Source organism: Stenotrophomonas sp. Ste86 (assembly GCF_024519465.1).
In the GTDB taxonomy this organism is placed as follows: Bacteria; Pseudomonadota; Gammaproteobacteria; order Xanthomonadales; family Xanthomonadaceae; genus Stenotrophomonas.
In genome coordinates, this window is the sequence record NZ_JALJRW010000021.1 from 1 (window position 1) to 57,671 (window position 57,671).

Annotated in this window: 44 protein-coding genes (1 of these 44 running past the window's edge); 26 read left to right on the top strand and 18 right to left on the bottom strand. The window is 67.3% G+C overall.

What is annotated here, in order from left to right:
* Window positions 1-242: 242 nt before the first annotated feature.
* Complete coding sequence (locus NR101_RS15640) at window positions 243-1,307, bottom strand: lipid A deacylase LpxR family protein (RefSeq protein ID WP_256777555.1); 1,065 nt, start codon at window positions 1,305-1,307, stop codon at window positions 243-245.
* Between the two features lie 193 nt (window positions 1,308-1,500).
* Here NR101_RS15640 and NR101_RS15645 point away from each other — a divergent pair, with 193 nt between their 5' ends.
* The 7 genes from NR101_RS15645 (at window position 1,501) to gnd (ending at window position 9,446) form a co-directional block, all read left to right on the top strand.
* On the top strand, window positions 1,501-1,779 hold the full coding sequence (locus NR101_RS15645; RefSeq protein WP_256777556.1) for a DUF493 family protein: 279 nt from the start codon (window positions 1,501-1,503) through the stop codon (window positions 1,777-1,779).
* Window positions 1,767-2,474 (top strand): lipoyl(octanoyl) transferase LipB, encoded by a 708-nt coding sequence (gene lipB, locus NR101_RS15650; RefSeq protein ID WP_256777557.1) that lies wholly within the window; start codon window positions 1,767-1,769, stop codon window positions 2,472-2,474. The genes NR101_RS15645 and lipB overlap by 13 nt, the downstream gene beginning before the upstream one ends.
* A gap of 17 nt (window positions 2,475-2,491) precedes the next feature.
* Window positions 2,492-3,502: a lipoyl synthase gene (gene lipA / locus NR101_RS15655; protein WP_256777558.1), complete on the top strand. Its 1,011-nt coding sequence runs from the start codon at window positions 2,492-2,494 to the stop codon at window positions 3,500-3,502.
* 604 nt (window positions 3,503-4,106) lie between these two features.
* A complete protein-coding gene (locus NR101_RS15660; RefSeq protein ID WP_256777559.1) occupies window positions 4,107-6,284 on the top strand; it encodes a carboxy terminal-processing peptidase in 2,178 nt (725 codons plus the stop codon).
* A gap of 288 nt (window positions 6,285-6,572) precedes the next feature.
* A complete protein-coding gene (locus tag NR101_RS15665; RefSeq protein ID WP_306175580.1) occupies window positions 6,573-7,226 on the top strand; it encodes a DUF2242 domain-containing protein in 654 nt (217 codons plus the stop codon).
* 54 nt (window positions 7,227-7,280) lie between these two features.
* Complete coding sequence (locus tag NR101_RS15670; RefSeq protein ID WP_306175581.1) at window positions 7,281-8,537, top strand: hypothetical protein; 1,257 nt, start codon at window positions 7,281-7,283, stop codon at window positions 8,535-8,537.
* Between the two features lie 3 nt (window positions 8,538-8,540).
* On the top strand, window positions 8,541-9,446 hold the full coding sequence (gene gnd, locus NR101_RS15675) for a phosphogluconate dehydrogenase (NAD(+)-dependent, decarboxylating) (protein WP_256777561.1): 906 nt from the start codon (window positions 8,541-8,543) through the stop codon (window positions 9,444-9,446).
* Window positions 9,447-9,519: 73 nt separating this feature from the next.
* Here the strand turns inward: gnd and NR101_RS15680 are convergent, their stop codons facing one another.
* Window positions 9,520-10,593 carry an oxidoreductase gene (locus tag NR101_RS15680; protein WP_256777562.1) on the bottom strand — a complete coding sequence of 358 codons (1,074 nt, stop codon included), beginning with the start codon at window positions 10,591-10,593 and terminating at the stop codon, window positions 9,520-9,522.
* Window positions 10,594-10,762: 169 nt separating this feature from the next.
* Here NR101_RS15680 and NR101_RS15685 point away from each other — a divergent pair, with 169 nt between their 5' ends.
* The 4 genes from NR101_RS15685 to NR101_RS15700 all read left to right on the top strand — a co-directional run bounded on the left by NR101_RS15685 (window position 10,763) and on the right by NR101_RS15700 (window position 15,491).
* Complete coding sequence (locus NR101_RS15685) at window positions 10,763-11,137, top strand: BON domain-containing protein (RefSeq protein WP_256777563.1); 375 nt, start codon at window positions 10,763-10,765, stop codon at window positions 11,135-11,137.
* Between the two features lie 578 nt (window positions 11,138-11,715).
* Window positions 11,716-13,533, top strand: coding sequence for an ATP-binding protein (locus NR101_RS15690; RefSeq protein ID WP_256777096.1), 1,818 nt, complete (start codon window positions 11,716-11,718; stop codon window positions 13,531-13,533).
* Entirely contained in the window at window positions 13,530-13,970 is a 441-nt protein-coding gene (locus NR101_RS15695) for a response regulator (protein WP_256777094.1), read from the top strand. The genes NR101_RS15690 and NR101_RS15695 overlap by 4 nt, the downstream gene beginning before the upstream one ends.
* Window positions 13,971-13,973: 3 nt before the next feature.
* The gene (locus NR101_RS15700) at window positions 13,974-15,491 is read left to right on the top strand and encodes an ATP-binding protein (protein ID WP_256777092.1); all 1,518 of its coding nucleotides are present in this window, start codon (window positions 13,974-13,976) and stop codon (window positions 15,489-15,491) included.
* Window positions 15,492-15,585: 94 nt separating this feature from the next.
* Here the strand turns inward: NR101_RS15700 and NR101_RS15705 are convergent, their stop codons facing one another.
* A complete protein-coding gene (locus tag NR101_RS15705) occupies window positions 15,586-16,323 on the bottom strand; it encodes a 20S proteasome subunit A/B (RefSeq protein WP_256777091.1) in 738 nt (245 codons plus the stop codon).
* Window positions 16,324-16,407: 84 nt separating this feature from the next.
* Here NR101_RS15705 and folK point away from each other — a divergent pair, with 84 nt between their 5' ends.
* Complete coding sequence (folK, locus tag NR101_RS15710; protein ID WP_256777090.1) at window positions 16,408-16,905, top strand: 2-amino-4-hydroxy-6-hydroxymethyldihydropteridine diphosphokinase; 498 nt, start codon at window positions 16,408-16,410, stop codon at window positions 16,903-16,905.
* A 108-nt stretch (window positions 16,906-17,013) separates the two neighbouring features.
* On the opposite strand, the gene NR101_RS15715 is transcribed toward folK, so the two are convergent.
* Complete coding sequence (locus NR101_RS15715; protein WP_256777089.1) at window positions 17,014-17,751, bottom strand: pteridine reductase; 738 nt, start codon at window positions 17,749-17,751, stop codon at window positions 17,014-17,016.
* Between the two features lie 55 nt (window positions 17,752-17,806).
* On the opposite strand from NR101_RS15715, the gene NR101_RS15720 reads away from it, so the two are divergent.
* On the top strand, window positions 17,807-18,991 hold the full coding sequence (locus tag NR101_RS15720) for a class I SAM-dependent methyltransferase (RefSeq protein ID WP_256777088.1): 1,185 nt from the start codon (window positions 17,807-17,809) through the stop codon (window positions 18,989-18,991).
* A gap of 16 nt (window positions 18,992-19,007) precedes the next feature.
* Complete coding sequence (locus NR101_RS15725) at window positions 19,008-19,382, top strand: VanZ family protein (protein ID WP_256777086.1); 375 nt, start codon at window positions 19,008-19,010, stop codon at window positions 19,380-19,382.
* A gap of 36 nt (window positions 19,383-19,418) precedes the next feature.
* On the opposite strand, the gene NR101_RS15730 is transcribed toward NR101_RS15725, so the two are convergent.
* From NR101_RS15730 to NR101_RS15740, 3 genes are all read right to left on the bottom strand, one after another.
* Window positions 19,419-21,755, bottom strand: a complete 2,337-nt coding sequence (locus NR101_RS15730; protein ID WP_256777085.1) for a family 20 glycosylhydrolase — start codon at window positions 21,753-21,755, stop codon at window positions 19,419-19,421.
* A gap of 94 nt (window positions 21,756-21,849) precedes the next feature.
* Window positions 21,850-24,480, bottom strand: a complete 2,631-nt coding sequence (locus NR101_RS15735) for a TonB-dependent receptor (protein WP_256777083.1) — start codon at window positions 24,478-24,480, stop codon at window positions 21,850-21,852.
* A 136-nt stretch (window positions 24,481-24,616) separates the two neighbouring features.
* Window positions 24,617-25,645, bottom strand: coding sequence for a glucokinase family protein (locus NR101_RS15740; protein WP_256777082.1), 1,029 nt, complete (start codon window positions 25,643-25,645; stop codon window positions 24,617-24,619).
* A gap of 370 nt (window positions 25,646-26,015) precedes the next feature.
* Between NR101_RS15740 and NR101_RS15745 the strand changes: the two genes are divergently transcribed.
* The 6 genes from NR101_RS15745 to NR101_RS15770 all read left to right on the top strand — a co-directional run bounded on the left by NR101_RS15745 (window position 26,016) and on the right by NR101_RS15770 (window position 34,778).
* Complete coding sequence (locus NR101_RS15745) at window positions 26,016-27,308, top strand: sugar MFS transporter (protein WP_256777081.1); 1,293 nt, start codon at window positions 26,016-26,018, stop codon at window positions 27,306-27,308.
* Window positions 27,309-27,350: 42 nt separating this feature from the next.
* Window positions 27,351-28,418: a LacI family DNA-binding transcriptional regulator gene (locus tag NR101_RS15750; protein ID WP_256777080.1), complete on the top strand. Its 1,068-nt coding sequence runs from the start codon at window positions 27,351-27,353 to the stop codon at window positions 28,416-28,418.
* A gap of 7 nt (window positions 28,419-28,425) precedes the next feature.
* Window positions 28,426-29,454 carry an SIS domain-containing protein gene (locus NR101_RS15755; protein ID WP_256777078.1) on the top strand — a complete coding sequence of 343 codons (1,029 nt, stop codon included), beginning with the start codon at window positions 28,426-28,428 and terminating at the stop codon, window positions 29,452-29,454.
* Window positions 29,454-30,602, top strand: coding sequence for an N-acetylglucosamine-6-phosphate deacetylase (nagA, locus tag NR101_RS15760; RefSeq protein WP_256777076.1), 1,149 nt, complete (start codon window positions 29,454-29,456; stop codon window positions 30,600-30,602). The genes NR101_RS15755 and nagA overlap by 1 nt, the downstream gene beginning before the upstream one ends.
* The gene (locus NR101_RS15765; protein WP_256777075.1) at window positions 30,599-31,666 is read left to right on the top strand and encodes a heparan-alpha-glucosaminide N-acetyltransferase domain-containing protein; all 1,068 of its coding nucleotides are present in this window, start codon (window positions 30,599-30,601) and stop codon (window positions 31,664-31,666) included. The genes nagA and NR101_RS15765 overlap by 4 nt, the downstream gene beginning before the upstream one ends.
* Before the next feature lie 127 nt (window positions 31,667-31,793).
* Window positions 31,794-34,778 carry an autotransporter domain-containing protein gene (locus tag NR101_RS15770; RefSeq protein WP_256777752.1) on the top strand — a complete coding sequence of 995 codons (2,985 nt, stop codon included), beginning with the start codon at window positions 31,794-31,796 and terminating at the stop codon, window positions 34,776-34,778.
* 15 nt (window positions 34,779-34,793) lie between these two features.
* Here the strand turns inward: NR101_RS15770 and NR101_RS15775 are convergent, their stop codons facing one another.
* The 3 genes from NR101_RS15775 to NR101_RS15785 all read right to left on the bottom strand — a co-directional run bounded on the left by NR101_RS15775 (window position 34,794) and on the right by NR101_RS15785 (window position 40,677).
* Window positions 34,794-36,863 carry a TerD family protein gene (locus NR101_RS15775; RefSeq protein ID WP_256777073.1) on the bottom strand — a complete coding sequence of 690 codons (2,070 nt, stop codon included), beginning with the start codon at window positions 36,861-36,863 and terminating at the stop codon, window positions 34,794-34,796.
* A 246-nt stretch (window positions 36,864-37,109) separates the two neighbouring features.
* Entirely contained in the window at window positions 37,110-38,330 is a 1,221-nt protein-coding gene (locus NR101_RS15780) for a multifunctional CCA addition/repair protein (protein WP_256777072.1), read from the bottom strand.
* A 355-nt stretch (window positions 38,331-38,685) separates the two neighbouring features.
* Window positions 38,686-40,677, bottom strand: a complete 1,992-nt coding sequence (locus NR101_RS15785) for a transglycosylase SLT domain-containing protein (protein WP_256777071.1) — start codon at window positions 40,675-40,677, stop codon at window positions 38,686-38,688.
* 132 nt (window positions 40,678-40,809) lie between these two features.
* Between NR101_RS15785 and NR101_RS15790 the strand changes: the two genes are divergently transcribed.
* The 4 genes from NR101_RS15790 to NR101_RS15805 all read left to right on the top strand — a co-directional run bounded on the left by NR101_RS15790 (window position 40,810) and on the right by NR101_RS15805 (window position 45,689).
* Window positions 40,810-41,220 carry a biopolymer transporter ExbD gene (locus NR101_RS15790; protein WP_256777070.1) on the top strand — a complete coding sequence of 137 codons (411 nt, stop codon included), beginning with the start codon at window positions 40,810-40,812 and terminating at the stop codon, window positions 41,218-41,220.
* A gap of 120 nt (window positions 41,221-41,340) precedes the next feature.
* Window positions 41,341-41,721 (top strand): biopolymer transporter ExbD, encoded by a 381-nt coding sequence (locus tag NR101_RS15795; RefSeq protein WP_256777068.1) that lies wholly within the window; start codon window positions 41,341-41,343, stop codon window positions 41,719-41,721.
* Between the two features lie 249 nt (window positions 41,722-41,970).
* Window positions 41,971-44,844 (top strand): TonB-dependent receptor, encoded by a 2,874-nt coding sequence (locus NR101_RS15800; RefSeq protein WP_256777067.1) that lies wholly within the window; start codon window positions 41,971-41,973, stop codon window positions 44,842-44,844.
* Window positions 44,845-45,062: 218 nt separating this feature from the next.
* Window positions 45,063-45,689, top strand: a complete 627-nt coding sequence (locus NR101_RS15805) for a LysE family translocator (protein WP_256777065.1) — start codon at window positions 45,063-45,065, stop codon at window positions 45,687-45,689.
* Window positions 45,690-45,967: 278 nt separating this feature from the next.
* Here the strand turns inward: NR101_RS15805 and fhuE are convergent, their stop codons facing one another.
* On the bottom strand, window positions 45,968-48,133 hold the full coding sequence (gene fhuE / locus NR101_RS15810; RefSeq protein ID WP_256777064.1) for a ferric-rhodotorulic acid/ferric-coprogen receptor FhuE: 2,166 nt from the start codon (window positions 48,131-48,133) through the stop codon (window positions 45,968-45,970).
* A 302-nt stretch (window positions 48,134-48,435) separates the two neighbouring features.
* On the opposite strand from fhuE, the gene NR101_RS15815 reads away from it, so the two are divergent.
* Window positions 48,436-48,915, top strand: coding sequence for a VOC family protein (locus NR101_RS15815; RefSeq protein WP_256777063.1), 480 nt, complete (start codon window positions 48,436-48,438; stop codon window positions 48,913-48,915).
* A gap of 15 nt (window positions 48,916-48,930) precedes the next feature.
* On the opposite strand, the gene NR101_RS15820 is transcribed toward NR101_RS15815, so the two are convergent.
* The gene (locus NR101_RS15820; RefSeq protein ID WP_256777062.1) at window positions 48,931-49,404 is read right to left on the bottom strand and encodes an Lrp/AsnC family transcriptional regulator; all 474 of its coding nucleotides are present in this window, start codon (window positions 49,402-49,404) and stop codon (window positions 48,931-48,933) included.
* 73 nt (window positions 49,405-49,477) lie between these two features.
* On the opposite strand from NR101_RS15820, the gene NR101_RS15825 reads away from it, so the two are divergent.
* Entirely contained in the window at window positions 49,478-50,350 is an 873-nt protein-coding gene (locus NR101_RS15825) for an EamA family transporter (protein WP_256777061.1), read from the top strand.
* 81 nt (window positions 50,351-50,431) lie between these two features.
* Here NR101_RS15825 and betA read toward each other — a convergent pair whose 3' ends face one another.
* The 6 genes from betA to NR101_RS15855 all read right to left on the bottom strand — a co-directional run.
* The gene (gene betA / locus NR101_RS15830) at window positions 50,432-52,102 is read right to left on the bottom strand and encodes a choline dehydrogenase (protein ID WP_256777060.1); all 1,671 of its coding nucleotides are present in this window, start codon (window positions 52,100-52,102) and stop codon (window positions 50,432-50,434) included.
* A gap of 25 nt (window positions 52,103-52,127) precedes the next feature.
* Window positions 52,128-53,600 carry a betaine-aldehyde dehydrogenase gene (gene betB, locus NR101_RS15835; RefSeq protein ID WP_256777059.1) on the bottom strand — a complete coding sequence of 491 codons (1,473 nt, stop codon included), beginning with the start codon at window positions 53,598-53,600 and terminating at the stop codon, window positions 52,128-52,130.
* A 35-nt stretch (window positions 53,601-53,635) separates the two neighbouring features.
* On the bottom strand, window positions 53,636-55,615 hold the full coding sequence (gene betT / locus NR101_RS15840) for a choline BCCT transporter BetT (RefSeq protein ID WP_256777058.1): 1,980 nt from the start codon (window positions 55,613-55,615) through the stop codon (window positions 53,636-53,638).
* A gap of 126 nt (window positions 55,616-55,741) precedes the next feature.
* Window positions 55,742-56,479 carry an endonuclease/exonuclease/phosphatase family protein gene (locus tag NR101_RS15845; RefSeq protein ID WP_256777753.1) on the bottom strand — a complete coding sequence of 246 codons (738 nt, stop codon included), beginning with the start codon at window positions 56,477-56,479 and terminating at the stop codon, window positions 55,742-55,744.
* A gap of 53 nt (window positions 56,480-56,532) precedes the next feature.
* Window positions 56,533-57,363 carry a thiol:disulfide interchange protein DsbA/DsbL gene (locus NR101_RS15850; RefSeq protein ID WP_256777057.1) on the bottom strand — a complete coding sequence of 277 codons (831 nt, stop codon included), beginning with the start codon at window positions 57,361-57,363 and terminating at the stop codon, window positions 56,533-56,535.
* A 125-nt stretch (window positions 57,364-57,488) separates the two neighbouring features.
* Window positions 57,489-57,671: the final stretch of a thiol:disulfide interchange protein DsbA/DsbL gene (locus NR101_RS15855; protein WP_256777056.1), read on the bottom strand. It continues 462 nt past the right edge of the window; only the last 183 of its 645 coding nucleotides appear in the window; its start codon lies off the right edge, out of view; it ends in the stop codon at window positions 57,489-57,491.

A 57,671-nucleotide genomic window follows, 5' to 3' on the forward strand; every position in this document is an offset into this window, starting at 1 on the left:
TGCCCTTGGAGGCGAAATAAAGGAGGAGGGGGCGGCCGTAGGCCGACGCCGGGGGCGTCGCAGGAAAGGGCATGGGAGCCCAGCGCCCGACCCACCGACGACCGCTGTCGACCCAGCGCTTGACCCAATGACCGCCACGTCCGCACCTGCGCCTGGGCTGATGAGGAGCCGGCCAGCGGCCGGCACTACCGGCCTTCGCCGGCAGCCGTCGGGCGCAGGCTCGGACGGACGCCCGCCCGGAGTTACAGCGACCGGCTGATGGTGAAACTGCCGAACACCGGCGCTTCCTTCTGCCCGTCGAACTCGCGCGTGCTGTGGTAGCGGGCGACGGCGAACTTCCAGCGCCCGCGCATCACCGCCACGCCGTACCCGGCCTGGCCCACCACGTGGCGCTTGTCCACGCTGTGGCTGTTGCGGAAGGTATTGCCGTCCAGCGTGATATCCCGGATCACCCACGCCGCATCGGTGGTGGCGAACATGTGCCACGACCAGCCAGACGGACGCCCGCCGCGGGTCGGCGCGGTGTTTTCGCCGGCCGGGCGCAACGGCGTACTGCCGAAATCGTCCGGCAGCTTCCAGCCGAACCGCACTTCGCCACCCGCATTGAGGTGGGTAGCCAGGTTGCCCACCGCACCGCCGTAGTGGCTGATCGCATCCCAGCCCCAGCCGCCGGCGTTCACGCTGGCATCGGCCGGCCAGCGGCGCATCCGCTCGTGGGTGAGCATGAACACCGGCTCGTTGTGCAGCTGGTTGTCCCAGCCCTGGAATTTCTCGTCGCCCAGCACGTCATGCACCGCGTTCTGCACTTCCTTGCCCAGTGCCCACGGCCCCACCACGCCGATCGCCAGCTGCGTGGTCTGCAGCCGGTCGCCGCGCCGGGCGTTGTAGCCGAAGCTGCCGATCAGCACGCCAGCGTAGGGCCGATCGTCCTCGATCAGGTCCTTGCGGGTGAAATCGGTGGGCGTAAAGATGCCCTGGGCCAGGCTGAAGATCATGTTCTGCTGCTCGAACTCGCCCGGGTGCAGCTTCTCCAGATGGCGGTTCACCCAGCGTGCCAGCCTCGGCAGGCAGGGGTCATCGGTGTAATCGACCAGATTGGGCGAGACGAAGGTGATCTGCGCGCCGTTGGTGTAGCCCTGGTCCTGGTCGGCCCCGCCGAACAGATCGTTGTCGACCCGGAAATTGACCTGCGGCGGGTGCTCGCGCATCGCATCCGGACCGCACTGGTTGGCGGCCTGCGCCGCAGGGGCGACGAGCGCCAGGGCGCCGGCGAGTGCGGCCGACAACGCATAGGGCTTCAACGACATGGGATTCCCGCTCAGGATGTGTTCTGTTTTTATGCCGGAGCAGCGTAGTCAGCGCGTGATGCTTTGGCCAGCGCCGCGCGCGCACCGATACGTTTTGCTGGTGAACGCCGATTTTCACGTCGCGTTGGGTGCCGCTATAGGCACGATCATGCAGCGCTTGGGTTCGGCCGCCGGCGTCCCCATAATCGCGGTTATGGAGATCTCGTCTGACAACCCCGACCACGGCTTCCAGTTCCCCGGCCAGTTTGAACTCAGCGCCATGGGCGCGGCTGGTATGGAGCTGGAACGCGAACTGCCGCGCCTGCTTGAGCTGGCCGGCGTCGAAGTACTGACCGAACGGGTCAGCTGGAAACACTCGTCCAACGGCAAGTATGTGTCGGTGCGGCTGGTGTTCAAGGCCGACAACCGCGAGCAGTACGATGCCGCGCACACGGCATTGCGCGACCACCCGGAAGTGAAGTGGACGCTGTAAGCGCCTGCGAAACGGCCGCCTCACCGGGGGCGCGCCCGCCACAGCCGGCGATCGTGCGTGAGCTCGGCCGGCAGGCCTATGCTCCGGTCTGGCATGCAATGCAGCGTTTCACCGATGCGCGTGATGACACCACCGCCGATGAGCTGTGGGTGGTCGAGCATGATCCGGTGTTCACGCTGGGCCAGGCCGGCAAGGAGGAACACGTGCTGGCGCCGGGCGATATTCCGGTGCTGCATGTGGATCGTGGCGGCCAGGTGACCTATCACGGGCCGGGCCAGATCGTGGTCTACCCGCTGCTGCAGCTGCGTCGTCTGGGGATCGGGGTGCGCGATTACGTGTGCCGGATCGAGCAGGCGATCATCGACACGCTGGACGAATGGAATATTGGCGCTGAACGGCTGGACGGCGCGCCCGGGGTCTATGTGGGCGGGGCGAAGGTCGCCGCGCTGGGCATCCGGGTCCGCCGCGGCTGCACCTTCCACGGGCTGGCCTTCAACGTGGCCATGGACCTGGAGCCGTTCCACCGCATCAACCCCTGTGGCTACGAAGGGCTGCAGGTGACCTCGGTGGTAGACTTGGGGGGACCGTCCGGCATGGCGGCCGTGACGCCGGTGCTGCTGGGCCATCTGGCCCGCCAGTTCGGCCTGGACCTCCAGCCGACCCTTGAATTGCCCGATCTGACTGACGCGGCGTAACGCCGCCGACCAAGGCCATGACTGAATCGACCGCTCGCCTCATTCCCCTGCAGATCGTGCAGGGCGACACGCCGTCCGCTGCACCGTTGCAGACGGGCGTCAAACAGCTGGGCGGTGACAAGATCGGCCGCTCGCCCGTGCAGTTTGCCGACGCGCCGGTGCTGCGCAAGCCGTCGTGGATCCGGGTGCGGATTCCGTCGGGCAACGCGGTGCAGATGCTGAAGGCGAAGCTGCGCGAGAACCGGTTGGTGACCGTCTGCGAGGAGGCGAGCTGCCCGAACATCCACGAGTGCTTCAGTCATGGGACGGCGACGTTCATGATCCTGGGCGAGGTGTGCACGCGGCGCTGTTCGTTCTGCGATGTTGCGCATGGTCGGCCGAAGCCGCCGGATGCGAACGAGCCGGCGAGCCTGGCGCAGACGGTGGCCGACATGGGCCTGAAGTATGTGGTGGTGACCAGTGTGGATCGGGATGATCTGCGTGATGGCGGTGCGCAGCATTTCGCCGACTGCATCGGGGCGATCCGGGCCCGGTCGCCAGCGACGCGGATCGAGGTGCTGACGCCGGACTTCCGCGGCAAGGGGCGGATGGAGCGTGCGCTGGATATCCTGGCGACCAATCCGCCGGATGTGTTCAACCACAACATCGAGACGGTGCCGGATCTGTACCGCAATGTGCGGCCGGGCGCGGATTACCAGTGGTCGCTGACGCTGTTGAAGAATTTCAAGGCGCAGCATCCGTCGATCGCGACGAAGTCGGGGATCATGCTGGGTCTGGGCGAGGAGCTGGAGCAGGTGCGGGCGACGATGCGCGATCTGCGTGCGCACGACGTGGACATGATCACGATCGGTCAGTACCTGCAGCCGACGCCGCACCATCATCCGGTGCTGCGTTACTGGACGCCGGAGGAATACAAGGCGTTTGAGGACTACGGTTACGAGCTGGGCTTCAGCCATGTGGCCTCGGGGCCGATGGTGCGTTCTTCGTACCATGCCGATGTGCAGGCCAAGGGTGCGGGCGTTGCCTGAGGCGTTTGACGCCTGAGGCTTTTGAAGCAGCGCTTCCTTCGTTCATGCGCTTGGAGGGGGCAGGCCGCCCTCTCCAGGACACGCCTAAGCCCCTCCATGATGCTCGTTTTGGCGCCTTGCTCGTCGATGCAGTCCCGCACCGACGGCAAGACCGGTGTTGGACGTCCTGCCCAACCCGTCGGGCGCAGTGCCTCCGGCCCATGGCGCCAACGGTCCTGGAGAGGGCGGCCTGCCCCCGCCTTGACAGGGTTCGGCGTAGCGGCCGGGGCGAGCAGCGGCAGTTGCTTCATTCGCTGTGAAAGCCCACCGGTGCGTTCATTTCTGAACGATCCTCGTTTATCCCGGTGCGCAACGCGCGCTGGTGGGTGTGCGTAGCGCCGCCTTGCCATCGTCTGCGCCCGACCTCCCTTTGTCGTCCTTCCCGCCTCCAGCGGCTGGCGGCCGCCGCCTTCGCCTGCGCCATTCACAATTTGCTACAGGCCCCGGTTTAGGCTGGAAATCCCCGTTGCGCGGGGATGGATGACAAACCCCGCAACTTTCGGCACTGTCGTGTGGTCTGATCCGCACGCAGTCTCCCCGTTGGCAAGGTGCCATGAGCAAGTCGATGAAATTCAAAGCCCCCGCATTCCTGATGGCCCTAGCGCTTACCGCGCCGCTGGCACTGGCCGCCTACGCTGATTCGCCGGCACTGCCGTCGGCGGCGACGCCCGACCAGGTGACCACCTCCAAGCTGGTCTACGGACTGCTGTCGGACAGCCGCTATGCCTATCGGCCGCGCGCGCTGGATGCGGCCACCTCCAAGGACGTGTTCAAGCGTTACCTGGAAGCGCTGGATGGCAGCAAGCAGTTCTTTACCCAGGCCGATGTGACGCGCTTCGCGCCGTTCGAGGCCAACATCGCCACGGCGATCCGTGGCGGTGAGCTGGAGCCGGCGTTCCAGGTGTTTGCGGTGTACAAGCAGCGCGTGGGCGAGCGCATCGGGTATGCGCGCAAGCTGCTCAAGCAGGATTTCGATTTCAGCACCGATGAAAAGTTCGAGTACGACCGCAAGGACGTGCCGTGGGCGGCGAGCAATGCCGAGCTGGACGATCTGTGGCGCAAGTCGGTCAAGAACGATTGGCTGCGGCTCAAGCTGGCGGGCAAGCAGCCGGCGGAGATCCGCAAGACGCTGGACAAGCGTTATGCGACGCTGGAAAAGTCGGTCAATGAGTTGAAGGGCGAGGACGTGTTCCAGTTCTTCCTCAATTCGTACACCAGCGCGGTCGATCCGCACACCGATTACTTCACCCCGCGCACCGCCGAGAACTTCAACCAGGCCATGTCGCTGTCGCTGGAAGGCATCGGCGCGCAGCTGCAGCGCCAGGACGACATGGTGGTGATCCGCGAGGTCATCGCCGGCGGTCCGGTGGCGGTCAACGGCACGCTCAAGGCGGGGGATCGCATCGTCGGTGTCGGCCAGGGCAAGTCCGGGCCGATCGAGGATGTGATCGGCTGGCGCATCGATGACGTGGTGGCCAAGATCCGCGGCAAGAAAGACACCCAGGTGCGGTTGGAATTCATTCCGGCCGAAGAGGGCGTGGACGGCAAGCACCACACGCTGGTGCTGACCCGCCAGAAGGTGCGTCTGGCCGAGCAGGCCGCCAAGGGCGAGACCTTGGCCATCCCGGCCAAGGACGGTGAGCCGGCGCGCAAGGTCGGCGTGATCAAGCTGCCCACCTTCTACCAGGACTTCGAAGGCCGTCGCCGCAACGCGACCGACTACGCCTCGGCCACCCGCGACGTGGCCAAGCTGCTGGCCGGCTTCAAGGCCGACAAGCTCGATGGCGTGGTGCTGGACCTGCGCAACAACGGCGGTGGTTCGCTGGATGAGGCCATCGAGCTGACCGGGCTGTTCATCGAACAGGGCCCGGTGGTGCAGGTGCGCGAGTCCGGTGGCCGCGTCACCGTCAACAGCGACCGCAGCGAAGCGGTGGCGTGGGACGGTCCGCTGGCGGTGTTGATCAACCGTGGCTCGGCGTCGGCGTCGGAAATCTTCGCCGGTGCCATCCAGGACTACGGTCGTGGCCTGGTGATCGGTGAGACCACCTTCGGCAAGGGCACCGTGCAGAACATCGTCGACCTGGACCGCTGGCCGAGCGGGGAAACCCAGCGCTATGGGCAGGTCAAGCTGACCATCGCACAGTTCTTCCGCGTCAGCGGCAGCAGCACCCAGCACAAGGGCGTGGTGCCGGACCTGGCCTTCCCGGCCAGCGTGGATGCCAGCGAGTACGGCGAAAGCACCTACGACAACGCCCTGCCGTGGACCCGCATCGCCTCGGTGCCGCATACCCAGTACGGCAACTTCGGCCCGCTGCTGCCCAAACTGGAAACCCGCCATGCCGCGCGCATTGCCGCCGACAAGGAATTCCAGTGGTGGAACGAGGACGTGGAGCAGTTCCGCGCCGAGAAGGCCAAGAAGTACATCTCACTCAACGAGGCCGAGCGCCGCGCCGAGCGTGAGAAGCAGGACAAGCAGCGCACTGAGCGCCAGGCGATCCGCAAGCAGTTGGGCCTGGACCTGGACCCGCTGGCCGACGACAGCAATGACGACGGCCTGACCGGCAACGAGCGCGACATCGTCAAGGATGCCGCCCGTGAGAAGGCCGCCGAGAAGCGTCCGGACCCGCTGCTGCGCGAGTCGGCGTCGATCCTGTCCGATGCGGTCAACCTGCTGGAAGCCGACCGCCCGCTGTCGGCGCAGGTGCTGCCGCAGTCCACCGCCGTGGGCCGCTGGGCCGACTGACCGGTCGCGGACGGACGGGGGTAGAGCCGAGCCATGCTCGGCTGCGCTCACCGACCGCGCCATGGGTGCACAGGCAAGCCGAGCCAAGGCAAGCCGAGCCGAGCCAAAGCAAGCCGAGCCGAGCCAAAGCAAGCCGAGCATGGCTCGGCTCTACCCGCCCCCGGCCCCCCGGCCCCTCGCGCGCGCGAAGCCGGTGGCCGGTTTCGGTGAACACCCGACAAACGAAGGGCCGGCCATTGCGCCGGCCCTTCGCTATGTAAACCCGGTGCATACGCGGGCGGGGCTATGCTGGAGGCGTCTGTTCTCGCAGGAGCGCGCATGCGCCTGTATCACGCAATCCCGGCAGGTCTGCTGGTCGCCTCGCTGACCGCCTGTGGCGGTCGCGCCGCTGACAGCACGCTGATCCGTGAATCGTTCGACTCCGGCGACACCTATTCGCGCAGCGTGCCCGGCGCCCCGGCGCAGGCCTGCGAAGCGGCACGGCGCACCCTGCTCAGCCAGGGCTATGCAATTGCCCGGGCCGACACCGCCGCGGTGGAAGGCAACAAGAACTTCCAGCCGCGCGATGACGAACACGAGCAGCTGGTGCTGCGTATTTCCTGCGCGCCACGCGGCGACCAGTCGCTGGTCTTCGTCAGTGCCGTGCAGGACCGTTATGCCTTGAAGAAGAGCCCGACCTCGGCCAGTGTCGGCGTGGGCGCATTGGGCTCGGTGTCGCTGCCGTTCGGCAGCAATGACGACTCGCTGGTGAAGGTCGCCAGCAGCACGGTGCAGGATGCGGACTTCTACCGCCGCTTCTTTGATCGGCTGCAGCAGTACCTGCCGGCCGCGGCGGCCGCGCCTGCACCGGCGCCGTCTGAACCACCGGCCGCTGCACCGGCTGCGGCCGATGTGCCGGCGGCGCCGGCCGCCGTGGCGGGTACGCCGGTGCCGTCGCACTGATCAGGCGGACCGGTGTCGTTGCCCACTGCATCATGCGCGCCCCGCCGTTGGGTGATGGCGCTGGCCGGGTTGCTGCTAGCGGGCGTGGGCGCGGCGAGTGCCGTCGCCGCGCCCGCGCCCGCCTGTACCCAGCCGCTGCTTGAAGAACTCGGCTGGCGTTTCAGCGATGCGCCCATCCGCGCGCCGGTGGTGCACGGCGGCCCCGTCTGCGAGCGCGCCGATCTGGCCCAGGCGCAGCGGGCCGGTGACCTGCGGGTGCAACTGCCCCGGGACTGGGATCCCGCGCGCCGCGCTGACTTCATGACGGCCTTGCTGGACGATCCGGCCACGCTGTGCGCGTATGCGTTCAAGCTTGGGCAGGCCACCCGGCGTGCGACCACGCAGCTGCAGGACAATCCGGGGTACCGGTTTTCGGCACTGCAGTTGGGTTGGATCGGCTTCGGCGCGCGCGGCGCGCAGGCCCAGGGCTGGCAGCGCTTCCGCAGCTTCGGTCGGGGGTATGCACCTTCCGGCCGCAACAGCGTGGCGCTGCAGCACTTCTACGATGGCCGGGTCCGCAGCGAGTGCGGGGTGGGGCGCCAGGTCGCGCAGCTGGCCACGCAGCGCGAGCTGTACGGCGATGCGGCGTTCGATGCCGAGTTCACGCCCGCCGAGTTGTCCATCGGCACGTTCCTGACCCTGCACGAGACCGACAGCATCCTGCTCGGCCGGCACGCGGGTGAGTTCCTTGCCGATGGCAAGGCGCGCAAGACCGCACAGCTGGGCCGGCAGGCGTTCGTCGGCGCGCCGGGCTTCATCGAGCACGTGTTCGACCGCGAGTATCTGGACGACATCAACAACCAGGCCGAGAACTTCGTGGTGGTCGACGTGAGCGATGCGGCGGCCCGCGCGCTGCGCGCGCACGACGGGTTTACCCATTACGACGCCATCAACCGGCAGATCTGGGCGCTGGCCCAGCGCATGCCCGGACCCGGGCCACGCCGCTTCGAACGGCTGCTGGCCGAGCGCGATCCGGTCTGGCGCAACGGGTTGCCGGCCGAGCAGAAACCGCTGCTGGCCGAACTGGACGCGCTGCTGGACGATCCGTTCTACCAGGGGTTCGTGATTTACGTGCATCCTCGCGGTATACGTCCTGTCGGGTACCACATCGCACGCCTGCTCGACCGCAATCCGCGGACGCCGTTTGCCTTCGAACTGGGCCTGCACAACCTGCATACCACGCTGTACCGGCGCTGGATCGACGCACGCCTTCGCCAGTGCGATTCCCCGCCGGCAGCATCCCCGCAACACAACTCGCACGCTGGAAGGTGACACATGGATATTGCAATGATCGGGCTGGGCAAGATGGGCGCCAACATGGCCGAGCGGCTGCATCGCGGCGGCCATCGGGTGATCGGCGTCGACCCCGGTGAAGGCGCGCGCGCGAGCGCGGCCAAGCGCGGCTTCGAGGTCAGCGCGTCGGTCGCCGATGCGCTGGCGCAGCTGCCGGTGCCGCGCGTGGTGTGGCTGATGGTGCCGGCCGGCGAGGTGGTGGACCAGACCCTGGCCGCGCTGTCACCGCACCTGTCCGAAGGCGACGTGGTGATCGACGGCGGCAACTCGTATTACAAAGATTCGATGCGTCGCGCCGGCCAGCTGCTGGGCGAGGACGTCAGCTACATCGACTGCGGCACCAGCGGCGGCGTGTGGGGCCTGCAGGAAGGCTACAGCCTGATGATCGGCGGTGACACCGCGGCAGTGGAACGGGTGGGGGCGATCTTCCGCACGCTGGCGCCGGGCGAAGACCGCGGCTGGGCGCATGTCGGGCCGAGCGGTGCCGGCCACTTCTGCAAGATGGTCCATAACGGTATCGAGTACGGGATGATGCAGGCCTACGCCGAAGGCTTTGCGCTGATGCAGCACAAGACCGCGTTCAACCTCGATCTTGCCCAGGTTGCCAAGGCCTGGCAGCACGGCAGCGTGGTGCGTTCGTGGCTGCTGGACCTCAGCGCCGATGCGCTTGGCCGCAACCCGCAGCTCGATGGCATTGCCCCGTACGTGGAAGATTCCGGCGAAGGCCGCTGGACCGTCGCCGAAGCGATCGACCTGGACGTGCCGGCACCGGTGATCACCCTGTCGCTGCTGGAGCGGCTGCGCTCTCGCGAGAAGAACTCCTTCAGCGATCGCCTGCTGGCGGCGATGCGCAACGAGTTCGGCGGCCACGCGATCAAAACCGAATAAGACCGCCGATGCAGCCGGTGGGTGGCGGGATCACGGTAGTGCCGGCCGCTGGCCGGCTCCTCGCAGACGTTGATCACGTGCGCGCATCGGCGCCGCCCGAAGATGCGCGCAGATCCACCCGCCGCCCGCTGCGCGCACTCTCCGCCCCGGCGTCCAGCAGGCGCATCAACTGCAGTGCCTCATCCGCGCTCACCGTGGGCGTGCCGCTGCCCAGCATCGCGTCGCGGAACGCCGCGTACAGCCGCCGGTAGTCGCCGGGCACGTTGTCGACCGTGCTGCGCTGGCTGCGGCCATGCTCATCGACCACGACGTGCTGGCCATGCAGCGGATCCAGACCCCAGCCCGGCGCGCCGGGCGCAATGCCATCGCGCAGCTGGTCTTCCTGCACGTCACGGCCGTCCTTGATATAGCTGCCCAAGTGTCCGTGCACCGCAAAGCGCGGATTGGCCGCGGCGACCAGCGAGCCGGCGTGCACGATCGCGCGGTGCCGCGGGTAATGCAGCACCGCGTGGAAGTAGTCATCGCTGCGTGCGTGGTCGCGTTGTGCGGTGATGTCGGCGCTGATCGCCGCCGGCCAGCCGAACAGCTGCAGCATCTGGTCGAGCAGATGCGGGCCCAGGTCCATCCACAGACCGGCACCAGGCACGTCGCTCTCCCGCCAGCGATCCCGCACCTGCGGGCGGTAGCGGTCGAAGTGCGAGTGGCACTCGGCCACGTCGCCCAGCACGCCACTGTCGAGCAGCTGGCGTAGGCTGAGGAAGTCGGCATCGAAACGCCGGTTCTGGAACACCGTGGCAACCCGTTCCGCCGCCTGCGCGGCCTGCACCACCGCCTCGGCCTGCGCCACGTCCAGGGTGAAGGGCTTGTCCACCAGCACGTGCTTGCCGGCCTGCAGTGCGGCGATGGCCAGCGGTGCATGCTCGGCGTTGGGGGTTACGATAACCACCGCATCCACGGCCGGGTCATCGAACAGTTGCTGTGCATGCGCGCAGATGCGCACGTCGGTGAAGCTGCGCAGGAGCCGGTCGCGTTGCGAACTGACGATGCTGTGCAGCGTCAGGCCGGGGGTATGCTGGATCAACGGGGCGTGGAAGACGCTGCCGGCCAGGCCGTAGCCGATCAGTCCCACCTGCAGGGCCGTGGCCATGGTGAGCTCCAGAGGAGAGGGGGAGGGTCAGCGTAGCGGCTGCGGCCGCGCGGAGGAACATGAACAGCCGGAAAGGAACCTGAGTGGTTCACAGCAGCGTTATGTTCCGCCCACGTGCCGCACACGCGCTTCCCCCGACACTGGCCACACACCCAAGGAGACACCGAACATGACCAACACTACGCGCACTCTGCTTGCTGCTTCGCTGGCCCTCGGCATGGTTCTGGGTACGTCGTCGGCGATGGCAAAGGATCCGCCGAAGACCACCGACCATGCCGCCATGACCCATGCCGATACGCATGACTCCGACGCGCCGGTGACCGATAGCTGGATCACCACCAAGGTCAAGACCGATCTGCTCACCAGCAAGAACGTTCCGGGTACCGAGGTGATGGTGGAAACGGTCAATGGCGTGGTGACCCTGAAGGGCACCGTGGCCAGCCAGGCCGAGCATGACAAGGCACTTCGCGTGACCAAGGGCATCAAGGGCGTGAAGAGCGTCGATGCCAGCGGCCTGAAGGTCGCGGCCGCTGCCAAGCGCTGATTCCAGCGTATCGCGGTAGCCGAACGTAGAAACAGGGCGCGCCTTCGGGCGCGCTTTTTTTGTTTCCTTCTCAACGGCGGCGTCCTGTTTGCAAGGGCCGTGGTGGATGGTGCGCGGCGTTGTGCATGTGGTATCGGATAATTCAGGCGCGGGGTGTGGATCTTGATGCTGTTTCCGCTTGGGTTTGTCGCAAGCGTCGGGGCCCCGTAGCCGCCGGTAGGCCCCTGGCGCAAATGTCCCCCGGCCGCGTGGCGGCCTCCTCCTTTATTTTGCCCAGGGGCCTACCGGCGGCTACGGGGCTACGCTCGCGGTCCGCAGGTGGATGCCGAGCTTCTTTGAGGGCGGTCGGTGGGTCGGGCGCGTCAAGGGCCGCAGGCCGCTTTATGTACGCCTCCGAACGAGAGAAAGCGTCCCGGCACCGGCGATGCGGCTTTTCTAAACTGTTCATTAAATGAGACCAGCCCTATTCACAATGCGCTGCGGTATATTCATGGCTTCGCCCGCGTCGACGTGCCAAGCAAGCCAAGGCCGCTGCGCTGGGCACCGCCGGTTACGGCACCGTGAGTTGAAGAGGGCATATGGCGCTGGTTTTCAGTGATGACGTCTGGGATCGCTGGCGCTTGCCGGCACTGACCCTGGCCGCCGTGGCCATCATCGTGGTCCCGTGGCTGACGCTGCGGAAGCTGTCTGAAGAAAATACCGAAGCCATGCGCTGGGTGACCCATACCCAGGATGTGGGCGTGGCGGTGTACCAGTTGCAGGCCGATGTGCGCGACGTGGAGTCGGCTGCGCTGACCATGTCCAAAGGCATCGACGCGCCAGGTCTGCGCGAGCGCCTTGGCCAAGCCAAGGACATCCCGCAGCGGCTGCAGCGGCTGACTGAACTGACCCGCGACAATCCCGAACAGCTGGTCCGCATCGGCCGCATCCAGTCGATGGTGGAACGGCGTATGGAACTGGCCAGGCAACTGGCGCGCTCGGCACCGGATTCGGACCAGCGCGAACTGGTCAAGGACCTGACCACCCGCTATCCGATCCGCAAGCTGATCGAAGAACTGCAGTCCAACGAAGAGACACTGCTGGCAGAGCGCAGCGCCGTATTCCAGAAACAGCAGCGCCAGGGCGAGTTCGTGTCGTGGTCGGCGCTGCTGGTGCAGTTGTCGCTGCTGGGCCTGGTGCTGTGGTTGCTGCATCGCCAGATCAGCCATCGCGCCAGCGCCGAGAAAGCCTCGCAGCGTTCGGCCGCACGCGCCGCCTCGGTGTTGAACACCGTGCGTGAACCGATCGTGCTGCTCGACCGTGAGTTGAAAGTGCAGCTGCATAATCCGGCCTTTGCCGAGCTCTACGGCCTGGATGAAACCAGCACCGAGATCCGCAGCCTGGACAGCATCGGCGACGGCGCCTGGAAGGATGCGGTGGTGCGCCAGCGGCTGATCGATGTGCTGCTGCGCGGCCGCGAGCTGTGGGATTACGAACACGAGCAGCGCACCGCCGACGAGCAGGTGCGCACCATGCTGATCAATGCCCGGCGCATGCCGCTGCCGGACAAGGACGATGAGGTGGTGCTGATGACGGTCAGTGATGTGACCGTGCAGCGCGCCGTGCAGCAGCGCGTGGAAGAACTGAACCGGCAGCTGGAAGGCAAGGTGGAACAGGTGTCCGAGGTGAACCGCGAGCTGGAAGCCTTCAGCTACTCGGTGTCCCACGACCTGCGCGCGCCGCTGCGCCACGTCGCCGGGTTCTCCGACAAACTTACCCGCCACCTGGGCGATCAGGCCGACGAAAAGTCGCTGCACTACCTCGGGGTGATTTCCAACTCGGCACGCCGCATGGCTGCGCTGATCGACGACCTGCTGGTCTACTCGCGGCTGGGCCGGGCGGCGATGCGGATGCAGGCGGTGGACATGCAGTCGCTGGTGGCCGACACGCGCGCCATGCTCGATGCCAACCTGCAGAGCGAGGCCGAGGAAACCGGCGTGCGCCGCCACGTGGAGTGGAAGATCGCCCCACTGCCGATCCTGGTGTCCGATGAGAACATGATGCGCCAGGTGTGGTTGAACCTGCTGGGCAATGCCCTCAAGTATTCGTCCAACCGCGACCCGGCCCGGATCGAGGTCGAGTACCAGCAGCAGCCCGATGGCGGCCACCTGTTCACGGTGCGCGACAACGGCGCCGGTTTCGACATGGCCTACGCCGGCAAGCTGTTTGGTGTGTTCCAGCGGCTGCACAAGGCCAGCGACTACCCCGGCACCGGCATCGGCCTGGCCAGCGTACGCCGCGTACTGACCCGCCACGGCGGCCGCATCTGGGCCGAGTCGGCCGTCGATGCCGGCGCCACGTTCCACTTCCTGCTTCCCCCTGCGCTCGACGCAATCAACAAGGGCTCCGCCGCATGACCGCACTCCGCACCATCCTCCTCGCCGAGGACAGCCCTGCCGACGCCGAGATGGCCGTCGACGCCCTGAAAGAGGCCCGCCTGGCCAACCCGATCGTGCACGTCGAAGACGGCGTGGAAGCGATGGACTACCTGCTGCGCCGCGGCGCCTTCGCCAACCGCGAGGAAGGCCTGCCGGCGGTGCTGCTGCTGGATATCAAGATGCCGCGCATGGACGGCCTGGAAGTGCTGCGCGAGATCCGCAACACCGAAGAGCTCAAGCGCCTGCCGGTGGTGATTCTGTCGTCCTCGCGCGAAGAAAGCGACCTGGCCCGCAGTTGGGACATGGGCGTGAATGCCTATGTGGTCAAGCCGGTGGACGTGGACCAGTTCTTCGGTGCGGTGCAGACCCTGGGCAAGTTCTGGGCGGTCATCAACCAGGCGCCGGAGATCGAGTAAGCCATGCCGCTGACTGGCCCGTCCCTGGGTATGCTGCGCGTCCTGCTGGTGGAAGATTCCGCCGAGGACGCCGAACTGATGTGCGAGCAGATGCTCGATGCCGGTCTTGAAGCCAGCTTCGAGCGGGTGGAGAGCGCGGGCGAGCTGCGCGAGGCGCTGAGCCGTTTCTCGCCGGACATCGTGTTGTCCGACCTTGCCATGCCCGGTTTTTCCGGCAATGAAGCGCTGCAGATCGTGCGCGGCTGGCATCCGGATGTGCCCTTCATCTTCGTGTCCGGCACGATGGGTGAGGAAAACGCGGTGGCCGCGCTGCACCAGGGCGCCAACGACTACATCATCAAGCACCAGCCGGCGCGGTTGCCGTCGGCGGTGGCGCGCGCGGTACGCGAGTCGCGCAGCAGCATGGACCGCCAGCGGGTGGAAGCCGAGCTGATGCGTGCCCAGCGCCTGGAAAGCCTGTCGCTGCTGGCCGCCGGGCTCAGCCACGATCTGCGCAACATCCTGCAGCCGCTGCTGATCATGCCCGACCTGCTCAAGGCGCGGACCCAGGACCCGCAGCTGCACCACCTGGCCGACATCATCGCCGAGTGCGGCCGGCGCGGGCACGAGATGGCCGAATCGATGCTGTCCTTCGTGCGTGGCTCACGCAAGCCCAGTGAGCAGATCTGCATCGCGCACCTGTTCGAGGCGGTGGAGCTGCTGTTGCGCAGCAACCTGCCGGCCAAGGTCAGCCTGCACCTGGACGTGGCCGATGAAGGCCTGGCCGTGGATGCCAACTACACCGAGCTGCAGCAGGTGCTGTTGAACCTGTCCTTGAACGCGATCCAGGCGATGCCCAACGGCGGGCGACTGACGCTGCGCGCGGCCGCCGACCGCGATGGCCAGGGCGAGGAGTGGCTGCGCATCTCGGTGACCGACGAAGGCACCGGCATGGATGCCGACACGCTGTCGCATCTGTTCAACCCGTTCTTCACCACCAAGGCCAACGGCACCGGCCTGGGGCTGATCTCGTGCAAGCGTATCGTCGAAGGCGTGCACGGCAGCATCCACGTGGACAGCACGGTCGGGGTCGGGACGCGTTTCGACCTGCTGCTGCCGATGCAGGAAGTGGCCGCTGACAGCGAGGCGGTGGATCAACCGATCGCCGCCGGTACCGGGCAGTCGATCCTGGTGGTGGATGGCGAGGCCACGCGTCTGTCGCTGCTGGGCAACGCGTTGTCCAGCCAGGGCTACCACCTGCAGCTGGCCTCCGACGGCGCCGCGGCGCTGCGCTGGATGCAGCAGGAAGCAATGCCGGCACTGGTGATCGCCGATGCCGGTTCCAAGCTGTTGTCGGCCAGCCACCTGCTGGGCGAAATGGCCGCGCTGGGCTTCCGCGGGCCGGCGCTGGTGCTGGAAGAGGCCGACGTCACCGTGCCACTGGCGGTGTTCCCGTCGACGATCAACGTGCACGTGCTGCGCAAGCCGCTGGAAATGCAGCAGGTGTTCCGTTCGGTGGCCGAGGCGTTGGAGACGGCCTGATCGTGGTGGGATTACCACGGTAGTGCCGGCCGTTGGCCGGCTCTGCCTGCACCCCACAGTGTCGGGTTGCCGGCCAGCGGCCGGCACTACGGTTTCAGGCCTCTTCCCATGGAAACCGGGGCAGGGTGGTTACCGCCTGCTCCAGCTTGTGCGACCAGCTGCCGTGGATCTGCGCATACAGCGGGCTGTCGCCGGCCAGGCGCATGCGCTGGCTGATGCGCAGGTCATCCTTGCGGATCAGCACCAGATCCACCGGCAGGCCCACCGACAGGTTGGAGCGGATGGTCGAGTCCAGCGACACGATCGCCGTGCGCGCGGCATCTTCCAGCCGCGTCTGCGGGCGCAGGATGCGGTCCAGGATCGGCTTGCCGTACTTGGATTCGCCGATCTGCAGGAACGGGGTCTCCGGCGAGGCGGAAATCGCATTGCCGAGCGGGTAGATCATGTACATGCCCGGTTGTTCACCGGCAATCTGCCCGCCCAGGATCAGGGTGGCCTGGGTCATGATGCCGTCCTGTCCGGCGTCCTGCGCGGTGGCCTTGACCTGGCTGTCGACCAGCACGCGGCCAACGTACTCGGCCACCTCGAACAGGTGCCGGTAGGCGAGCAGGTTCTGCTCGCGCGCTTCCTCCACGTCGCGGCGCAGACGCGAGACCAGCAGTTGGGTGGTGGCCAGGTTGCCGGCGGCCATGATCACGAAGGCGGCCTGCCCGGGGAACTCGAATTCATGCAGCTTGCGATGGACCCGCACGTCGTCCAGCGACGCGTTGGTGCGGGTATCGGCGGCGAAGACCAGGCCTTCGTCCACCTCGATGCCGACGCAATAGGTCATGTCGGTGTCCTATGATGTGCACCCCGATTCTATGCGCAGGCCATGTTGGTCCCGTGTGGATTCGCCCCACGCACGCTGAATACCATGACCACTGTGCTCCTGAGCCTGGGCAGCAACCTGCAGCCGCAACAGCATCTTCACGCCGCGGTGGACGCGCTGCGCGCGCGCTTCGGCGCGATCGCGGTCTCGCCGGCCTACCGTACCGCCGCAGTCGGCTTCGACGGCCCGGATTTCCTCAACAATGCGGTGGCGATCGACACCGATGTGCCGCTGGATGCGCTCGATGCCTGGCTGCATGCGCTGGAAGACGCGCACGGCCGCGACCGCAGCGGCCCGCGCTTCTCCGACCGCACCCTGGACCTGGACGTGGTGTTCTACGGCGACCTGATCGTGGAAGGCCCGGGCCACCTGCGCATTCCGCGCCCGGAACTCAAGCACGCCTTCGTGCTCAAGCCGCTGGCCGACATCGCCCCGGACTTCATCGACCCGGTCAGCGGCCTGTCCCTGGCCGCGCTGTGGCGCGCCCATCGCCAGTACGGCGAGGCGTTCGAGACGATGGAACTGCTGCCCATTACCCGGTAGTGCCGGCCGCTGGCCGGCTCCACGTGAACCTGGCACCGCCTGGTTGCCGGCCAGCGGCCGGCACTACCGGGGCGGTTGCATCGTTTGTTTGCCGGCCAGCGGCCGGCATTACGACAGCGTTCGGCCGCCATCCACGCGCAGCGTGTGACCGGTGATGAAGGGGGCATCGGTGACCAGCCAGTACACCGCCTCGGCGATCTCCTCCACCGTGCCGGTACGCGCCAGCGGGGTGCGCAGCAGCAGCGCCTGCTGGGCGAAATCGTCCTTGCCCTGTTCCGGCCACAGGATCGCGCCGGGGGCCACCGCATTGACCCGCACCTTGGGTGCCAGTTCCAGCGCAAGTGAGCGGGTGATCATTTCCAGCGCCGCCTTGGCCGCGCTGTAGACCGGGTGGTCGCGCATCGGCTGGGTGCCGTGCAGGTCGGTCAGGTTGACGATGCAGCCCAGGCGCCGGCGCAGCTGCGGTGCGGCGGCCTGGGCCAGCAGCAGCGGGGCGCGCGCGTTGACCGCGAACAGATCGTCCCAGTGTTCGGCGGTGATCTGGCCGAGCAGGGTGGGGTAGAAGTTGGAGGCGTTGTTGACCAGCGCATCCAGCCGCCCGAACTGGGCCACGGTCTGCTCGACCAGGTCGGGGATGGCGTCGGCGTCACGCAGGTCGGCCTGCAGCGCCAGCACGCTGCCAGGGCGCAGCATGTCCAGGTCGAAGGCCATCTGCTGCAGCTCGGCGGTGGAGGTATGCGCGTGCAGCACCACCGACCAGCCACAGGCATGGAACTGGCGGGCGATCGCCGCGCCGATCCGGCGCGCGCTGCCGGTGATCAGCACGACGGGTGCGGTATCGGTCATCGGGGGTACTCCCTGCTCGGCTATGCTGTGCATTGTCACCGCAATCGCCTGCCTCATGCATTCGCCACTGCCCACCCCCGATACCGACGCCCTGGCCCACAGCGACCAGCTGGCCGCGGCGCTGCGCGCCGACATCCTTGCCAACGGCGGCGCCATCCCGTTCGCACGGTTCATGGAGCTGAGCCTGTATACGCCGGGACTGGGGTATTACAGTGCCGGTGCCAGCAAGTTCGGCGAATCCGGCGATTTCACCACCGCCCCGGAACTCGGCCCGCTGTTTGCCGCCACCGTGGCCAATGCGATCGCCCCGGTGATGCAGCAACTGGGCCCGCAGGCGCGCTTCATGGAGCTGGGCGGCGGCAGCGGCGCGTTTGCCGAGGTGCTGCTCAAGCGCATGCTGGAACTGGACGCGCTGCCCGAACGCTACGCGATCCTGGAACCCAGCGCGGACCTGCGCGAGCGCCAGCGCGAGCGTCTGGAAAAGGCCTTGATCGGCCCGGTGTTCGAACTGGTGGAGTGGTTGGACGGCCCGTTCGAGGACGACTGGGACGGCATCGTGTTCGCCAACGAGGTGATCGATGCGCTGCCGACGCCGCGCTTCCTGGCGCGCGACGGTATGGTCTATGAGGAAACCGTGGAGCTGGATGCGCAGGGCGCCTTCGTGCGTGGCGCGCAACCGGCCGATGCCATGCTCAGCGCGGCGGTGCGCCACATCGAGCATTACCGTGAGAAGCCCTTCGCCGATGGCTACCGTTCCGAACTGCTGCCGCAGCTGCCGTACTGGATCCAGGCCGTGGCCGGCGGCATGCAGCGCGGCGCGATGCTCTTCATCGATTATGGCTACCCGCGTGGCGAGTATTACCAGGACGAACGCGATGACGGCACGGTGCGCGCGTTCTACCGCCACCAGGTGCACAACGATCTTTACCGGTGGCCGGGCCTGCAGGACCTGACCGCGTCGGTGGATTTCACCGCGCTGGCCGAGGCCGGCACCGGTGCCGGGTTCGAGATCGCCGGGTACTGCACCCAGGCCAATTTCCTGCTGGGCAACGGGCTCGATGCGTTGCTGGCCAAGGCCGAGGCGCGCGTGGACGAGTTCGGCAAGGTGCGCCTGCGTGACCAGGTCAAGAAACTCACCCTGCCCACCGGCATGGGCGAGCGCTTCCAGGTGATGGGGTTCCAGCGTGACGTTGAATTCGAGGCCGCGTTCCTGCTCGGCGACCTGACCTGGCGCCTCTGACATGGGCACGACAGGGATGTTGAAGCCGCTGCGCTGGCCGCGCTTCTGGCTCGGTCTGTGGTGGCTGGCGATCGCGGTGACCATCACCGTCTGCCTGATTCCGCCGCCGCCGCTGGACCTGCCCAAGAACAGCGACAAGGTGGAGCATTTTCTTGCCTACTTCCTGTTGGCCGCTTCAGCGGTGCAGATCTACCGCACGCGCGCGGCGTTGCTGTGGGCCGGCGCCGGCCTGGTCGGGCTGGGTATCGGCATCGAGTTCCTGCAGGGCGCATTGACCGACAACCGCATGGCCGACCCGATGGACGCGCTGGCCAACAGCGTGGGAGTGATCGCGGGCATGGCGATCGCATTCACCCCGTTGCGCAACCTGCTGCTGCGTCTGCACGGATAGAAAGGCATCGGTAATGCCGGCCGCTGGCCGGCAACCTCAGCGCGGCACCAGCGTCAACGCATCCAGCACCCACATCGTCGGCCGCGTATCCCCGGTAAAGCGCACGCACAGATCCTGCGTCCCCTTCACCGACCGCGGCAGCGCGGCTTCCAACGTGATGAACCCATCCGTACCAGGCTTGGCCGGCAATTTCACCGTGGCCAGCGGCGTGCCATCGCAGCTGCCGTTGAGCACGTCCATCTCGCCGTGCGCACTGCGTGCGGGGCTGAATTTCCGTTGCGGTTCGTCGTGCGCCAGCTGGAAGTAATACGGAATCTGGCCGGCACGCACGCGCACTTTGGCGATGCCGTCGACATCGGCGTCCTTCCACAACCAGCACGGGTTGAAGATATTGACGTTGAAGATCGCGCGCGGGCCATCGGCCGGGCCATCGTCTTCCAGCCGCAGCAGCAGCTTGCCTTCGCCCGGGCACATCCCCAGCTGCTCGTCGCTGCGGCTCAGCAGCGACGTGGCGGTGATGTCGAAGCGACTGGCCGCGCTGGCCAATGCCTTGCCGTCGAAGAACGTGGCCGCCCTTAGGGTGATCGGCAACGGCTGGGTCAGCGGCGTGGTGTAGCGCGGCGACTGCGCGGTGACCGCGCTGCCATCGGTGCTGTAGTGGATGTCATAGCCCAGCGGCGTGCGCAGTGCCAGCGTCGCGGTGCCGGCCTTGCGGTCGTCATGGCTGTCCAGTTCCACCTGCAGCGGCGTCTGCGCGTAGGCGATGCCCATGGCCTCCCAGCGCTGCAGCTGGCTCGGCAGGCGTGCCAGGAAATCGGCGTAGTCGCGGCGCTCGCGCGGCGACCAGCCGGTTTCGGCCACGGCGGCCAAACGCGGGAACAGGTTGTGCTGCAGGCGCGCGTAGCTGCGCGTGTGCTCGGTGAACATGTTGGCCTGCAGGCCGAGGATATGCTGCTGCTTGTCCTTGGCCAACGCCTCGGGCACCGGCTCGAAGCCATACACGCGCCCCAGCGGCGTGGACAGCGGGCGGCCCGGCGGTTCGTTGGGCGAGTGGGTCTGCAGGTAGTCCATGTACATATCGGTGACCGGCGACATCACCACGTCGTGGCCTTCGCTGGCGGCTTTCAGGCCGCCTTCGGTGCCGCGCCAGGACATCACCGTGGCCTCCGGCGGCAACCCGCCTTCAAGGATTTCATCCCAGCCGATCAGGCGCCGGTCGTGTTGCTCCAGGAAAGTCTCCAGGCGTTTGATGAGGTGGCTCTGCATCTCCATTTCATTGCCTGCGCCAACCTCGCGCATGCGCGCCTGCACGCGTGCCGAGGCTTCCCACTGGTCCTTGACCGCTTCGTCGCCGCCGACGTGCACGTACCTGGCCGGGAACAGGGTGATCACTTCTTCCAGCACGTTTTCCAGGAAGGTGAAGGTGCTTTCCTCGGTGTTGAACAGGTTGGGGAACACGCCCCATTCGCTGAGCGGCTTCAGCGGCGTGTCCAGCGTGCCCAGTTCGGGATAGGCGGCGATCGCGGCGGTGGCGTGGCCGGGCACGTCGATTTCCGGGATCACCTGGATATGCCGGGCGGCGGCATAGGCGATCACGTCGCGGATCTGGTCCTGGGTATAGAAGCCGCAATACGGGCGTTCGGCGCCGGTGACCGGATCGCGGCCACCATCGCCGGCCGGAATACGACAGCTGCCGATCCCGGTCAGTTTGGGATAGCGCTTGATCTCCATGCGCCAGCCCTGGTCATCGGTGAGATGCCAGTGGAAGGTATTGAGCTTCTGTTCGGCCATCGCGTCGAGCACGCGCTTGATCTCGTCCAGGCTCTGGAAGTGGCGCGCCGAATCGAGCATCAGGCCACGCCAGCTGAAACGCGGTGCATCGTCGATGCGCAGCGCCGGCAGGACGCCGTTGCTGCCGCCACTGAGCAGTTGCGACAGGGTGGCTGCACCGTAGAACAGGCCGGCCTCGGTAGCTGCCTGCACGGTCACGCCGTCGCGGCCCGAGCGCAGCTGGTAGCCTTCGGCGCCGGTCTTGAGCGTGCGGTTCAACACGAAGTGGATGCCGTTGCCGCCGCGCGTGCCGGCCACGTTCAGCACCGGGCCGCCGCTGTCGCGCAGCAACGTAGTGAACTGGGTAGCCACGCGCTGCGCGGCCTCGCCCTTGGCCCACACCGGGGTGCCGGCGACCACGCTGAAGCCGCTGCCCTCGATGCGTTCGACCTTGGCCGGCGCCGGCATCAGCGGCAGCGAGCCGGGCAGGGCGCGGGGGCCAGCAGTGGCCGGGGCATCGGCGGCCTGCGCGAGCGGTGCCAGGGACAGGGCCAATGCGAAGGAGAGCAGTGACAGCGAGGTACGACGGGTGCGGGTATGCATCGGGTCATTCCTGTGTTGCGAATCGGGTTCCACCTGTGAAAACGGGCCCGGAGATCCGGGCCCGTTTCAGGTGTGCAGCATAGTGCTATGGCAATCAGAACTTGAAGTGCACCGTAGCCATGTAGCGGCGGCCGCTCTTGTAGCGCGAGGCCAGGTGGTCCTTGTCGCCGAGGTACTGGAAATACTCTTCGTTGAGCAGGTTCTGCGCGTCCAGCGTCAGCGACCAGTTCTCGGTGAAGGTGTAGCCGAAGCTGGCGCCGAGCTCGGCGTAGTCGTCCACGCTGGCCGGTGCCGAGCCTGCGACGTAGCCGCCGGCCAGGTAGCTGTCACGCCAGTTGTAGGTCAGGCGTGCATTGATCGGGCCCTTTTCGAAGTACGGGCTGAGCGCGATCGAGTTGCGCGACTGGTACGGCAGCGGATCACCGGAGTTGTTCTCGCCGTTGGCGTAGGTGTAGTTCGCCGTCAGGCCGAAGCCGCTTTCACCGAAGGGCTGCTGGAAGCTGATGTTGAAGCCCTTGATGTGGCCGCTACCGGCATTGCGCGGACGCTGGATGCTGTAGTCGCAGTAGCCGTCGGCGGCGCAGCCGTTGGTGCCTACGATATTGGCCCAGGTGGCCGGCGAGGTGTCGCGGATCGAGTTGTACTGGCGCTCGGTGACCGCGCTGGTGTCGATGTAGTTGTCGATCTTCTTGTAGAACAGCGACCAGGCCACCACCGACTGCGGGGCGAAGTAGTACTCGGCCGACAGGTTGTAGTTCCAGGACTCGTACGGGGACAGTGCCGCATTGCCGCCACTGCCGGTGAGCGTGGTGTCGTTGAGGAAGGTGTTGTTCACCATCTGGTTGTACGGCGCCCAGGCAATGACCTTGCTTGCGCCGAAGCGGAACACCCAGTCGCTGGAGGTGTCATAGACCAGGTTGACCGACGGCAGCAGGAAATCTTCCTTCTTGGTCTGGGTCTGCCACTTGCTGTCCAGGTCGGTCAGGGTCGGCGTGCCGCCGTAGACGAAGCCGCTGCCTGCGGTCTTGGAATCGACATAACGCACGCCGACGTTGCCGCGCACCGGGCCGTTGGAGAAGTTCAACTGCGCGTAGGCCGCGTTGTTGGTCTGTTCCAGTGCCCAGCTGTTGTTGAGGTAGCTGGCCGGATCGGGGTTGGCGTAATCCAGCGGGCTGCCCTTGACCCAGTTCAGCACGTTGTCGCGGCCAACCTGCACGTGGCGGCCGTGGCCGTCGCTGAAGCCCTGGATGTCGGTCAGCCCGATGGTGCCCACGTCGGCCAGGGTGCCCGGACGCACGCCGCCATACACGTTCAGGTCGAAGCTCTCTTCATGCTTGCCGTGGCGCACGCCGAACTGCAGCTGGTTGAAGATGCTGTCGAACTGCACGTTGAAGTCCAGCTGTGCGTAGGTGTCCTTGCTGTCGGTGGAGAAGATGCCGTTGTTGCCGAACCAGCCACCGGCCGAACCCCAGTTGGCCGGGTTGCGCGCGGCCTCGGCGTTGTCGAAGGTGATGCCCTTGTCAAGGTTCCAGCTGAAGCCGCCGTTGTAGAACGGTTCGATGAAGTACTGGGCCAGGTCCTTGTTCTCGGACTTGCTCTGGCCCACCTGGCCGCTGATGCCCCAGCCATCGCCTTTCCAGGCGCCACGCAGGTCCAGGCCCTTGGTGGTCACTTCGGATTCGCGCACGTTGTTGTCGTAGATCACCGTGCCGCTGTTGGCCGTCGCGCTGGCGTTGGAGTGGCCGCTGTTGACCACGCCGTTGCGCACGTCGCCGAGCTGGTTGACCGCACCGACGGTACCCGGGTTCCAGGTCAGGAAGGAGTACATCGACTGGTTGTAGTTGTCGAAGTTCTCCTTGATGTACAGGCCGCTCAGGTTGAACTCGAGTTCCTCGCTCGGCTTGAACTGCAGGTTGACCACGGCGCTGTCGCGCTTGCGGTCCTGCTGGAACCACGCGGCGTTGACCGAGTTGGGCACGTCCGCGTTCGGGTCCACGCCCGCCGCATTGGTGAAGGTGGACGCCTTGGCGTAGCCGAACACTTCCATGCCCTGGCGATCCACGCGCTCTTCATAATGCTGCGCGGCGACGTTCACGCCGAAGGTTTCGTCGTTGTTCTTCCAGCTGTAGATCGCCGAGGCGTTCGGCTTGCCTTTGCTGGCCTGGTCGCTGTAGCTGTAGCCCACCGAGGCGGCCACTTCGTTGGCGCGCATGTCCAGCGGCTGGCGGGTGTGCATCAGGATGGTGCCGCCCAGGCTGCCTTCGGTCAGGCGCGCTTCGGAGGACTTGATGACTTCCATGCGGCCCAGGATCAGCGGCGACAGCAGGGTGTAATCGAAGCCGCGGTTGGGCTGTTCGCCATACAGCCAGATCGCCTGCGCGACCGGGTGGCCGTCAAGGAAGGACAGGTTCAGGCTGGGATCGGTGCCGTCGATGCTGACCCGCTCACCCTGGCCGAAACGGCGATCCAGCGAGATGCCCGGCAGCTGCGACAGCGCTTCGGCCACGTTGGTGCTGGGGAACTTGCCGATGTCCTCGGCGGTGATCGCCTCGGAGATGGTCACGTTGTTGCGCTTGGTATCCAGCGATTTTTCCAGGCTGGCGCGGATGCCGACGACGCTGACCGTGTCCAGGTCGGTGGGGGTGCTGGAGGTTTCCTGCGCCTGCGCGCCGAACACCAGACAGCTGAAAATGGCTGCCGAAAGCAGACTCTTGCGGTGGTTCATGATGTCTCTCCTCATCAATCCGATGGTTCGCCGGCGACGGCGTGTCTTCTTGCGTCTGGTACGACTTTGCCGCGCGCCCTTTGCCGGGCGCGCCATGGGTGCCACGTACTGCGTGTTGCGTGCCCGGCGCGCCGTGTCAGGCGTGCGGGTGGTCCCTATGTCCCAGGTACCAGCTGGCGGCGCCGATGACGCCCAGCTGCCCGTGCTCGACCACCTTCACGGGAATGCGTTCCAGCGCTTCGCGCATCGGGCCCTTGTTGAGGTACCGCGGTACGAAAGTGCTGTTCAACAGGAATTGACGGATCTGCGGCAGGATGCCGCCGGCCAGGTAGACACCGCCGGTGATGCCGTACTGCAGGGCCATGTCGCCGATGGTGCTGCCGAGCAGGCCGCAGAACACCTCCAGGCTCAGCCGTGCCAGCGGATCCTGGTCGGCCATGGCCGCGGCGGTGACCGCATCGGGGCTGGCCAGCGTCGGCGGCTGGTGGTTGAGTGCACACAGGGCGCGATAGAGATTCATCAGCCCAGGGCCGGACAGCGCGTGCTCGACGGACACATGCGCATGTTCGCGCTGCATCTGGCGCACGATCGCCATTTCCAGCTCGGTGGTGGTGGCCAGGGTTGGCTGTCCGGCTTCGGTGGCCAGCACCACCGCGCCGTGCGCGGTCGGAATCCAGACCGCCGCGCCCAGGCCGGTACCGGGGCCGACCACCAGGGTCGGGCCGCGTGGTGCGCTGGCCGGGCCGGTCAACTGCAGCACGCCGCTGGCATCGACCTGGGACGCGGCGTAGGCCACGGCCTCGAAGTCGTTGACGATGTAGACCTGGTCCAGGCCGACGTCCTGTTCGATGCGGCGCGCCGACAGGGGCCAGGGCACGTTGGCGGTGATCACCGTGCCGTCGGCGCGGGCAACGCCGGCGGTGGCCACCACGCAGTGCGCCGGACGCGGGCCGCTGCCGAGGAAGTCGGTCAGGATCGCGCTCAGGCCGGGATAGTCGGCATTGCGGAACTTGCGGTACTCCAGCAGCTGCACCGGATGGTCCGGATCGGTGCCGGCCTGGACCCGGGCCACGCGCACGTGGGTCCCGCCGACATCGGCGGCCAGGAAGGGCGGCACCGTGGCGGGCAGGTCATGGGCCTGGACGGAGTGGGCAGCTGCGGTCACACGGACTCCCTTGGATGTGCGCAGGTCCAGCGATAAGGCCTGGCGATTGAGGCGGAGTCTGTAATCGTTCTGACAACGATGTCAACGATAACCTCACACTTTCGATGTTGCGCCGCAACGGGCGCCCCTCTGGGAAAACGTTTTCAGCCAACGGCCGTCATGTTTTTGCAACCGAGTGGGAATGACCGCATGGCGCACCGCCAAGCGTGGCGGGGCATGCGATCTGCGCAGGTGCAGCACGACCGCTTCGGCAGGTTGGGCAAAAACCGCTTGTTGACAAACCCGATCGCCCCGACGAATAAATGTGACAACGTTGTTCCCAGCCACTCTTCCGACGCCGCCCCGCGCCGTCGATGCAGGAGCTCTCTTGATGTCTGCCGTGCCTGCTGCCTCCGCGCGTTCAAGCGTGCTCACTTCGATCCTGATCATCGGCGTGCTGTTCTTCCTGATCGGCTTCTTCACCTGGCTCAACGGCCCGCTGATCACCTTCGTCAAGCTGGCCTTCGAGCTGGACGAGGTCGGCGCCTTCCTGGTGCTGATGGTGTTCTACCTGTCCTACTTCTTCCTGGCGCTGCCGGCCTCGTGGATCCTCAAGCGCACCGGCATGAAGAAGGGCCTGAGCCTGAGCCTGCTGGTGATGGCCGCCGGTGCGGTGGTGTTTGCGCACTTCGCCCAGCAACGCTGGTACCCGGGCGCGCTCAGCGGCCTGTTCATCATCGGCAGCGGGTTGGCCCTGCTGCAGACGGCGGTCAATCCGTACATCAGCATTCTCGGCCCGATCGAGACCGCTGCCCGGCGCATCGCGCTGATGGGCATCTGCAACAAGATCGCCGGCATGCTGGCGCCGGTGCTGATCGGCACGCTGGTGCTGCACGGCATCGGTGACCTGGATGCGCAGGTGAAGGTGGCCGACGCAGCCACCAAGACGGTGCTGCTGGATACCTTCGCCGCCAAGATCCAGCTGCCTTACATGGCCATGGCCGGGCTGCTGGTGGTGCTGGCGGTGGGCGTGCTGTTCTCGCCGCTGCCGGAACTGAAGACCGCCGAGGCCAATGCCACTCCGGCGCGCGCGCCCGGCGTGGCCGAGCGCACCAGCATCTTCCAGTTCCCGCACCTGTGGCTGGGCGTGCTGTGCCTGTTCGTCTACGTCGGCGTGGAAGTGATGGCCGGCGATGCCATCGGGACCTACGGGCACAGCTTCAACCTGCCGCTGGACCAGACCAAGATGTTCACCTCGATCACCCTGGGCGCCATGCTGCTGGGCTACCTGGCCGGCCTGGCGCTGATCCCGCACCGGGTCTCGCAGTCGCGCTACCTGAGCATCTCGGCCGTCCTGGGCGTGCTGTTCTGCATCGGCGCGCTGCTCTCCCATGGCTATGTGTCAGTCGGTTTCGTCGCCGCGCTGGGTTTTGCCAACGCGATGATGTGGCCGGCGATCTTCCCGTTGGCGATCCGTGGCCTGGGGCGCTTCACCGAAACCGGCTCGGCGCTGCTGGTGATGGCCATCGCCGGCGGGGCGATCATTCCCCAGGCGTTTGCGGTGCTCAAGCAGCATTTTGACTTCCAGTGGGTGTTCGCCGGGCTGATGGTGCCGTGCTACCTCTACATCCTGTTCTACTCGGTGCGCGGGCACCGGGTGGGGCTTTCCCGCGAAGGGCAGTGATCGGCGATCATGGACGTCCAACGGGACCCGCAGGAAAAGAGCATGCGCAGAGCGACCATCAAGGATGTTGCCGAACGGGCCAAGGTGTCGCTGAAGACGGTCTCGCGCGTCATCAACAATGAACCCTCGGTCATGCAGGCCACCCGCGCGCGGGTACTGCGGGCCATCGCCGAACTGGATTACGAGCCCGATCCGGCCGCGCGCAACCTGCGCACCGGCACCACGCTGGTGGTCGGTCTGGTCTACGACAACCCCAACCCGTACCACATCATCGGCGTGCAGAATGGCGTGTTGGCAGCCTGCCGCGAGACCGGGTTCGGACTGCAGATCCATCCCTGCGATTCAAGCTCGCCGATGCTGGCCGAGGAACTGGCCGACTGGGTGCAGCGTTCACGGTTGGCCGGGCTGGTGCTGACCGCGCCGATGTCCGAACGCGCCGATCTGGTCGCGGCACTGACCGCGCGCGGCATCAAGCTGGTGCGGATCATCGCCGCCACCGCCGATCCCGAAGACGGTGCCTGCGTGTTCGTCGATGACCGCGAGGCTGCGTATGAAATCACCGAGCACCTGATCCAGCTCGGCCACCTGCGCATCGGTTTCCTCTGGGGCGGCAGCTCGCACCGCTCCAGCGGCGAGCGCTACGCCGGCTATGAAGCGGCGCTGCGCGACTACGGCATGAGCATCGACAAGCACCTGGTGGTGCAGGGCGATTACACCTTCGACGATGGTTTCCGTGGCGCGCGTCGGCTGCTGGCGCTGCGCGAGCCGCCGACGGCGATCTTCGGTTCCAACGATGAAATCGCGGCCGGCGTGCTGGCCGCCGCCAAGTCGGCGGGGATGAACGTGCCCTACGACCTGTCCATCGCCGGTTTCGAGGACAGCCCGTTCTCGCGCCAGTCGTGGCCACCGCTGACCACCGCCAAGCAGGCCACTGAAGACATCGCCCGGCATGCCGCGCGCCTGCTGATCGCCCAGCTGCGCAGCGATGCCTACGACGACGCACCGCTGCAGCTGCAGAACCAGGGCTTCGTGCCGCAGCTGGTGGTGCGCGGTTCCACCGCGCCGATGCGCCCGCAGGGCGCGCGCCCTCCTTCTCCTGAAACCACCTGAGTCCCGCATGTCCCTGCCTGCCCCCCACGACACCCTGATGTACCGCGAAGCCGCCGAAGCGGCCGATGTGATTGCCGCGCAGTTCGCGCGCAACCAGGCTGCGGTGGAAACCCTGGCCGCCAGCCTGCGCGCGGCACCACCGCCGTTCGTGGTGACCTGCGCGCGGGGCAGCTCGGACCATGCCGCCACCTACGTCAAGTACCTGCTGGAAACCAGGCTGGGCCTGGTCACCGCGTCGGCCTCGCCATCGGTGGGCTCGGTCTACGAAGCGCCGCTGAAACTGCGCGGTGCGCTGTACATCGTGATTTCCCAGTCGGGCAAGAGCCCGGACCTGCTGCGCAACGCCGAGGCCGCGCGTGCGGCCGGTGCGCGCGTGGTGGCGCTGGTCAATGTCGAGGACTCGCCGCTGGCGCAGCTGGCCGACACCGTGATCCCGCTCGGGGCCGGCGCCGAGCGCAGCGTCGCGGCAACCAAAAGCTACCTGGCCTCGCTCTCGGCGATCCTGCAGCTGGTGGCCTACTGGAGCCAGGATGCGGCGCTGATCGCCGCGCTGCGCACGCTGCCAGACGCGCTGCGCCAGGCCTGGAACAGCGACTGGTCCGCACTTACCGAGGGGCTGGTCCCGGCACACAATCTGTTCGTGCTCGGCCGCGGACTGGGCCTGGGCGCGGCGCAGGAAGCCGCACTCAAATTCAAGGAAACCTGTGGCCTGCATGCCGAAGCCTACAGCTCGGCCGAAGTGAAGCACGGCCCGATGGCGCTGGTGGGTCCGGGCTTCCCGGTGCTGGCCTTCGCCCAGCCCGATGAAACCGGCGCCGGTACCCGCGCGGTGCTGAAGGAATTCGCTGCACGCGATGCGCAGGTGTGGCTCTCCGATGCCGACGGCGATCTGCCGCTGCCGGCGGCTCCACATCCGGCCTGCGCGCCGCTGCTGCACGTGCAGGCGTTCTATCGCGCGATCAATGCACTGGCGCTGCGCCGCGGGCACAACCCGGACCTGCCGCCGCATCTGAACAAGGTGACGGAAACCGTCTGATGAAAACCGTGCTGCGCAACGCCCGCATCCTGGCCGGCGACGAATTCCGCGATGACCTGGCGGTAGTGATCGAAGACGGCCGCATCACCGCGCTGGTCTCCGATGCCGCCCCGCAGCTGGGCACCGCCGACGAACAGGTGGACCTCGGCGGCGGCTGGCTGCTGCCCGGCTTCATCGACGCCCAGGTCAATGGCGGCGGCGGCGTGCTGTTCAACAACACGCCGGACGTGGAGAGCCTGCGCCGGCTTGCCGCCGCGCACCGCCGCTTCGGCACCACCGGGCTGCTGCCGACGCTGATCAGCGACGACGTGCAGGTGATGCGCCGCGCGATCGACGCGACCCGTTCGGCCATCGCGCAGGGCGTGCCGGGCGTGCTCGGCATCCATCTGGAGGGCCCGTACATCGCCCCTGCGCGCAAGGGCACCCACGACGCCAACACGTTCCGCGTGCCCGATGCCGAGGAGATCGCGCTGGCGGCCTCGCTCGACAACGGCGTCACCCTGCTCACGCTTGCCCCCGAGCGGGTGCCGCTGGAGCGCATCCGCGCGCTGGTCGAACGCGGCGTGATCGTCGCCGCAGGGCACACCGCAGCGAGTTACGAAGAAGCACGCGCCGGGCTGGATGCCGGCATCCGTGGCTTCACCCATCTGTATAACGCGATGTCGCCGTTGACCGGGCGCGAGCCGGGTGCGGTGGGCGCGGCGCTGGAAGACCGCGACAGCTGGATCGGGATCATTGCCGACGGCGTGCACGTGCATCCGGCCAGCCTGCGCGTGGCGCTGGCGGCCAAGCCGCGCGGCAAGGTCATGCTGGTCACCGACGCGATGCCGCCGGTGGGCGCGGACAGCCCAAGCTACGAACTGTATGGCGAGGTGATCACCGCCGTGGATGGGGTGGTGCGCAACGCGGCCGGTTCGTTGGCCGGATCGGCACTGGACATGGCCACCGCCGTGCGCAATGCGGTGCAGCTGCTCGGCCTGCCGCTGGACGAAGCGGCGCGCATGGCCTCGCGCTATCCGGCGCAGTTCCTCAACCTGGACGACCGACTGGGCGAGATTGCCGAAGGCTACCAGGCCGACCTGGTGCTGCTGGACGACGCGCTGCAGGTGCGCAGCACCTGGATCGCCGGCCAGCGCAAGGACGCATGAGCGCTGCCGCCGCGCCGCGCATGGGCTCGATCGACGCCCTGCGCGGGCTGACCGTGGCCGCGATGCTGCTGGTCAACAACCCCGGCGACTGGGGCCATGTGTACGCGCCGCTGCTGCACGCCGATTGGCATGGTTTTACCCCGACCGACCTGATTTTTCCGCTGTTCCTGTTCATTGCCGGCGTGTCGATGGCCTTCAGCCTGGCACCGCGCGCGGGCCAGCAGACGCTGCGTCCGGCCCTGCGCAGTGGCCTGCTGCAGCGTGCGCTGCGCATCGCGCTGGCCGGTGCGCTGCTGCACCTGCTTGCCTGGTGGTTGATGGACCTGCCGGCCTACCGGCTGTGGGGGGTTCTGCAGCGGATCGCGCTGTGCGTGGCGGTGGTCGGACTGCTGGCCATCCAGACGCGCGCCCGCACGCAATGGGCGGTGCTGGTCGGACTGCTGCTGGCGTACACCGCGCTCCTGCTGGGGGCCGATTCGCTGGCCCCGTGGGTCAACCCGGCCAGCCGCCTGGATACCGCGTTGTTCGCGCCGCTGCTCTACAAGTACGACCCGCTGACCGGGCTCGGCCACGACCCCGAAGGGCTGCTGAGCAGCCTGGGCGCGGTCGCCACGACGGTGCTGGGCCTGCGTGCGGGCGCGTGGCTGCGCACAGGGCAGGTGGGCGGGCTGGCGGTGCTGGCAGCGGCATGCCTGCTCCTGGGCGGCGTGGCGGCCCTGTGGCTGCCCCTCAACAAGCAGCTGTGGACCCCCGGTTTCGTGCTGTGGACCGGCGGGCTGTCGGTGACGGCCTTGTTGCTGGCCCACCTGCTGGTTGATCGCTGGGGCGCGCCCGCGCTGGGCCGGCGCTTCGGCGTCAACGCCATCGCGGCTTACCTTGGCTCGTCGGCGATGGCGCTGCTGCTGATGGCCGGCGGCGCATGGGGGTGGCTGTACCTGGCCCTGTCGACGCTGCTGCCGACGGCCCCCAAACTGGCCTCGCTGCTGTGTGCGGTGGGGTTCGTGGCGGTGTGGTGGGGCGTGGTGTGGGCGTTGGACGCGCGACGCATCTACCTCAAAATCTAACTGTGGCATCACATTCTTTTACCCCCCTCATCACGGCGCGACGGTAAAAGTACTGACGTCGGTCTGCATAGAACCACTGGGCCGGTGCCGTACCCCTCTTGTAGAACAGGAAAGGCGTATGCGCTCCATGACCGTTTCGCCGGCACGCACCGTGCTCGCCGACCGCATTTCGCACTGGCTGCGCCTGGGGTGCCGGGGAGCCTTTGGCACGCTCCTGCTGACCGGGGCCGCGCCGGCGTGGGCCGGCTGCGACAACCCCGCCCCCGGTCAGGGCCAAACGGTGACCTGCTCGACCGCAGCGCCCAATCCGGATCCAGTGCCGATCGTCACCGCCGGTGGCGCATCGAACACGACCATCAACGTGCTGGCCAACGCGCAGCTCGGTATCGCCAGCGGCAACGCGATCACCGTGCAGGCCGGCAGCGGGCATGTCATCGACAACAGTGGCAGCATCATCGCCAACGCGGGGCGCGCGCTGCAGCTCGATGGGGCCACCTACCTGATCAACCGCGGCACCATTGCCGGCAGTACCGGCGGCGTCGTGTCCGGTGCCGGCAACGACCGCATCGACATGCTCGGCGGCAGCATCCAGGGCGGCGTGCTGCAGGGCGCAGGCAACGACACCCTGGTGATCGGCGACGGCGTGATCGACAGCGTCGACCAGGGCGATGGCGAGGACACTCTGCAAATCAGCGGCGGCAGCGTGACCGGCCCCGTGGTGCAGGGCTCGGGCATCGACACCTTCCTGATGACCGGTGGCAGCATCGGCGCGCTGCTGCAGGGCGACGCGCTGGACCGCTTCCGCATGACCGGCGGCCGCATTGTTGGGGCGTTCGACGATGGCGACTATGCCGAAATGACCGGCGGCCGCATCGGCCGGGTGAACATGAAGCTGGACGACAACACCTTCCTGATGTCCGGCGGCACCATCGACGGCAACCTGGTCACCGGCTTCGGGCGCGACACCATCGTGCTGTCCGACGGGTACATCGGCGGCAACATCAGCGTCAGCGGCGGCGATGACGCGGTGACCATCACCGGCGGCACCGTGCGCGGTGAAATCCGGCTGAGCTTCGGCAACGACACCCTGACCTGGAACGGCGGCGGGGTGGTGTACGGGGCCATCGATTTCGGCGAAGGCAATGACGTCGCGCAGCTGACCAACCTCAATAACGCCCACCTGGGCGCACTGCCGGTGTTCGACGGTGGGCCGGGCAATGACGTGCTCGGTTTCGACAACGTCAAAACCAGCGGCGTGGCGCGCTTTGCCAACTGGGAGCAGGTGGCGCTGCGCGACGATACCCAGCTGGCCTTCGACGGCACCCTGCTGCTGGGCGACAGCGCCAGTGGCACCGGCCGCCTGGATATCGATGCCACCAGCGCGGTGTTTGGCGGTGGCAGCAACGGCGGCGTCGCCCCGTTCGTCGCCGGGCAGCTGGCCACGCTCACCAACGCCGGTCGCATCGACCTGAGCAACGGTGGCGGTGTGGGCGATACCTTTACCGTGGTTGGCAACTATGTCGGCACTGGCGGCGCGCTGTACCTCAACACCGTGCTGGGCGACGACAGCTCGGCGTCGGACAAGCTGGTGATCTCCACCGGCAGCGCCAGTGGCACCACCGGCGTGGGCATCCTCAACGCCGGCGGCGGCGGTGCCTCCACCGTGGCCGACGGCATCCTGGTGGTGCAGGCGATCAACGGCGCCACTACCGCGCCCAGCGCGTTCGCGCTGTACAACCCGGTCGCCGCCGGGGCGTACGAGTACTTCCTATTCAAGGGCGGGGTCAGCGGCGGCACGGCCGAGAACTGGTACCTGCGCTCGACCTTGGTGGCCGCCGCCACCCCCGCACCGTCGCCCGCGCCCGGCGGCATCCTGGCGACACCGCCGCCGCCACCGGAGAGCACCGGCACGCCGCCGGTCGACCTGCCGCCCGCAGCGCCGCCACCGCCGGACGTCAACCCGCCGGATGATCCGAACCCAACCGCGGCCGAGCCGGCCCCGCCTCCCGAGCCGGCCGCCCCCGCCGACGTCGCGCCGCCCAGCATCGATACCCCGCCGCCGGTGCCCACCGAGGTGGCCGGTGTGCCCGGGCCGCTGGCGGTGCCGCCCACGCCCGGGGCGCGCCCTGCGCAGGGCGACATCATTCCGCTCTACCGCTTCGAGACCGGCCTGTACTCGGTGGTGCCGCCGCTGCTGCGCGAGACCAGCCTGGCCAGCCTGGGCACTTTCCACGAACGCCAGGGCGAGCAGCGTCTGCTGGCCGGGCAGGGTGGCGTGCGCGCGGCTTGGGCGCGGCTGGTGGGGCAGAGCCACGAACAGCAGTGGGACGGCGACGCGCAGCCCGGCTTCGACGGCGACATCCAGGGCATCCAGGCCGGCTTGGACCTGTACGCCAACGCGGCCGATACCCACCGCGACCAGTTCGGCGTGTTTGTCGGGCGCACCCGTGCGCAGGGCAACGTGACCGGTTTTGCGATCGGCTGGGAAAACGTCGCGGTGGGCCGGACGCGGCTGGATGACAAACACGTGGGCGTGTACTGGACCCGCGCCGGCAGTGCCGGTGGCTACCTGGACGCGGTAGTGATGCAGAGCCGATACGACGGCGACGCAACGTCCTCGCGCGGGCTGGGCATCGACGTGCGCGGCGATGGCACCACCGCCTCGCTGGAAGTGGGCAAGCCGCTGCTGCGCTTCGGGCAGAGTGCGTGGTGGCTGGAACCCCAGCTGCAGGTGATCTGGCAGCGCACGTCGGTGGATGATGCCGGCGACGCGGTGTCCGCGCTGCGCTTTGACAACGACAACGCCTGGACCGGACGCGTCGGCCTGCGCCTGGCTGCCGACTACGACATCGCCGGCAACGGCTGGCAGCCGTACATCAAGCTCAATTACTGGCAGACCCTGGACGGCGAAGACCGCATCGATTTCGACAGCAACCGCATCCTCAACCAGCAGGATGCGCGTGCGCTGGAAGTGGGCGTGGGCGTGGTGGCGCGTTTCAACGCCAACGTCAGCGCGTTTGCGGTGGCCGATTACACACGTGACCTGGAAAGCAGCGCACGCAAGGAACGCAAGGTGATCGAAGGGAATATCGGGCTGCGGTTTGACTGGTGACAGCAGTGGGCAGTGTTACAGGAACCCGGCGCTGATTCTTGGCAGGTCGGTCGGGGTAATGCCCTGATCGACCGCGAAGACGGTTGCTGCCTGATCCGGTGCGCTTACCCTGTGTCCGCGTGCGCGCACATGCAGGTCGAACAACGTGTGCAGGGTGGTCTTGGGCAGTGACGATATCGCACGCAGCATCAGCGACACGCCGGCAAGGTTGTTGGCCACGTTGACGGCAAATCGCGGCGTGCTGGTGAGTCCGATGTCCAGCCACAGCGCCTGGCGTTCCACCAGGTCGAAGGCGATCGGCAAGCAGAAGGTGGTGTCCGAGGCCAGGTCGAACCGATCCACCACGGTGCCGGGCTCATAGATCTCGCCTGAATCCGGCGCGGTGCGCGCCATCCAGCCGGCGAAGCACTCGGGCAGATCGCAGTACGCCTGGCCGCTGAAGCTGCTCAGGCACATCACGATCCAGCGGATGCCACGCTCCCGGCAGTGATCGATATCGATATCGATGAACTCGCTCGCACCCTGCGGCGCATCGACGATGTCGCCGCTGTGATGGGCGCCGAAGGTGGCCAGGTTGTAATAGGCCAACGTATCGATGTACTGAACGTCCTCGCCGTAGATGGCGGCCGACAGATCGATATCCACGCGGGATTTCCCATTGCGCCACCAGCAGAACATGCGCAGGGTGTTGGCGTCCGACAGGGGCACGCGGCTGCCGCGCACCAGCGTACGCAATGCCTTGGATGCCGAGCGTTGCGAGAACGGCACCAGGTAGCGCGACAAGGCCGGGTCGATGTAACTGGCGCCCAGGGGCGGCAACGCGGCGAAGCGGGCGAGCAACGCTTGTTCGCAGCGCAGGGCCAGCGCCGCGCAGAGATCGGCATCGAGTGGGACAAGGCGATCGGGGATCGCGTACAGCTTGCCGACCTGGCCCTTGGGCAGGAAGACGCGCAGACCGCGGGGTGCCGCGCGGTGCTGGAAGTGGGTCATCACCTGCAGTAGCACCGGGGTGGACACCGAGGCCGCCACCTGTGCGAACGTGTCCACCACGTCCTGTACGTTGTGGCTGCGCCGGGCGAGCGCGTCCAGTCGCCGTGCCAGTTCACCCGGCCGTGCGCGCAGTACCGCCAGCGCGGTGCCGACATCGTCATCGGCCAGGGCGCATTCCACCTGCGCGTTGAAACCACGCAGGCGCTGCCCAGCGCGCAGCCGGGCGAAGTCGGCGGCGGTGCCCGGGAACCGCGCGGCATGTTCGCCAGGGTGCAGGCGCTCGGCCAGGCGCACCCAGCGCGGCGTCCAGCGCTGCAGGTCTTCCAGGCGGTTGGGCATTTTCTCCAACCAGTTGAGCAGCGCACGGCGCAAAGGACGCCGGTAGCGCCCGAAGCGGGTGGGCGTGGCCAGCGATACGTCGCCGTCGTCCAGCGCTACGGCGATGCGCAGCACATCGGTGGCGGTGCGCACATGACGGCCCAGGGCGAGGACGCGCGGATCGGCCGTGCCTTCATCGGCAAGCAGCGCGGCCACGACCACGGCAAGGTTCTCCTTGCAGGGGAGTGTCTCGGGAAGCAGCGACAACGCGCGCTCGCGATGCTGCGCCACGTACCAGCGCACATCGGCGCTGTCTTCCGGGGAGTACGGCGTACGCGCGGCGGCAAGCGCCACAAACAGCGCATCCACCTCGTCCTGTGTGCCCAGTTCGAGCACGCGCCAGTTGGGCACGTCCTGCCGGGGCGGTCGCGGCGTGGCCTCGCCCACGCGATCGAGCTGGCCGCGATAGTGCAGATACGCGTTCCAGTACCGTTCGGCATCGCTGGCGCGCATCATCTGTGCCGGGAAGTCCGGGTACAGCGGCGCGTAATTCCGATGCGCGCCCAGCATCTCGCGCAAGGCGCGGATCAGGCGCTTGTAGAACGCCTCCACCTGGGTCAGCGACAACGTGGCCACCTGCTCGCACAGCGAAGGCGACATCTGGAAGCCGAGGGCTTCCAGGTTTTTCTGCAGCGTGGCGACCACCTCAAGCGGCTGGCGCTCGCGTCCCGCGCTTAGGATGACCTTGGATCTGCGCCGCAACAGCATCGGGTTCATGGCTTACCGTGGGATGCGTGGCGGCAGGAAAAGAGGTGGGGCGGAAAGCGAAGGCACTAGTTCGAAGTGTAGAAGGAAGCACCCTCATAGCCGCCCCGTCGCAAGCTTACCCAGTAACCGCGGTGCGTTTCAATGTGCCTGACCTCCGCCCGACGGACCGCCCCGCGCTGGCGGCCGAGCGTGATCCGGCAGGGGTGCGGGGGAGGATCGCAGATGGAATCCTCACGCACCTGTCCGTTGAAGCGATCAGCGCACCGCGCCGATCGCCTGTGTACGCGCCCTCGCCAACGCCTCACCCACCGCCGGGCCCCTCAGATGGGTCAAGTCCAGGTCGCGCGCTTGTACCGCCAAGGCAGCCTGGTGCAACCGGTTGAGCGTTGCACCCTGCGGGTAGTCGCTGTCCTCGAAGCCGAGCCGGCCGCGCTTGTCCGCCTCGCAGCACAGCGCGATCTGCGCGATGCGCTCCGGACGGCGGAAGCCGTCGCACCGGCTCAGCAGTTCCAGCACGGTGGCATCGCGCAGTTCATCGATGCGGTGCACATTGAGATGGTCCCGGCACACGGCTTCGGCCAGCTGGCGGTGGTCCAGCGGTACCTTCAGGCGGTCACACAGGGCACGCAGCGGGGCCACGCCGCGCTGCTCGTGCATGATGTGGCGCGGCCATTCCGACGGCGGGGTCAGGCCCTTGCCGAGGTCGTGGGTGAGCGCGGCGAAGCCGATCAGGTCATCGCCCGGCGCGAGGCGGGCGGCCATGTCGCTGACCATTTCCTGGTGCACGCCGGTATCCACTTCGGGATGAAACTCGGCACGTTGCGGGACGCCGTACAGCGCGTCCAGCTCGGGCAGGATCGCACGCAGCGCGCTGGCGTCGTGCAGCGTGCGCAGGAAGGCCGAGGGCTGGGCGCAGGTGAGCGCGCGGCGCAGTTCCTGCCAGACGCGTTCGGGGACCAGCGCATCCAGTTCACCGCTGTCGGCGATCTGGCGCATCAGGTCCAGGGTTTCCGGGGCGACGGTGAAGCCGAGCGGGGCGAAGCGGGCCATGAAGCGCGCCGCACGCAGCACCCGCAGCGGGTCTTCGACGAAGGCCGGGCCGACATGACGCAGCACGCGTTGTTCGATATCGCGCACGCCGCCATACGGGTCCACCAGCGTACCGGTGGCCTCGTCGCAGGCGATCGCGTTGATGGTGAAGTCGCGGCGCAGCAGGTCGTCTTCGAGCGTCACCGACGGATCGGCATCGACCACGAAGCCGCGGTAGCCGCGGCCGGACTTGCGCTCGGTGCGTGCCAGTGCGTATTCCTCGCCGGTGTCCGGATGCAGGAACACCGGGAAATCGCGGCCGACCGCCTTGTAGCCCAGTGCTTCCATCTGCGCCTGCGAAGCGCCGACCACGACCCAGTCGCGGTCGCCGGGGGCGCGTTGCAGCATGCGGTCGCGCACGGCGCCGCCAACAAGATAGATCTTCATGTACCCATGATGCCGCAGTGGGCCAACGCGACGCCAACCGGTGGTGCCGGCCGCTGGCCGGCTCGCCAAGAACCCGGACAATGACGTAGTGCCGGCCGCTGGCCGGCTCGCCATGAACCCGGACAATGACGTAGTGCCGGCCGCTGGCCGGCTCCTGGGAATCTTCGGGCATTGCGAGGAGCCGGCCAGCGGCCGGCACTACCTGGGTTTTCTGGCAGTGTCGGGAGCCGGCCAGCGGCCGGCGCTATCGGGGTTTTCGGGCAGTGTCGGGAGCCGGCCAGCGGCCGGCACTACCGGGGTGGTCGGGCGGTCTGGGGAGCCGGCCAGCGGCCGGCGCTACCTTGGGCCGCGTTTCTCAGTCGCCGCCCTTGTCCGCGTTGGCCGCGCAGGTGAAGTTCTTGCGCTTGGCCTGCAGGCGGCCGTTCATGCGGTCGGTCACGGGCAGGGCGTTGCCGTTCAAGCGCCAGTCGTAGATCACGCTGAAGGCCAGGATGCGCGCGACGTACTCGCGGGTTTCCTTATAGCTGATGGTCTCGATCCAGATGTCCGGATCGAAGCCCGGGCGCTGGGTCTGCCAGCGTGCGGTCGGGGTCGGGCCGGCGTTGTAGGCGGCGATGGTGATGTAGGGCAGGCCTTCGTACTTGTTCATCAGCTGGCGCAGGTAGGCGGTGCCGATGGCGATGTTGGTGTCCGGGTCGTACAGGCTGGCCGCGCCGCCGTAGTTGGCCAGGCCGATCGACTTGGCCACGCTGGCGCCGGTGGCCGGCAGCACCTGCATCAGGCCCATGGCGTTGGCCGGCGAGCGCGCCTTCGGATTGAAGATGCTCTCGGCGCGGATCTCGGCCGCCACCCAGGCCGGGTCGATTGCATTGCGTGCCGATTCGCGGCGGATCGCATCATCGTGGTGCAGCGGGAAGCGCAGCGAATACAGGCGCTGCTCGTCCGGGGTCTTGCCGAGCGAGAACACCGCTCGGTCGAACCAACCGTTGTCCCGCGCCACTTCCACCGCGATGCGGCGCTGGGTGGTGTCGTAGCGGCTCAACGCGTCGTTCCATTCGGCCACGGCCCAGCCGGCGCGCTCGATCTTGAACAGCTCCATCGCGCGGATGATCGCTGGATCGCGCGCGACCGCTGCCTGCGCCTGCGCGCTGTCATTGGGTTCCCACGGGCACAGCGTGTAGGTGGACTGGCCAAGCTGGTCGGCGGCGAGGAAGCCGTGGAAAGTCGCCGCGCGGGCCGCGTCGCGATACAGCGGCTGGGCCTCGCTGCGCTTGCCAGTCTTTTCCAGCATGCGCGCCTCGAAATAGCGCCAGCGCGAATCGCTGCGCTGGGCCGGGCCCATCTTGCGGATCGCCGCCAGCGCCTGCGGCCAGTCGCCGCGCGACATGGCCTCGCGCGCGCGCCACTCGTGCAGGCGCTCGTCATAGGCCGAATCGGGCACGGCATTCAGGCGTCGCGCCGATTCGGGACCGTACGAGGCCACCGTCCACAGCGCGACCTGGTACAGCACCTGGGCCTGCTGGCCGGCACTGAGCTGCAGCGCACTGGCGTACTGCGGCAGTTGCTGCTCGGTGGCGCCCGGGTCGGCCTTGGCCAGCTTGGCCAGGCCATCGGTGGCGATGCGCCGGCTGCGTTCGTTGCGCGGCCAGTTCAGCGCGCTGGCGTTGGGCTTGTCGACGAAGGCGGCATAGGTGTTGGCCAAGGCCAGGTCGGCGGCGGGCAGGCCGCGCGCGGCACTGCGCATCACCGCCGGTTGCTGTTCGTCTGCGGCTGCGTCGATCCGCGCCCAGCGCAGTTCGGCGCTCAGGCCGCCCTTGGCATCGAGTACCGCGAACACCGCATCGCAGGCATCGGGCAGCGACTTGCCGGTGCTGCGCCAGATCGCCTGGGCCTCGCTGGTCCACTGCGCATCGGCCTTGCCGGTGGCCTGGCGTGCGTTGAGCTGGGCGCAACGCAGGCCGACGTTGTCGGTCGGGACCCAGTTGGCCAGCAGGGTCGGCCAGTCCTGGCGGCGCGCCACCGCCGGCAGCCACACGCTGCGGAAGCTGCTGGCCACGGCCTGGCCGCTGTAGCGCTTGAGGAAGTCCTGCGCCTGCGCGGTGCTGACGGTGTCGATGTTGCGGCGCAGGTTGGCGTACTCCAGCCAGCCGTACAGCGGATGCTTGCTCAATGCCGATGCCTGGGCAGGATCGAACTGGCCGCGCTCGGCATTGTCGATGGCGGCCTTGACCTGCGCGCGTTGCGCGTCGAGGTTCTGGGCGTCGGCCACCGGGCTGACGCCGGAACAGGCCAGCAGGACGGAGGCGCTGAGGAAATACAGGGGAAGTCGAGTCATGGCCGAGAGCATAACGGCGCACGGTGAAGGGCGGTGAGGGCAAGCCGACTCGATCATGAACGAGGGCCGCACAGGGCCATGAAGATCGGCCGCGCCCGGCGTAGTGTCGGCCATGGGGCAGCCCGCTCCTGGGAGAGACAGAGCATGGCATTCCGCACAGCCGCTACGTCTGGACCACTGGCCGAGATCAACGTCACCCCGTTGGTCGATGTAATGCTGGTGTTGTTGATCATCTTCATTGTGACCGCCCCGATGGTGTCCTTGCCCATCCCGGTCAACTTGCCGCAACGCACCACCAGCGTGGTGCCGCCCACCGAGCCACCGCCGCCGATCGAGCTGCGCGTGGATGCGTCCAACCAGGTCACCTGGAACGGGCAGGGGGTGCCGGTCGCCTCCCTGCAGGCACGCATGCAGGACCAGGCACAGGCACACGCCGGCAACCTGCCGGAGCTGCGTATCGCCACCGACCCCGACGCCGAGTATGAGGTGATGGCCAAGGTGCTGGCGGCTGCCAGCAACGCGCACCTGGAGCGCATCGCCTTCGTGCGTCCCTGACCCCGGTCGTGGCCTGTCCGTGCGGACGGGCCACGCTTTCATGGCACGACGGGCAATCCACCTTGGTGCAGGATGCAGCGGATGGTTTTTCCAGGTAACAGGCCAGGCGGCCCCATCGCCATGCCCAACCTCACGCCGTTGGTGGATGTGATGTTGGTGGTGCTGGTGGTGGTCGTGGCCACGTTCCCGATGCTGCAGCGGCCGTTGGTCCTCCCATTGCCACAGGCCACATGGTGCGGTCCGGAGGCGTATGCGCCGCGTCCGCCCCCGATCGAACTGTCGCTGGACGCGGCCAATCACCTGCGCTGGAACGGCGTCCTGCTGCCGTTGGGCGCAGTGGCCGCGCAACTGCAGGTCTTTTCCACCCTGCTGGCGCAGCAGCGCCCGACCGTGCGGCTGCGCACCACCGGTGACACCGATTACCAGGCCCTGTCCGAGGTGATGGTTGCCGTGGACAACGCCGGGCTGATGTCGGGCCTGGGGATCGACGCGGACGACTGAGTGGCGTGCACGCGCGTTGATGCGTGTTGCGTCCGTTCCAGACCATGCCTCGTTGCGGGGTACGCCGCGACGACGGCCTCCCGAAAAGCCTTGCAGGGCGGGCTTGTTGCCTGTTCGGATTTGTCGCATCCGCGTGAAAGAGTGTCGTCCATCACGTCGGCCCGTTTACCGTTTGTTTACAAAGGAGACGTTGCCGCCATGCAGGGGGGTGCGGCAGCCCAGACCAACATTCCTTTGTGGAGAGAGCGAATGAACGACCTGCACTACCGCCCCTTGGCGGTCGCTGTATCGCTGTGTCTGTTGTTGGCCGTGCCCGCGCTGGCCGGCGCGCAGGAAACGCCCCGAACCACCACCGAGCTGGACCGCGTCGAGGTGACCGGCAGCCGCATCAAGCGCGCCGAAGTAGAAGGCCAGGTACCGATCCAGACCCTGACCCGCGCCGAGATCGAACGCACCGGCATGAACTCCATTGGCGAAGTGCTGCAGCAGCTCACCGGGTCCGGGTCGGCGTTGAACGCCAAATTCAATTCCTCCGGCAACTTCGGCTTCCCGCCTGACGGCAGCGGCGTGGGCGCCGGTTCGGCCCAGGTCGATCTGCGCCACCTGGGGGCCAAGCGCGTGCTGGTGCTGGTGGACGGCATCCGCTGGGTCAACGAATCCTCGGCCTCCGGCGTGGGCGCGGCCACCGATCTCAATACTATTCCGCTGGCGATCGTCGAGCGCATCGAAGTGCTCGAAGACGGCGCGTCGTCGTTGTACGGCTCCGACGCCATCGCCGGCGTGGTCAACATCATCACCCGGCGCGAATTCGATGGCGGCCAGGTCACGCTGAACTACGGCGAGTACAGCAAGGGCGACGGCACCCAGAAGGGCGTGGACCTGGCCTGGGGCACCAGCGGCGACCGCTACACCCTGTTCCTGGGCGCCAGCTGGACCAAGCAGGACCCGGTGTATGCGCGTGACCGCGAGCAGTCGCGCTTCCCGATCCCGGGCACCGGGCTGGCCTTCGGCAGCGGTGGCATTCCGCAGGGCCGCTTCGCCTTCGTCGACCCCAACACCGGGGCCGAGCAGGACATCGTGCCCAACACCGGGGCAAGCAACCCACGCTACGACGGCAGTGCCGGTTGCAGCCGCACCGACGACTACCACTGCTTCACCTCGGCCGACCGCTTCAACTTCGCCGAATACAACATGGTGCTGACGCCGTCGGAGCGTAAGGGCATCTTCGGCCAGTTCCGCTTCGACATCACCGACAACATCCAGTGGTACATCAAGGCGCTGGGCAACCGCCGCGAATCGACCAACCAGGCCGGCCCGGAGCCGCTGTTCTTCGGCCCCGATGGCGCCACCGGCAATCCGCTGGCCGACAACATCGTGGTGTCCGCGCTCAACCCGTACAACCCGTTCGGGTTCGACCTGGTGTCCTCGGGCAACATGAGCCTGATCGGCCGGCGCCCGGTGGAGGGCGGTGCGCGCATCTTCGAGCAGGAGGTCAACACCCAGTACTTCGCCACCGGCCTGGTGGGCCAGTTCGAGGCCGGCAGCCGCAGCTGGTTCTGGGACGTCAACGGCATGTACAGCAAGAACAAGGCCGAACAGACCAACTACGGCAGCTATGACATCTTCAAGGTGAACATGGCCCTGGGCGACCCGGCGGTATGCGCGGCCACGCCCGGCTGCGTGCCGCTGAACATCTTCGGGGGCGCCGGGTCGATCACCCCGGCGATGCTGGACTGGATCCAGCCGGTGGTGCGCGACCGCAGCCAGAACGAGTTGAGCCTGTTCACCGCCAACCTGAGCAGTGAGCTGTTCACCCTGCCGGCCGGCCCGGTGTCGTTCGCCACCGGCTACGAGTACCGCAAGTACGAAGGCCGTTACGATCCTGATCCGCTCACCGTGATCGGCCATTACAACGGCGTGCCGTCGCTGCCCACCTCCGGTTCCTACGACGTCAATGAAGCGTACCTGGAGCTGAGCGTGCCGATCTTCGCCAAGAGCGCGATCGGCGAGAAGCTCGACCTGAGCCTGGCCGGGCGCTACTCGGACTACTCCACCTTCGGCGGCGAGTTCACCCCCAAGTACGGCCTGCGCTGGCAGGTGACCAACGACTTCGTGCTGCGTACCAGCTACGCCGAAGGCTTCCGCGCGCCGTCCATCGGCGAGCTGTATGGCTCGGCGGCACGTGCCGACCTGCAGCTGTTCGACCCGTGCTCGATCGGCCTGGGCGGTACCGCACCGCGTGGCAATCCGGCCAACTGCGCCGCGCTCGGCGTACCCAGCGGCTTCCAACAGGCCAACTCGCAGATCTCGGTCACCACCGGCGGCAACGCCGAACTGGACCCGGAACGCTCGCGCAGCTTCAGTGCCGGGTTCGTGTGGAGCCCGTGGTTCGGCAACGATGCGTCGTGGTCGGAGCGTTTCGACGTGGAAGTGACGTTCTACCGCCACACCATCGAAGGCGCCATCCAGGCCATCAACGCGCAGACCCAGTTGGACCTGTGCGTGGAAACCCTGGACCCGGTCTACTGCGAGGGCATCAGCCGCGCGTCCACCGGTGCGGTGAGCAGCTTCAACAACCGGCTCACCAACCTGGGCTCGATCAAGACCGACGGCTGGGACGTGGATCTGTTCTGGACGTTCCCGCAGAGCGACGTCGGCCAGTTCAAGCTGGGCTGGCAGAACACCTTCGTGGGGCGCTATGAAGCGCTGGGTGCGGCGGGCCAGCGGCAGCCGCAGAAACCGGGCGTGGAAGTGGCCGACAGTTCGATCCCGGAGTGGACCAGCAACGCGACGCTGAGCTGGGCCCTGGCCAACTGGAGCGCGTCCTGGACCGTGCGACACATTTCCGAGCTCACCGAAGACTGCGGCGACGCGGTGGCGTTCCCGGTGTGCAGCAACCAGCAGGAAGGCACCAACACGCTCGATGCCACCACCTTCCATGACCTGCAGGTGGGCTACAAGGTGGACTGGATGAAGGGCCTGCAGCTCAGCGCCGGCTTGAACAACGTGTTCGACAAGGACCCGCCAATCTGCCTGTCGTGCTCGCTCAACGGCTACGACGCATCCACCTACGACATCCCGCGTGGGCGCTACTGGTACATGCGCGCGGATCTGCGGTTCTGATCGCCGGTTGATGTACGTGTGATGCCACCGGGGCGCCATCACGGCGCCCCGGTTCGTCCATCCGGTAGAGCCGGGCCATGCCCGGCTGCGTTGAAGGGCAGACAAATGCGTTGCACACACCGGCCATTGCGCATGTTTGCCGTGCTGCTGCTTTATCCGTCAGGCATCATGGCCGAGCCGGTCAGCGGCCGGCACCACCCTTTCCAATGACTGTTGCCATGAACCTGCATACCTGGTGGATCTTCGCCGTCACCGTATTCGTCCTGTGCGGCACCCCGGGGCCCAACATGCTGCACGTGATGACCCGCAGCGTGCGCGTGGGCTTCCGCCGCAGCATCGCGGCCATGGCCGGGTGCCTGAGCGCACTGGTGCTGGCGTTGTCGATTTCCGCCGCCGGGCTGGGCGCGGTACTCAAGGCCTCGCCGATGGTGTTCGACGTGCTGCGTTACGCCGGCGTGGCCTACCTGGTTTATCTGGGCATCAAGGCCTGGCGCGGCGGTGACGCGCCGATCGATGTTGGCAGCACCGCGGCGATCACGCCGAGCAAGCGGCGCATCCTGTTCCGCGATGGCTTCATCATCGGCATCAGCAACCCCAAGCTGTTGTTGTTCGCCTCGGCGTTCCTGCCGCAGTTCGTCGACCTGACCCAGCCGCAGCTGCCGCAGTTCGTGGTCCTGGTGGGGACCTTCGCGCTGATGGAGATGTTCTGGTACGCGGTGTACGCCGCCGGTGGGCGGGGCCTGGCCAGTTATCTGGCACGCCCGGGCCTGCGCAAGGTGTTTGATCGCGTGGTGGGCACCATCTTCATCGGCTTCGGCCTGGCGTTGCTGCGCGCCCGACCGTAGAGCCGGCCGCTGGCCGGCAACCCGGCAGGACCGTCATTGTTCATGAGGTTGCCGGCCAGCGGCCGGCACTACCGGCGCCCGGCCATGCGTGGCCGCGCGACGCACCGCGCCTCAATCGGTAGAGCCGCGCCATGCGTGGCTGCGCGACCATCCGGCACCGCGCCGCAGCCGGCAGAGCCACGCCATGCGTGGCTGCGCATCCCGCGCGCGTCGTGCAGAACGCAGAACGCCGGGCAATGCCCGGCGCTCTGTGGTGTCCGCTTGCGGTCAATGACCGGTCAGAACGACCAGTTGAACGTGATCGCCCCATTGCGGCCATCGCCGTACGCACCATACCCGTTGATCTGCGAGAAGTACTTCTTGTCCAGCAGGTTGTTGAGGTTGGCCTGCACGCTGAACTCGGACGAGATGCGGTAGCGCACGAAGGCGCTGACCAGTGCGTAGCCGTTCTGCTCGATGCGACCGTACGCCGGCACCGGGTAGTAGATGCGGTTCTGCCAGTTGGCGCCGCCGCCCACGGTGAGCGCGGTCAGCGACTGCGGGGTGTAGCTGGTGAACAGCTTGATCGTGGTCTGCGGCAGGTTGGTGTTGATGTCCGCGTCGTTGATGTCCTTGGCCACGTAGCGCGACGCACCGAAGGTGGCATTCCAGCCCGGGGCCAGTTCGCCGTTCACTTCAAACTCAAACCCCCGGCTGACCGTGCCGCGCGCAGCGATGTAGGCAGTTTCGCCGCCCGTTCCGCCCACCACCGGTTCGCCGGTGGACTGGCCCACGTTGTCCTGCTCGATACGGAACACGGCAAGCGAGGCATTCAAGCGGTCGTCGAACCATGCACCCTTGACGCCCACTTCGTAGCTCTTGCCGTCCACCGGATCGAGGTAGCTGCCCTCGCGGTTCTTCAGCGTCTGCGGCTGGAAGATCTCGGTATAGCTGGCATAGGTGGAGTAGGTGTCATTGAGGTCGAACACCAGCCCGGCATACGGCGTGGTCACCTTGTGCGAGCGGTCGGCGCCTTCACCCTCGCTCTTCCAGTCGGTGTAACGCGCGCCGAGGATCAGCTTGAGCGGCTCGGCCAGCGACAGGCGGGTGGCGGCATAGCCGGCCTTCTGGGTGATGGTGCCTTCGCTCTGCAGCGGCAGGGTGGCGGCCCAGTTCGGCTCGGGGAAGTTGCCTACGCCGGCCAGGTAGTTGTCCAGCGGCGCCCAGCCCACCTGGTAGTCGCCGTAGTTGGCGAACTCGCGCTTGTTGTAGCTCAGGCCGGCCATGAACTGGTGCTCGCGGCCGAACAGCTGGAACGGGCCTTCCACGAAGCCATCCACCGCGTTGACCTTGCGCTCGGTGTTGTAGAAACCTGCCGAGGGCGTGACGCCGGCGCCGGTGCTCTTGTCCAGCAACGAGGCGCCCGAGGTCCAGTCGTTGTAGGCCGGATAGAACAGCTTGTCATCGGCCTTGGTGGTGTCATGCGTCGCGCCGAGCTTGACCTTCCAGTCGTTGCCGAAGGCATGCTCCAGCGTGGCGAACAGACGCTTGCTGGTGGTGTCCCAGTACGTCCAGCCCGGGTTGGCGCTGAACGACTCATCGAACGGGGTCGGGCTGCCGTCGGAGTACAGCATCGGGAAGCCACCCCATGTAGCCCCGTTGGCCCGCTTCTGCTGGTAGTCGTAGCCCACGCTCAGCTGGGTGTCCGGGGTGAGGTCGGCGTCGATCACCGCATAGCCCAGCGTCTTGTGCTGGTCGTAGCGGTCCATCTGCGATTCGGTGTCCAGGTAGCTGCCGATCACGCGCGCGCGCACCGAGCCGCTGGCGTTCAGCGGGGTGGTCACATCCACGGTGCTGCGGGTGCGGCCCCAGCTGCCGACGTTGACCGACACGTTGCCGGTCAGCTCGGCGCTGTCGGCGTGCTTGCGGATCAGGTTGACCGAGGCCGACGGATTGCCCGCACCGCTGAGCAGGCCGGTGGCACCGCGGACCACTTCCACGCGGTCATACAGGGCCAGGTCCAGGCCGGAGTCGCCGTAGCTCCAGTTTTGCACCATCTGCGTGGGCAGGCCGTCGAACTGGTAGCTGTCGATGTAGAAGCCGCGCGCGTAGAACTCGGTGCGCTCGGTATCGGACTGGGTGCTGCTCACCCCGGTGGTGTTGGCCAGCACGTCGATGATGTCGTCGAGGTTCTGGTCCTCGATGCGCTGGTGGCTGATGATGCTCACCGACTGCGGGATCTCGCGCGGGGCCAGGTCGAAGCGGGTACCGGCGGAGGTTTTGCGCACCGAGTAGCCCTCGGCGCGTTCGCCCTTGACCACGACCTTGTCCAGCGTCGTGGGATCGGGGGCGGCATCGTCTGCGAAGGCAGGGGCGGCGATCAGCGCACACAGCGCGGCAAACAGGGCCTGTGACAGGCGGCGTTGGGGCAGGGCGCGGGACAGCACTACGGAAGAACGGGTCATCGGCGTTTCCAGGGCGGCGGCACGCACATGGCCGATGTCCGTCGGTGGCCAGGTGCTTGGCGGTGGAGGTGGGGGTCGGTGCGCGGCTCGGTACCGAACTCCGCAGCGCCTCCCTGGCGCGAACGGGATCACAGTATGTTAATGCGAATCATTGCTATCAGCAATTCGGCTGGATGCGACGCCGCCTGAAGCTTTCAGGTTCTCCCGTACCCCTTGGTGACAAGGGGTACGGTGAGAGGGCGGCGGATTAACATCGGCGGTCGTAGGCTGAGCATCCGCCCGCGCGCAGCAGGAGAAACGCCATGGTTGCCAAGAACACCCTCTGTCTCTGGTATGACGGCACCGCCCTGGAGGCGGCCACCTTCTATGCCCAGACCTTCCCCGACAGCGCGGTGCACGCGGTCCACCGTGCCCCGGCCGACTTCCCGTCGGGCAAGCAGGGCGACGTGCTGACGGTGGATTTCACCGTCGCCGGCATCCCCTGCATAGGCCTCAACGGTGGCCCGGCGTTCAAGCACAGCGAGGCGTTCTCCTTCCAGATCTCCACCGACGACCAGGCCGAGACCGACCGGCTGTGGAACGCCATCGTCGGCAACGGCGGTGAGGAAAGCGCCTGCGGCTGGTGCCGGGACAAGTGGGGCCTGTCCTGGCAGATCACCCCGCGCGTGCTGACCGAAGCGGTGACCAGCAAAGACCCGGCGGTGGCCAAGCGCGCGTTCGAGGCCATGATGACGATGCGCAGGATCGACGTGGCGAAGATCGAGGCGGCGGTGCGCGGCTGAGGATGCTTTGTAGTCTTACAGCGGAACGCCCAGGCCACGCTTCAACGTGCTCAACGCTACGGCGGTGCGGAAGCGCTCGATGTTGTCGTCGTTGCCGAACAGGCGCGCGCTGATCGCCTCGTACTCTTCCATCGAGGCGGCCGTGAGGATCAGCAGGAAATCGGCATCGCCGGTGATGGCGTAGCACTGTTGCACGGCGGGATCTTCCTGCACGCGACGGCGGAAGGGGGCAACGCGGTGCGGCTGCTCGCTGGCCACCCGCACCTCGACCATGATGGTCAGCGGGCGGCCGAGCCGGCATTGATCGAGCACGGCGACGTTGGCGCGGATGATCCCCGCCTCCTGCAGCCGCTTGATCCGGCGCTGGACTGCCGGCGCGGACAGGTGCACCGCTTCGGCGATCTCCCGCTGCGGGGTGGTGTTGTCGCGCTGGAGGATGGCCAGGATGGCGCGGTCGAAGTCGTCGGGGCTGTAGGGGACGGCAGACATGGGCGAGTGAAACGTGCAGGAAGGCACGTGCAATTGAGCCTTTGCTTCGGCCCGGACGCAATATGCTGACGCGATGTCGACCTCCCGCTATTCCTCGCTCATCCCCGTCCTGGCCGTCCTCGGCTCGGTCACCGCCCTGTCCGTGGGCACGTCGTTCGCCAAACAGCTGTTCCCGCTGATCGGCGCACAGGGCACCAGCGCGTTGCGCGTGGGCTTCTCGGCGCTGGTACTGCTGGCGGTGTTCCGGCCGTGGCGCTGGACCACCACGCGCGCCGATGCCGGGACGATCCTCCGCTACGGCATCACCCTGGGGGTGATGAACCTGCTGTTCTACATGGCGCTGCGCACGATTCCGTTCGGCATCGCGGTGGCCATCGAATTCTGCGGGCCGCTGGCGGTGGCGATCTGGTCGTCGCGCCGGCCGGTCGATTTCGTCTGGGTCGGCTGCGCGCTGGCCGGGCTGTTGCTGCTGCTGCCGTTGGGGCACGGTGCGCCGCTGGATCCGGTCGGGGTGATGTTCGCGCTGGGTGCGGCAGTGTGCTGGGCGCTGTACATCATCTTCGGCAAGCGCGCCGGCCACCTGCCTGCCGGGCATACGGTGTCGCTGGGGCTGTGCGCGGCGGCGTTGGTGGTGGTGCCGGTGGGCGTTGCGCACGCGGGCATGGCGTTGCTGGACCCGAAGATCCTACTGTTCGGGCTGGGCGTGGCGATCGTCTCCAGCGCGATTCCGATGTCGCTGGAGATGATGGCGCTCAAGCGTCTGCCGAAGGAGACCTTTGGCATCCTGATCAGCATGGAACCGGCGGTAGCCGCGCTGCTGGCGATGGGGCTGCTGGCCGAACATCTCACGCCGCTGCAGTGGACGGCGATCGGCTGCACGGTGGTGGCGTCGGTCGGCAGTACGGTGACGGCACGGCGAGCGGCGCCGCCCCTACCAGTCACGTGATCAAGGTAGTGCCGGCCGCGGGCCGGCTCCCCTCACCGTTGGATCGCGAGGAGCCGGCCAGCGGCCGGCACTACCGGGTTTTCAGCGCCTGACCGGCGCATCCCCGGCCACGTAGTACGCGGCGGTGCTGCGTGCCAATGGCGCACGCCCACGGATACGGTCGGCGATCTTCTCGGCGATCATGATCGTGGTGGCGTTGAGGTTGCCGGTGATGATGCGCGGCATGATCGAGGCATCCACCACGCGCAGGCTTTCCATGCCATGCACGCGGCCCTGGCCATCAACCACGCTCATCGCATCGGTGCCCATCGCGCAGGAACAGGACGGGTGGTAGGCGGTTTCGGCATGGGCGCGCACGAAGGCGTCCAGTTCGGCGTCGCTCTGGCACGCGGCACTGGGGCTGATCTCGCGCCCCCGATACTCGTCCAGCGCAGGCTGGGCGATGATCTCGCGGGTGATGCGGATGGCATCGCGGAATTCCTGCCAGTCCTGGTCGGTGGACTGGTAATTGAACAGGATCGAGGGATGCTCGCGCGGGTCCAGCGATTTCGCATGCACGCGCCCACGGCTGGGCGTGCGCATCGAGCCCACGTGCGCCTGGAAGCCGTGTTCCTTGACCGCATTGGTGCCGTTGTAATTGATCGCCACCGGCAGGAAGTGGTACTGGATGTTGGGCCACTCGAAGTCCTCGCGGGTGCGGATGAACCCACCGGCCTCGAACTGGTTGCTGGCGCCGATGCCGGTGCCGGCGAACAGCCACTCCGCGCCGATTGCCGGCTGGTTCCACCACTGCAGCGCCGGGTACAGCGACACCGGCTTCTTGCAGGCGTACTGCATGTACACCTCCAGGTGATCCTGCAGGTTTTCGCCGACACCGGGCAGGTCGTGCACCAGCGGCACGCCGAGCGCGGCCAGCAGCGCCGGTGCGCCCACGCCGGAGCGCTGCAGGATCTGCGGCGAGGCGATCGCACCGGCGCACAGCAGCACCTCGCGGCGCGCGGTGGCGTCGATCGGCTCGGCACTGTTGCCGGTGAGGTAGCGCACACCCACCGCGCGCTTGCCGGCAAACAGGATGCGGTCGGTGGTGGCATGCACCACGATCTCCAATCCGGCGCGGTCCTTGGCCATGTCCAGGTAACCGCGCGCGGTGCTGGAGCGGCGGCCGCGCGGGGTGACGGTGCGGTCCATCGGGCCGAACCCTTCCTGCTGGTAGCCGTTGAGGTCGTCGGTACGCGGGTAGCCCGCCTGCACGCCGGCCTCGACCATGGCGTGGAACAGCACGTTGTTGCCGTTCTTTGGCGTGGCCACGCTGACCGGACCGTCGCCGCCGTGGTAGTCGTTGGGACCGATGTCGCGGGTTTCGGCCTTGCGGAAGTAGGGCAGCACGTCGGCGTAGCTCCAATCCTCCAGGCCGTCGAACCTGGCCCAGTTGTCGAAGTCCAGCGCGTTGCCGCGGATGTAGCACATGCCGTTGATCAGCGAAGACCCGCCCAGGCCCTTGCCACGTCCGCATTCCATGCGCCGGTTGTCCATGTGTGGCTCCGGCTCGGTCTCATAGGCCCAGTTGTAACGGCGGCCCTGCAGCGGAAAGGCCAATGCGGCCGGCATCTGCGTGCGGAAGTCCAGCCGGTAGTCCGGGCCACCGGCTTCAAGCAGCAGCACGCTGACGCCGGCGTCTTCGGTCAGGCGCGCGGCCAGCGTGTTGCCGGCCGAGCCGGCGCCGATGATGATGTAGTCGTATTCGCGCTTCATCGCGGGGGTCTCCTGTCAGGCCGGTTCAGAACACCGACGCGTAGCGGTCCAGTTCGATCTGGATGGACTTGGTGCGGGTAAAGGCGCGCAGCGTGGCCAGGCCGTTTTCGCGGCCCACGCCGGACTGCTTGTAGCCGCCCACCGGCATCTGCGCCGGCGATTCGCCCCAGCAGTTGACCCAGCAGATGCCGGCCTCCAACTGGTGGATCAGGCGGTGCGCGCGGCTCAGGTCGCGGCTGACCACGCCGGCGGCCAACCCATACTGGGTGGCGTTGGCGCGGGCGATCGCCTCTTCTTCAGTGTCATAGGACAGCAGGCTCAGCACCGGCCCGAAGATCTCTTCGCGCACGATGCGCATGTCGTCGCGACAGTCGCTGAACACCGTGGGCGCCACGTAGCAGCCCTTGCCCAGCGCGCCGTCGGTCAACCGCTCGCCACCGCAGACCAGGCGCGCGCCTTCGGTCTTGCCGCTGGCGATATGCTCCAGCACGCGGCGCATGTGCGCGGCGCTGACCAGCGGGCCGAAGTTGGTGGCCTCCTGCAACGGATCGCCGATGCGGATGCGCGCGATGCGCTCGCTCAAGGCCCGTTCGACATCGGCGAGCAGGTCCTTGGGCACGAACACGCGCGTGCCATTGGTGCAGACCTGGCCCGAGCTGTAGAAGTTGGCCATCATCGCCACATCCGCGGCCAGCTCGATATCGGCATCGGCGCAGATGATCAGCGCCGACTTGCCGCCCAGTTCCATGGTCACCTCCTTGAGGGTGGAACTGGACGCACTGGCCATCACCTTGCGCCCGGTACTGGTGCCGCCGGTGAAGGAGATCTTTTCGATGCCCGGGTGCTCGGTCAGTGCCGAGCCCACACCGGCGCCATCGCCGGGCAGCACGTTGAAGACGCCGTCGGGCAGGCCGGCTTCGGTGAAGATCTCGGCCAGCTTCAGCGCGGTCAGCGGGGTCACTTCACTGGGCTTGAAGATCATCGCGTTGCCAGCGGCCAGTGCGGGGGCGGCCTTCCACAGCGCGATCTGGATCGGGTAGTTCCACGCGCCGATCGCCCCGACCACGCCCAGGGGTTCCTGCCGGGTGTAGAAAAAGCTGCCTTCGCGCAGCGGCACCTGGCTGCCTTCCAGCCCGTGCATCACCCCGGCGTAGTACTCCAGCACGTCCGCGCCGGTGACGATGTCCACGCTGCGGGTTTCGCTCAGCGGCTTGCCGGTGTTGAGCGTTTCCAGCTCGGCCAGCGCATCGTTGCGCTCGCGCAGCAATGCCACCGCACGCAGCAGGATGCGCGATCGCTCCACCGTGGTCAGCGCGGCCCAGACCTTCTGGCCGGCCTGTGCGCTTTCCACTGCGGCGTCGAGATCGTCGCTGTTGGCGCTGTGCACCTTGGCCAGCACCTCGCCGGTGGCCGGGTTGGTGACCTCGAAGGTGCGGTTGCCCTGCGAGGGAACGTAGCGGCCGCCGATGTACAGCAGTTGGTCGGGGAAGTGGGGCATGTCGATGACTCCTTTGCAGCGGGAGACCAGTGGGTTCAGCGGGTCAGATGCAGGAACTGCAGGTGGCGCTCGTACTGGTCGATGATGTCGTTGATGATCTGCTGGCGGCTGTAGCCGAACAGCTCGTAGTCCTGTCCACCTTCATAGAGGTGCACCTCGGCGCGGTAATAGCGAAGGCTGCGGAAGCGTTGCGCGGCAAACGAGGGGGTGAGGTAGCCGCGCATGATCACCTGGTAGGTGAACACCTGTTGCTCGCCATGGTCGACCAGCAGTTCCATGTGGCCCGGTTCGAATTTCGTGTGCACATCCAGGCCCTTCTCGCGCAGCTGCGCGGCCACCGCCTCGATGGCCGGCTTCACGTCGGTGTCCATGAACCGGTACACCTCGTCGCGCACCGGGAAGTGCACCGCCTGGGAGATGCGCTGGCGCCAGCCACGCTGGTGCCGCGACTGCCCGATCAGCGGGATCGGCGAATACTGCGAGGCCTTCTTGCGCTGCGACTCTTCGCCCAGCGCGCGGGTCAGCCCCCATAGCATCAGCAGCAGCACCACCGAGAACGGCAGCGAGGCCAGCACGACGGCCGATTTGAGCGCGTCCATGCTGCCGGCCAGCAACAGGCCGGCGGTGACCAGGCCGGTCATCACGCCCCAGAACACGCGCAGCCAGCGCGGACCATCGTCCTCCGGCGCGCCGCCGTGCGAGGACAGCGTGGACAGCACCACGGTGCCCGAGTCGGCCGAGGTCACGAAGAACACGAAGCTGACGATCACGGTGACCGCGATGACCACCCGGCTCCAGGGATAGTTGTCCAGCAGTGCGTACAGCACGGTCGGCGGGTTATCCACCGCCATCTGCGCCAACTGCACCTGGTCGTGGTGGAGGATCTGGTCCAGCGCGCTGTTGCCGAAGATCGACAGCCACGCCAGGGTGAACCCGAGCGGGATCAGCAGCACGCCCAGCACGAATTCGCGGATGGTGCGGCCACGCGAGATGCGCGCGATGAACAGCCCCACGAACGGCGCCCAGCCGATCCACCAGGCCCAGTAGAACACCGTCCAGTTGCCCAGCCAGTCCGGCCGCCCGCCGTAGGCATACACGTCGAAGCTCTTGCCGACCACGTTGCCCAGGTAGTCGCCCATGTTCTGCATCAAGGCGTTGAGCAGGTACTGGGTGGGCCCGGCGAACAGCATGAACAGCAGCAGCCCGATGGCCAGCAGCATGTTGATGTTGGACATCCAGCGCACGCCTTTTTCCACCCCGGACACGGCCACGGCGATCGCCGCGCCCATCATCAGCACGATCAGCCCCACCTGCACCCAGGCCGCGTGTGGCACCTGGAACAGGGTATTGAGGCCGGCGTTGAGGTGCAGCACGCCAAAGCCCATGTCCGCGCCCAGGCCGAACACCGTGGCCACGATGCCCAGCGCATCGACGGTGTAGCCGATGGGGCCGTTGATGCGCTTGCCGATCAGCGGATACAGCGCCGAGCGCAGCGCCAGCGGCAGGTTGTGGCGGTAGGCGAAGTAGGCCAGCGCCATCGCCGCCAGCGCGAACACGCCCCAGCCGTGCAGGCCCCAGTGCAGGAACAGCAACTGCATGGCTTGCCGCGCGCTGGCCTCGCCACTGCCCACGCCGCCCTGCGGCGGCAGCAGATAGTGGGTAAGCGGTTCGGACACGCAGAAGAAGAACAGGGTGATGCTGATCCCGGCCGCGAACAGCATCCCGGCCCAGGACAGATAACTGAATTCCGGTTCGTCATGGTCCGCGCCAAGCTTGACCGTGCCATAGCCGGACAGTGCCACGCCGACCACGAACACCAGGTACACGGTCATCGCCAGCAGGTAATACCAGCCGACGTTGCGCGAGGCCCAGGTCTGGGCATCCAGCAGCAGCACGCCGGCATCGATGGGAAACACGGTGACCAGAAGGGCGAATGCCGCCACGATCGTGGCGGCAAGCAGGAAGACCGGTCGAAGCGTGCGTACCTCGTTTTGAGGTGACTCCACAGCGCTCATGGGGTGGGGGTACTCTCGGTGCCGGATACGGCAGACCCGGACTATTACCCCACATCGACTGTGGAGGGGCTGTTTACGCCGCGAAGATGCCCGCCGCGCAACGGCGGCGGGTATCGGGGTGACGCGTTACCGCAGCGCGCTGCTGGGTACGTCGATGGCCATCGCCAGGGCGAGGTGATCGGAAAACGCGGCCGGTACGGCCTCGGCACTGCGTTGCTGCAGGCCGTCGCTGAGCAGGATGTGGTCGATGGCCCGGTCCGGCCGCCAGCTGGGGAACGTGGGCACCGCGCAGCCTGGCGGTTGCAGGTTGGTCTTGCGGTACAGCGCCTGCATTTCCGGGCGGTCGGCCAGGCAGTTGAAATCGCCCATCAGCACCGCGTTGGGATGGTCGGTGAGCAGGTCGGCGATGAAGGCCAGCTGCGACATCCGCGAGTTGGTGCCCAAGGACAGGTGCGCCACCGCCACCGCCAGGCCCTGCCGGCCTTCGCCGAACTTGGCCAGCAGCACGCCGCGCCCGCCGATGCGGCCGGGCAGGGCGTGGTCCTGTACTTCCACCGGTTCCAGCCGGCTGAGCAGGCCGTTGGCGCTGGAGGCCACCCCGCCCATGCGGCGGTTGGGCTGGTGGCTCCAGTAATTGAAGCCGGCGCGCTCGGCCAGGTAGTGGGTCTGGTTGGTGAAGCCCGAGCGCAGGCTGCCCGGGTCGGCCTCCTGCAGGCCGACGATGTCGTGGCCACGGGCCAACTGCGCGATTGCGTCCAGACTGGTGCGCTTGCGCCCGGCCGGCAGTGCATGCGACCAGCTGCGGGTCACATAGTCACTGTAGCGGCGGGGGCTGCTGCCGGCCTGGATGTTGGCCGTCAGCAGGCGCAGGGTCCGCGTGGTGGGGGAATTCACGACGGTAGCGGGCTCGGTCTGGATCAATTGCCCTTTGCGGCGCGCTCGCGGGCGATCAGGTGATCGGCGATGCGCAGCATGTCGGGGAAGCTCTTGCCCTTGACCAGGTACTTGCCGTTGACGATCACCGACGGGGTGCCGGTGATCTGGCTGCGCTGGGCGAACTGCTTGGCGGCATTGGTCTTGGCATTCACCGCGAAGCTGCCCATGGTGCTGGCGAACTGCTTGGCATCGGCGCCGTGCTTGGCATAGAAGGCGGCGATGTCTTCAACCGAATCCTTGCCGCGCTCGCCCTTCAGGGTCTGCTCGGCGTGGATGGCCGAGTACAGCGCCTCGTGGGTCTTTTCCTGCAGGCCCATGCTCTGTGCGGCGTAGAAGGCGCGCGCATAGTTGTCCCAGGTGCCGCCGAACATCGCCGGCACGTAAACGAAGCTGACGTCGCTGGGCAGGCCAGCCTTCCACGGCCCGATCAGCGGCTGGAACGCGGCGCAGGCCGGGCACACGTAACCGAAGATCTCGGCCACTTCGATCTTGCCGGCGGCCGGCTGGAACGGCTGGCCGTTTTCGATCACCACATAGTCGGTGCCTGCCACCGGCTCCGGGCCGGTCGGGCGCGAGGACGCCGGCGCCGGTGCCGGGGTGGTGGCGGCTGCGGCAGCGGTCTCGGCGGCGGAGGATTCACCGGTGGCGGCCGGGGCTTCGCTGTTGGTCGCCGGTGCAGTGTCGGTGGCCGGGGTGCTGCTCGGGGCAGCCGGTTCGGTCGGCGCGGCGGTATTGGCGGTGCCGTCCTGGGCCTTGCAGGCCGCAAGGATCGGCAGCAGGGCCATCAGGGCAATGGCGAAACGGGTCTTCATCTAGGCATCTCCAACGGATGAACAAGGTGGGGCCGGCGCACGGGGCGCCGGCTCAGGGGGAAATAATGGCATGCGGCCAGGCGCGTCCCGCGTACACGGTGTGTGACGGTTCAGCGAGCCTGCACTCAGCGCTTGGGCTGGGTGCGCGCCTGGGCGATGAGCGCATCGGCGTTGCGCAGCATCGATTCGAACGAGTCGCCCTTGACCAGGTAACGGCCGTTGATCACCAGCGCCGGGGTGCCGGGCACCTTGGTGCGCTGGGCGAAGGCGCGCGCGGCCTTGAGCTTCTGTTCCACCGCATCGCCCTT

Bases quoted from the DNA above. Each gene is read 5' to 3' on its own strand.
- NR101_RS15850 (WP_256777057.1), bottom strand. From the start codon at position 57,363: ATGAAGACCCGTTTCGCCATTGCCCTGATGGCCCTGCTGCCGATCCTT.
- nagA (WP_256777076.1), top strand. From the start codon at position 29,454: ATGAAAACCGTGCTGCGCAACGCCCGCATCCTGGCCGGCGACGAATTC.
- betT (WP_256777058.1), bottom strand. From the start codon at position 55,615: ATGAGCGCTGTGGAGTCACCTCAAAACGAGGTACGCACGCTTCGACCG.
- NR101_RS15815 (WP_256777063.1), top strand. From the start codon at position 48,436: ATGGTTGCCAAGAACACCCTCTGTCTCTGGTATGACGGCACCGCCCTG.
- NR101_RS15780 (WP_256777072.1), bottom strand. From the start codon at position 38,330: ATGAAGATCTATCTTGTTGGCGGCGCCGTGCGCGACCGCATGCTGCAA.
- NR101_RS15775 (WP_256777073.1), bottom strand. From the start codon at position 36,863: ATGAACCCGATGCTGTTGCGGCGCAGATCCAAGGTCATCCTAAGCGCG.
- NR101_RS15790 (WP_256777070.1), top strand. From the start codon at position 40,810: ATGGCATTCCGCACAGCCGCTACGTCTGGACCACTGGCCGAGATCAAC.
- NR101_RS15645 (WP_256777556.1), top strand. From the start codon at position 1,501: ATGGAGATCTCGTCTGACAACCCCGACCACGGCTTCCAGTTCCCCGGC.
- NR101_RS15695 (WP_256777094.1), top strand. From the start codon at position 13,530: ATGACCGCACTCCGCACCATCCTCCTCGCCGAGGACAGCCCTGCCGAC.
- NR101_RS15825 (WP_256777061.1), top strand. From the start codon at position 49,478: ATGTCGACCTCCCGCTATTCCTCGCTCATCCCCGTCCTGGCCGTCCTC.
- NR101_RS15750 (WP_256777080.1), top strand. From the start codon at position 27,351: ATGCGCAGAGCGACCATCAAGGATGTTGCCGAACGGGCCAAGGTGTCG.
- NR101_RS15700 (WP_256777092.1), top strand. From the start codon at position 13,974: ATGCCGCTGACTGGCCCGTCCCTGGGTATGCTGCGCGTCCTGCTGGTG.
- NR101_RS15680 (WP_256777562.1), bottom strand. From the start codon at position 10,593: ATGGCCACGGCCCTGCAGGTGGGACTGATCGGCTACGGCCTGGCCGGC.
- NR101_RS15715 (WP_256777089.1), bottom strand. From the start codon at position 17,751: ATGACCGATACCGCACCCGTCGTGCTGATCACCGGCAGCGCGCGCCGG.
- gnd (WP_256777561.1), top strand. From the start codon at position 8,541: ATGGATATTGCAATGATCGGGCTGGGCAAGATGGGCGCCAACATGGCC.
- lipA (WP_256777558.1), top strand. From the start codon at position 2,492: ATGACTGAATCGACCGCTCGCCTCATTCCCCTGCAGATCGTGCAGGGC.
- NR101_RS15770 (WP_256777752.1), top strand. From the start codon at position 31,794: ATGACCGTTTCGCCGGCACGCACCGTGCTCGCCGACCGCATTTCGCAC.
- NR101_RS15820 (WP_256777062.1), bottom strand. From the start codon at position 49,404: ATGTCTGCCGTCCCCTACAGCCCCGACGACTTCGACCGCGCCATCCTG.
- fhuE (WP_256777064.1), bottom strand. From the start codon at position 48,133: ATGACCCGTTCTTCCGTAGTGCTGTCCCGCGCCCTGCCCCAACGCCGC.
- NR101_RS15660 (WP_256777559.1), top strand. From the start codon at position 4,107: ATGAAATTCAAAGCCCCCGCATTCCTGATGGCCCTAGCGCTTACCGCG.
- NR101_RS15725 (WP_256777086.1), top strand. From the start codon at position 19,008: ATGTTGAAGCCGCTGCGCTGGCCGCGCTTCTGGCTCGGTCTGTGGTGG.
- NR101_RS15685 (WP_256777563.1), top strand. From the start codon at position 10,763: ATGACCAACACTACGCGCACTCTGCTTGCTGCTTCGCTGGCCCTCGGC.
- NR101_RS15745 (WP_256777081.1), top strand. From the start codon at position 26,016: ATGTCTGCCGTGCCTGCTGCCTCCGCGCGTTCAAGCGTGCTCACTTCG.
- NR101_RS15720 (WP_256777088.1), top strand. From the start codon at position 17,807: ATGCATTCGCCACTGCCCACCCCCGATACCGACGCCCTGGCCCACAGC.
- NR101_RS15805 (WP_256777065.1), top strand. From the start codon at position 45,063: ATGAACCTGCATACCTGGTGGATCTTCGCCGTCACCGTATTCGTCCTG.
- NR101_RS15690 (WP_256777096.1), top strand. From the start codon at position 11,716: ATGGCGCTGGTTTTCAGTGATGACGTCTGGGATCGCTGGCGCTTGCCG.
- NR101_RS15670 (WP_306175581.1), top strand. From the start codon at position 7,281: ATGGCGCTGGCCGGGTTGCTGCTAGCGGGCGTGGGCGCGGCGAGTGCC.
- NR101_RS15785 (WP_256777071.1), bottom strand. From the start codon at position 40,677: ATGCTCTCGGCCATGACTCGACTTCCCCTGTATTTCCTCAGCGCCTCC.
- NR101_RS15765 (WP_256777075.1), top strand. From the start codon at position 30,599: ATGAGCGCTGCCGCCGCGCCGCGCATGGGCTCGATCGACGCCCTGCGC.
- NR101_RS15705 (WP_256777091.1), bottom strand. From the start codon at position 16,323: ATGACCTATTGCGTCGGCATCGAGGTGGACGAAGGCCTGGTCTTCGCC.
- NR101_RS15800 (WP_256777067.1), top strand. From the start codon at position 41,971: ATGAACGACCTGCACTACCGCCCCTTGGCGGTCGCTGTATCGCTGTGT.
- folK (WP_256777090.1), top strand. From the start codon at position 16,408: ATGACCACTGTGCTCCTGAGCCTGGGCAGCAACCTGCAGCCGCAACAG.
- NR101_RS15730 (WP_256777085.1), bottom strand. From the start codon at position 21,755: ATGCATACCCGCACCCGTCGTACCTCGCTGTCACTGCTCTCCTTCGCA.
- betA (WP_256777060.1), bottom strand. From the start codon at position 52,102: ATGAAGCGCGAATACGACTACATCATCATCGGCGCCGGCTCGGCCGGC.
- NR101_RS15795 (WP_256777068.1), top strand. From the start codon at position 41,341: ATGCCCAACCTCACGCCGTTGGTGGATGTGATGTTGGTGGTGCTGGTG.
- NR101_RS15640 (WP_256777555.1), bottom strand. From the start codon at position 1,307: ATGTCGTTGAAGCCCTATGCGTTGTCGGCCGCACTCGCCGGCGCCCTG.
- NR101_RS15755 (WP_256777078.1), top strand. From the start codon at position 28,426: ATGTCCCTGCCTGCCCCCCACGACACCCTGATGTACCGCGAAGCCGCC.
- NR101_RS15735 (WP_256777083.1), bottom strand. From the start codon at position 24,480: ATGAACCACCGCAAGAGTCTGCTTTCGGCAGCCATTTTCAGCTGTCTG.
- betB (WP_256777059.1), bottom strand. From the start codon at position 53,600: ATGCCCCACTTCCCCGACCAACTGCTGTACATCGGCGGCCGCTACGTT.